Annotated in this window: 35 protein-coding genes (2 of these 35 cut by a window edge); 22 read left to right on the plus strand and 13 right to left on the minus strand. The window is 47.3% G+C overall.

Features of this window, described 5'->3' with window-relative positions; all coding sequences use genetic code 11:
* Positions 1 to 5,762: the 3' portion of a type I polyketide synthase gene (locus tag GWG06_RS00260; protein WP_160710733.1), read on the plus strand. 625 nt of this gene lie to the left of the window's left edge; 5,762 of the gene's 6,387 nt are visible here — the last part of the coding sequence; the start codon falls outside the window, past its left edge; the stop codon is at positions 5,760 to 5,762.
* Positions 5,763 to 5,991: 229 nt separating this feature from the next.
* On the opposite strand, the gene GWG06_RS00265 is transcribed toward GWG06_RS00260, so the two are convergent.
* On the minus strand, positions 5,992 to 6,990 hold the full coding sequence (locus GWG06_RS00265) for a helix-turn-helix transcriptional regulator (protein ID WP_160710734.1): 999 nt from the start codon (positions 6,988 to 6,990) through the stop codon (positions 5,992 to 5,994).
* Between the two features lie 1,289 nt (positions 6,991 to 8,279).
* On the opposite strand from GWG06_RS00265, the gene GWG06_RS00270 reads away from it, so the two are divergent.
* From GWG06_RS00270 to GWG06_RS00285, 4 genes are all read left to right on the plus strand, one after another.
* Positions 8,280 to 8,570 (plus strand): DUF1330 domain-containing protein, encoded by a 291-nt coding sequence (locus GWG06_RS00270; protein WP_160710735.1) that lies wholly within the window; start codon positions 8,280 to 8,282, stop codon positions 8,568 to 8,570.
* A 154-nt stretch (positions 8,571 to 8,724) separates the two neighbouring features.
* Positions 8,725 to 9,699, plus strand: coding sequence for a polyprenyl synthetase family protein (locus tag GWG06_RS00275; protein WP_160710736.1), 975 nt, complete (start codon positions 8,725 to 8,727; stop codon positions 9,697 to 9,699).
* A 35-nt stretch (positions 9,700 to 9,734) separates the two neighbouring features.
* Complete coding sequence (locus GWG06_RS00280) at positions 9,735 to 11,087, plus strand: aminotransferase class III-fold pyridoxal phosphate-dependent enzyme (RefSeq protein WP_160710737.1); 1,353 nt, start codon at positions 9,735 to 9,737, stop codon at positions 11,085 to 11,087.
* A gap of 42 nt (positions 11,088 to 11,129) precedes the next feature.
* Positions 11,130 to 12,347, plus strand: coding sequence for a cytochrome P450 (locus GWG06_RS00285; protein WP_160710738.1), 1,218 nt, complete (start codon positions 11,130 to 11,132; stop codon positions 12,345 to 12,347).
* Positions 12,348 to 12,575: 228 nt separating this feature from the next.
* On the opposite strand, the gene GWG06_RS00290 is transcribed toward GWG06_RS00285, so the two are convergent.
* The 5 genes from GWG06_RS00290 to GWG06_RS00310 form a co-directional block, all read right to left on the minus strand.
* The gene (locus tag GWG06_RS00290; protein ID WP_160710739.1) at positions 12,576 to 13,502 is read right to left on the minus strand and encodes an alpha/beta hydrolase; all 927 of its coding nucleotides are present in this window, start codon (positions 13,500 to 13,502) and stop codon (positions 12,576 to 12,578) included.
* Between the two features lie 85 nt (positions 13,503 to 13,587).
* Positions 13,588 to 14,559 (minus strand): alpha/beta hydrolase, encoded by a 972-nt coding sequence (locus GWG06_RS00295; protein ID WP_202182914.1) that lies wholly within the window; start codon positions 14,557 to 14,559, stop codon positions 13,588 to 13,590.
* Between the two features lie 71 nt (positions 14,560 to 14,630).
* Entirely contained in the window at positions 14,631 to 15,731 is a 1,101-nt protein-coding gene (locus tag GWG06_RS00300; protein ID WP_160710740.1) for an NAD(P)-dependent alcohol dehydrogenase, read from the minus strand.
* Positions 15,732 to 15,766: 35 nt separating this feature from the next.
* Positions 15,767 to 16,507 (minus strand): SDR family NAD(P)-dependent oxidoreductase, encoded by a 741-nt coding sequence (locus GWG06_RS00305; RefSeq protein WP_160710741.1) that lies wholly within the window; start codon positions 16,505 to 16,507, stop codon positions 15,767 to 15,769.
* A gap of 213 nt (positions 16,508 to 16,720) precedes the next feature.
* Entirely contained in the window at positions 16,721 to 17,650 is a 930-nt protein-coding gene (locus tag GWG06_RS00310; RefSeq protein ID WP_160710742.1) for a terpene synthase family protein, read from the minus strand.
* A 732-nt stretch (positions 17,651 to 18,382) separates the two neighbouring features.
* On the opposite strand from GWG06_RS00310, the gene GWG06_RS00315 reads away from it, so the two are divergent.
* The 9 genes from GWG06_RS00315 to GWG06_RS00355 all read left to right on the plus strand — a co-directional run bounded on the left by GWG06_RS00315 (position 18,383) and on the right by GWG06_RS00355 (position 29,807).
* Positions 18,383 to 19,354, plus strand: coding sequence for a polyprenyl synthetase family protein (locus GWG06_RS00315; RefSeq protein WP_160710743.1), 972 nt, complete (start codon positions 18,383 to 18,385; stop codon positions 19,352 to 19,354).
* Positions 19,355 to 19,489: 135 nt separating this feature from the next.
* Positions 19,490 to 21,412, plus strand: coding sequence for a 1-deoxy-D-xylulose-5-phosphate synthase (dxs, locus tag GWG06_RS00320; RefSeq protein WP_160710744.1), 1,923 nt, complete (start codon positions 19,490 to 19,492; stop codon positions 21,410 to 21,412).
* Between the two features lies 1 nt (position 21,413).
* The gene (gene ispH / locus GWG06_RS00325) at positions 21,414 to 22,640 is read left to right on the plus strand and encodes a 4-hydroxy-3-methylbut-2-enyl diphosphate reductase (RefSeq protein WP_160710745.1); all 1,227 of its coding nucleotides are present in this window, start codon (positions 21,414 to 21,416) and stop codon (positions 22,638 to 22,640) included.
* A gap of 77 nt (positions 22,641 to 22,717) precedes the next feature.
* A complete protein-coding gene (gene ispG / locus GWG06_RS00330) occupies positions 22,718 to 24,664 on the plus strand; it encodes a (E)-4-hydroxy-3-methylbut-2-enyl-diphosphate synthase (RefSeq protein WP_160710746.1) in 1,947 nt (648 codons plus the stop codon).
* Between the two features lie 55 nt (positions 24,665 to 24,719).
* A complete protein-coding gene (locus tag GWG06_RS00335; RefSeq protein WP_160710747.1) occupies positions 24,720 to 25,868 on the plus strand; it encodes a 1-deoxy-D-xylulose-5-phosphate reductoisomerase in 1,149 nt (382 codons plus the stop codon).
* 164 nt (positions 25,869 to 26,032) lie between these two features.
* Positions 26,033 to 26,773, plus strand: a complete 741-nt coding sequence (locus GWG06_RS00340) for a hypothetical protein (RefSeq protein WP_160710748.1) — start codon at positions 26,033 to 26,035, stop codon at positions 26,771 to 26,773.
* A gap of 254 nt (positions 26,774 to 27,027) precedes the next feature.
* The gene (locus GWG06_RS00345) at positions 27,028 to 27,828 is read left to right on the plus strand and encodes an alpha/beta hydrolase (protein ID WP_160710749.1); all 801 of its coding nucleotides are present in this window, start codon (positions 27,028 to 27,030) and stop codon (positions 27,826 to 27,828) included.
* Between the two features lie 8 nt (positions 27,829 to 27,836).
* On the plus strand, positions 27,837 to 28,412 hold the full coding sequence (locus GWG06_RS00350; RefSeq protein ID WP_160710750.1) for a hypothetical protein: 576 nt from the start codon (positions 27,837 to 27,839) through the stop codon (positions 28,410 to 28,412).
* Positions 28,413 to 28,625: 213 nt separating this feature from the next.
* Positions 28,626 to 29,807: a helix-turn-helix domain-containing protein gene (locus GWG06_RS00355; RefSeq protein WP_160710751.1), complete on the plus strand. Its 1,182-nt coding sequence runs from the start codon at positions 28,626 to 28,628 to the stop codon at positions 29,805 to 29,807.
* Positions 29,808 to 29,892: 85 nt separating this feature from the next.
* On the opposite strand, the gene GWG06_RS00360 is transcribed toward GWG06_RS00355, so the two are convergent.
* On the minus strand, positions 29,893 to 30,732 hold the full coding sequence (locus GWG06_RS00360) for a hypothetical protein (RefSeq protein ID WP_160710752.1): 840 nt from the start codon (positions 30,730 to 30,732) through the stop codon (positions 29,893 to 29,895).
* Positions 30,733 to 30,918: 186 nt separating this feature from the next.
* Between GWG06_RS00360 and GWG06_RS00365 the strand changes: the two genes are divergently transcribed.
* The 6 genes from GWG06_RS00365 to GWG06_RS00390 all read left to right on the plus strand — a co-directional run bounded on the left by GWG06_RS00365 (position 30,919) and on the right by GWG06_RS00390 (position 39,110).
* The gene (locus tag GWG06_RS00365) at positions 30,919 to 31,383 is read left to right on the plus strand and encodes a DUF4268 domain-containing protein (protein ID WP_160710753.1); all 465 of its coding nucleotides are present in this window, start codon (positions 30,919 to 30,921) and stop codon (positions 31,381 to 31,383) included.
* A gap of 114 nt (positions 31,384 to 31,497) precedes the next feature.
* Entirely contained in the window at positions 31,498 to 32,097 is a 600-nt protein-coding gene (locus GWG06_RS00370) for an RNA polymerase sigma factor (RefSeq protein ID WP_160710754.1), read from the plus strand.
* Between the two features lie 45 nt (positions 32,098 to 32,142).
* Positions 32,143 to 33,078, plus strand: a complete 936-nt coding sequence (locus tag GWG06_RS00375; protein ID WP_160710755.1) for a FecR family protein — start codon at positions 32,143 to 32,145, stop codon at positions 33,076 to 33,078.
* Between the two features lie 125 nt (positions 33,079 to 33,203).
* Positions 33,204 to 36,620: a TonB-dependent receptor gene (locus GWG06_RS00380; protein ID WP_160710756.1), complete on the plus strand. Its 3,417-nt coding sequence runs from the start codon at positions 33,204 to 33,206 to the stop codon at positions 36,618 to 36,620.
* 17 nt (positions 36,621 to 36,637) lie between these two features.
* Positions 36,638 to 37,468 carry a DUF4397 domain-containing protein gene (locus tag GWG06_RS00385; RefSeq protein ID WP_160710757.1) on the plus strand — a complete coding sequence of 277 codons (831 nt, stop codon included), beginning with the start codon at positions 36,638 to 36,640 and terminating at the stop codon, positions 37,466 to 37,468.
* Between the two features lie 4 nt (positions 37,469 to 37,472).
* Positions 37,473 to 39,110 (plus strand): hypothetical protein, encoded by a 1,638-nt coding sequence (locus GWG06_RS00390; RefSeq protein ID WP_160710758.1) that lies wholly within the window; start codon positions 37,473 to 37,475, stop codon positions 39,108 to 39,110.
* Positions 39,111 to 39,197: 87 nt separating this feature from the next.
* On the opposite strand, the gene GWG06_RS00395 is transcribed toward GWG06_RS00390, so the two are convergent.
* Positions 39,198 to 39,833 (minus strand): hypothetical protein, encoded by a 636-nt coding sequence (locus GWG06_RS00395; protein ID WP_160710759.1) that lies wholly within the window; start codon positions 39,831 to 39,833, stop codon positions 39,198 to 39,200.
* 308 nt (positions 39,834 to 40,141) lie between these two features.
* Here GWG06_RS00395 and GWG06_RS00400 point away from each other — a divergent pair, with 308 nt between their 5' ends.
* The gene (locus tag GWG06_RS00400; protein WP_160710760.1) at positions 40,142 to 41,701 is read left to right on the plus strand and encodes a hypothetical protein; all 1,560 of its coding nucleotides are present in this window, start codon (positions 40,142 to 40,144) and stop codon (positions 41,699 to 41,701) included.
* A 145-nt stretch (positions 41,702 to 41,846) separates the two neighbouring features.
* On the opposite strand, the gene GWG06_RS00405 is transcribed toward GWG06_RS00400, so the two are convergent.
* The 5 genes from GWG06_RS00405 to GWG06_RS30495 all read right to left on the minus strand — a co-directional run bounded on the left by GWG06_RS00405 (position 41,847) and on the right by GWG06_RS30495 (position 44,825).
* Complete coding sequence (locus GWG06_RS00405) at positions 41,847 to 42,716, minus strand: PepSY-associated TM helix domain-containing protein (protein WP_160710761.1); 870 nt, start codon at positions 42,714 to 42,716, stop codon at positions 41,847 to 41,849.
* Between the two features lie 126 nt (positions 42,717 to 42,842).
* Positions 42,843 to 42,983, minus strand: coding sequence for a PepSY domain-containing protein (locus GWG06_RS00410; protein ID WP_160710762.1), 141 nt, complete (start codon positions 42,981 to 42,983; stop codon positions 42,843 to 42,845).
* Positions 42,984 to 43,067: 84 nt separating this feature from the next.
* The gene (locus tag GWG06_RS00415; RefSeq protein WP_160710763.1) at positions 43,068 to 43,232 is read right to left on the minus strand and encodes a hypothetical protein; all 165 of its coding nucleotides are present in this window, start codon (positions 43,230 to 43,232) and stop codon (positions 43,068 to 43,070) included.
* Positions 43,233 to 43,536: 304 nt separating this feature from the next.
* Complete coding sequence (locus GWG06_RS00420; protein ID WP_160710764.1) at positions 43,537 to 44,532, minus strand: DUF6528 family protein; 996 nt, start codon at positions 44,530 to 44,532, stop codon at positions 43,537 to 43,539.
* Between the two features lie 62 nt (positions 44,533 to 44,594).
* Positions 44,595 to 44,825: a hypothetical protein gene (locus GWG06_RS30495; RefSeq protein WP_235938062.1), complete on the minus strand. Its 231-nt coding sequence runs from the start codon at positions 44,823 to 44,825 to the stop codon at positions 44,595 to 44,597.
* Between the two features lie 2,053 nt (positions 44,826 to 46,878).
* On the opposite strand from GWG06_RS30495, the gene GWG06_RS00430 reads away from it, so the two are divergent.
* Positions 46,879 to 57,671: the beginning of a non-ribosomal peptide synthase/polyketide synthase gene (locus GWG06_RS00430; RefSeq protein ID WP_160710766.1), read on the plus strand. 22,801 nt of this gene lie beyond the right edge of the window; 10,793 of the gene's 33,594 nt are visible here — the first part of the coding sequence; its start codon is at positions 46,879 to 46,881; its stop codon lies off the right edge, out of view.

A 57,671-nucleotide genomic window follows, 5' to 3' on the forward strand; every position in this document is an offset into this window, starting at 1 on the left:
GCAATATGGCTATAGCAGGAAGTATTAATCTTATCCTTTCTCCTGAAGGTCATTTGGAGTTTTGTGAGATGGGAGCCTTGTCACCTGATTGCAGGTGTAAAGCATTTGATCAGGCAGCTAATGGCTTTGTAAGATCAGAAGGAGCTGGTGTTGTAATCTTGAAACGCTACGAAGACGCTATAATGGATGGCGATAAAATTCAGGCTGTTATCGTCGGTTCCGCAATTACCTGTGATGGTCCCGGGCCTGGATTTACTATTCCCAACGCAGTTGCTCAGGGAAAAGCGATTCTGAAGGCGATGGGCCAGGCCGGAATCTGCGCCGATGATATTGACTATATTGAAGCACATGGCACAGGAACATCAGTAGGAGATCCCCTGGAAATGGAGGGCATAGGACTCGCTTTTCGTGATCGTACAAGACCGGAAAAATTATGGGTGGGATCTGCCAAAACCAATATTGGTCATACAGAAGGCGCATCCGGAATGGCAGGGCTTATTAAGGCGGTGCTGGCGCTGCAGCATAATTGCATTCCTGGAAATCTTCATTTTCATCACCCATCCGGTGCCATTCCATGGCAAAATATTCCTGTAGCCATTCCAACAAATAACATTGACTGGCTGCCAGGTAAAAAGAAGAGATATGCCGGAATTAACTCATTTGGCCTGAATGGAACAAATGCTCACGTAATAGTTATGGAGGCGCCGGTGCTGGAGGAAGAACTACCGGAAACAAAGGAAAAAGAGCATCCCTTTATACTATTGCCTATTTCAGCAAGAGACGGGCAGGCCCTTAAATTACTTGCTGAAGAGTATAGCCAGATGATACGTAATCAGGAGTACGCTGTGCCAAAAATAGCAGCGGCAGCAGCTTTGTGTCGTTCTGATCTTTCACACCGGTTATGTGTATATGGTAAAGATGCGGCATCATTGTATGAATCTTTGCAAGATCATCTGCAAGGGGGGCTGATAAGTAATACTGGCAGTACGGGAAAGAAAGTGGCATTTGTTTTTCCGGGACAGGGAGGACAGTGGATCGGGATGGGACGTGAGCTTATAGGAAAGTCAGCCGTTTTTAAGCAGGCATTGATGGAATGTGATGGCGCTATACTGGAGGAAGGCGGCTGGTCGGTGATGGAGGAAATAAATAAAGATGAAGCAAATAATCGCTTCGGGGAATTAAATATTATCCAGCCGGTTTTGTTTGCAATTGAAGTATCGCTGGCTCGCTTATGGCAATCATGGGGGATTAAGCCGGATGTAGTAATGGGGCATAGCATGGGAGAAGTAGCAGCGGCTTACATCGGAGGGGTATTAACATTAAAAGATGCTGTTGCCATTATCTGCCGGCGTAGTTCATTAGCGCTTAAGTTATGCGGACGAGGTGCAATGGCGCTCATAGAGCTTAGCCGGATGGAGACGGAGAAGATCTTGTCCGGGTATGAAACCAGGGCTTCCATAGCAGCTTCTAACAGCCCTAAGGCTACTATCATATCCGGCGATATTGACGCGGTAGAAGAAATCCTGGCCTCCCTGACTGAACAGGATATTTTCAGCCGGCTTATTAACGTTGATTTTGCTTCACATAGTCCGCAAATGGATGCACTGAAGGAAGATATGTTAACCCAGCTTAATGGAATTAGTCCCTCAAAAGCGTGTATTCCGTTTTATTCCACCGTGGCTGACAAGTTCTTAAACGGACCTGAGTGTAATGCTGATTACTGGAATGATAATATTCGAAATCCGGTTCTGTTCTCCCAGGCAGTGCAGCATCTTCTGGAAGAAGATGACTATTTGTTTATCGAAATAGGTCCTCATCCTGTATTAATACCTTCGATTCAGCAAAATATTGAATATCTGGCTAAGCCGGGTATTGCTGCCATAGTAACTCTGAGACATGACTGTTCTGAGATGACGGAAATGTTGCAGCATTTTTGCCAGGCATATACCAGCGGAGCCACTGTCAGCTGGTCCGGTTTATATCAGCAAAGTAAAAGAGATATAGAAGACGTACGGCTGCCTTCTTATCCCTGGCAACATGAAAGTTTCTGGATGGATGAAAAGAAGGCTAAACGAATAAATTACCGGCAATTGCCGGGTTCTCATTCATTTGGAGGCATTCAGATGAATCTGGTATCTGCAGAAGAGGATAAAGTATTCTGGGAGTCTGAAATTAGCCGGTATTCATACCCGTATTTGTCGGAGCACATTGTTAACAACACTGTAATATTTCCAGGTGCTGCATATATAGAGTATATTATTTGTGCCGCTAAAAATAGTTTCCCTTCGGCTCAGCACTTCCTTGATGAGATTAACTTCATGAAGACATTGGTACTGGAAGACGCCATTATTTCGATACAGCTTGTTTTTACCGTGGTAAACAAGGAAAAGATCAGGTTCGGATTCTATTGCAGAGAGGATGATGCCGTGTCTGCAGACCGAAAGGATTGGGTTTTATGCGCAGAAGGATATATCGGGTTGTTAGCCGGTTCTCCTGGAGTAAGCCTCGCGCGGGATGGGAATATGTTATCGGAGCATGTAAGTTCCGCAAAACATATTTATAAGGAAGAATTCTATGACAGAATAAGAAAATTCGGACTCCAGTATGGTGAAAAGTTCAGACTGATTACGGATATCTTTATTTCGGAAAATGTTATAACAGGCAGGGTGGAAGCAGGGCAGCAATTAATAAGATCAAGCCGGGATTATATTTTCCATCCCGTGTTGCTGGATGCATGCCTTCAGGTGATTTGTGCCACCGCAATGGATGAGTATACAACCGGAGAAGGTCTGGTAGTAACATCGTTAAAGAAATATGTGCATTTTGAGAAAGTTGAAATAACAACCGTGCTTCTCGTCAAGGCGGAAAGAAAAAAGAATCCCGCAGGCGTGGAAGGAGAACATCATGTCAATATTGAAATTTATAATGATAAAGGAGAGCTGCTGTCAGTTATAGAGGATGTAACAGTTAAGAATCTTGATTTAACCCAACAGGATGATCTTTCCCCGCTGCTTTATACGAAAAAATGGGAGAAGCTGGAAATGCTATCTCCTGCGCAAAGACAGAAGCATTCCTGGTTTATATGGGTGAAAGAGGTGAATAAGCCGGTTACAGCAATAATATCTCAACTGACTGCTTTGGGAGATCGTGTTATAATGGTAACCAGCGAAAAGTCTCTTAAAGAGCACCTGGAAATGGACAATGGTATTATCCATAAAGGCGTCATATATCTGGATGCAGCACCGGAAATGGACCATTCGAATCCATCATTGTATGTTGCTGAAAAGTGTCTTGGGCTCCTGAATATAGTACATGTCCTGGGGCAAACTTCTGTTCAGCCCCGATTGGTAGTGATAACGCAGGGCGCACAGTCTGTTCTGCCCGGTGAAAAGGAAATCAATCCGTTTGGTGCGCCCGTTTGGGGACTGTCACATACAATATTTCATGAGTTCCAGGAATATGATTGTACACGATTTGATCTGTCATTATCACCAGATGGAAATGAAACGAAAATGCTCTGCGGCCTCCTGGCTGGCGGAAACGGAGACAAGGCGTTTGCAATCAGAGGTAATGAAGTATATGTTCAAAGATTAACGCCCATATCAGCATCCGACTACAAAAGCAGGGCAATTGACAGGGAATTGATACCTGCCTCTCAGGTTCGTTTTCGGTTTACAACTGACGCTCCCGGATTAATTGATGATATATATGCAAAAGCCTGCGCACGTGTATCTCCCGGAGAAAATGAAATTGAAGTTGAAATAAAATCGAATGGATTGAATTTCATGAATGTATTATCAGCGCTTGGAATATATCCTGGTCAAGATTATGAGAATACTCTTCTTGGGATAGAGTTTGCCGGGCAGGTTACCCAGGTAGGTGCAGGAGTTACTGATCTGGTTCCGGGTGATAAAGTGATGGGGTTCAACTTTAGCAGCAACGCATTGGGTAATTACACCATCACCCAGGCAGCATGGGTGATGAAAATCCCGGATAGCATGGATTATCTGGATGCTGCTACCATTCCTGTAGCCTATACTACTGCCTATGCAGCCCTGGTAATCAACCTCGGATTAAAGAAACGGGAACGTATATTGATACATAACGCTGCAGGAGGAGTAGGGTTGGCAGCTATTCATATCGCCCGGGCGATTGGCGCCGATATATATGCAACAGCTGGAAATGACCTGAAAAGAAAATTTTTGCGGGAAATCGGTATTAAATATGTAATGGATTCCCGGTCACTTGAATTTGTGTGTCAAACCAATGAGTATACAAATAATGAAGGCGTTGATGCAATACTTTCTGCACAGCCGGGAGAAATGCTGGTCAAGAACCTTGAATTGTTGCGAAGTGGCGGACGCTATTGTGATATTGGGAAAATGAGTGTATATAACAGCACAAAATTAGATATGTCAATATTCAGGAAGGGCATAGCTTACAGTTTTCTGGATATGTACACTATGGGTACGTCAGATATGAAGATGATAAAAAGTGTAAATGCTGCAGTAGAAAAAGAAGTAAGGTCAGGAGGATTTCCGGCGTTGCCTAAAAATGTTTTCGGGGCATCTCATGTAAAAGAAGGTTTTACTTTGATGGCTCAGGGAGATCATATAGGTAAAATTGTATTCGATATGACCCAACTTGATTTCTCTGTTTCCCGCCATGACGCTCTGTTTAATGAGAATGAAACCTATATAGTGACTGGCGGAATGGGAGCACTTGGAATAACGATAGCTCAGTGGATGGTATTGAATGGCGCTGTTCATATTGTATTAACAGGACGTAATGAACCATCAGCCGCCGTTGCAGCTCTTGTTGCTTCCATGAATGCGGATGGTGGTAAGATAGTAATGATGAGAGGGGACATCAGCAACTATCAAAGTGTGGAACAGATGCTGAACAAAGTAAGATCAACATTACCCCCGATTAAAGGAATTATTCATGCAGCAGGAGTTGTTGATGACAGCATGCTGACCGAAATGGATGAGTCCAGGCTTATTGCTCCGATGCTCCCCAAGATTAACGGCGCCTGGTTTTTGCATAGACTGACATTACAGGATGATTTGAGGTACTTTGTGCTTTTCTCATCCGCTGCATCAGTATTTGGTGGGGTCGGGCAGGGAAATTATGTGGCAGCTAATATTTTTTTGGATGCACTTTCCAGGATAAGGCAAGCAGAAGGGTTGCCTGTTATTTGCATAAATTGGGGATCTATTTCCGAGATTGGAATGGCAGCCGCAAATGAAGTAAGAGGAAAGCGATTAAATAAGGAAGGATTAGGTGGCGTGTCCCGAAATACCTTTCTTAAGTTATTTGGCCATATTCTGAGGAATAATCTAACAGATGTTATCCCTATGCGTTTTAATCCGGATGAATTTATATTGTTTAATCCTTCCTATCTGAAAGATAATTTATTTGAAGTATTACTTAAGAAGAAGAACAAGGGCAATGGCAACGAAGCGGAATGGATCAACGAACTACGTGCATGCGGAACCGTTGAAGAGGCCCGGTATATTATAGAGGAAAAAATAAAGGAATTGCTGTCCTTTATCATTAAAAAGCCCGCTTCCGCCATAGATAGTAATGTGCTTTTCAGGGATATGGGAATAGATTCTCTGATGTTAACACAGTTGCGGAATAGAATCCAGGATTTTTTAGGGATTACTATTCCTTTGGTTGCATTTAACAAGCATCCAAGAATAAAATCTGTATCGGCCTTTATAATAGGAGAGTATGATATGTTGAAATATAGGGTATAGGTAATCGCTTCAGGTATTGGTTATGTAATCCTTAATAAGTAACCGGTAAGGCTACCGTATTTTTTGAGTGAAATTTTGTATTATACCCCATCAGCTATTCGCTTCCTCTTCCGGCTGATGAGCGACAAATTTTTTGCTGATATTACATGAAATATTACCGCAGTTGTTATCTGTAATTCCCTGAATAGTGTATCACATCAGCTTACCGGTTACTTTCCTGTCAGTTATTTTACATATTCTTTCCGGTAAGGTTACTGCGTACTTCTCTGGGAAATATCCCGTAGTATCTGTGAAAAGCGTGACTGAACTTCGATGCGCTGCTGTATCCGACATCCCTGGAAATAGCGGCTATTTTGTCTGAGGTCTGTATCAGCAGCTTCATAGCTTTCTTCATCCTGGATTCTATCAGATAGTCCGTGAATGTCTTGTTTATTTCCATGAATATTTTTTTAGCCTTATATTCACTGATGTGATACGCTTTCATGATATCGCCCAGCTGAAGCGGTTTTTGGAGATGTATATCAATGAAATGCATTACCTCGTACAGTAGTTGTACATCACTAATGCTATTTGCTGTCTCTGTATGAGCATGGAAATTTGTGAGTTGTTTATTGAAGTCAAAAAGCAACTCGGAGATTCTGATGTCCAGGTATTTGTCTGCTAAATGACCAGTGAACTTACAGGTGATAATGCGCCGTATACATTCCCACAGGTCTGTGTCGATAGGGTAAACACCCATTGCATTGCGGATAACTCCTTCTTTAGATACCTGGCACAGAAAATCCGGTATCCTGGGATAACTGGTCCTCAGCGCTACGAGAGCCTTCATATTAATATAGAGTTGAACCATTATATGGGTCTCCCTGCTGAAATTACCGATGCCACAGCCATCGGCGGAGTATACCACGCTGTATTTCCCTTTCCCCTGCATGGAATACTTATGCTCATTGATCTCCGTGGCGACGGGAATCCGGGGCATGAAACTGAATAGAAATCCTCCGGTTTCAAATGAATACTGAAATACTACGTCTTCATTGGTATTACCGCAGAGTATTACCAGCTGGAAATCTCCGACCGTCTTTTCCTGAATAAGAATGTGGGAGCTTTCTGATGTGATTACCCATTTGTCGGTCTCTGGTATAACAAACCTGTCTGATTTGAATCTTTCTATATCCTCCTGACGATATTTTCTGAGTGTTTTTACACTGTCTGAAATTGAAATAGACATTTAAATAGGTTTGTAGTGTAACAATGGTAGAACAGCATGTCCATACTAAGATGGCATCAGTTAAGCATTGATGTTATACAGTTGCAGGATAAAAGACAGTGGAGACTGATGAGAGGGGTTTTGTATTCCAGTCAGGAAAATATCCTGTGTCCGGAACACCTCATCTCGTTTCTGGTTAAAGCCATTAGGTATTAAGCTGAATATTTTTGCCGTACTGATGTGTTGATTTTGTACTTCCTTTTTTAGACTCCGGGTTATTTTTTTTAATTACGAAATGTTTTTAAAAATCGTTATGAAGAATGCAGGGGTTTTGGGAACGTGTGCCGGCCGGTTATAGCAGATCGCATATGGCAAATATCTGCGAATATTCTGAAATGAGTAAGCAGTAAGAATAAAAGGTCAATAAATTTCCGGATTTCCTGCATTGTGTGGAAGATAATAATAAGGCTTCCTTACAAATTTTTATGAACTGCGGACAGTGTTCTATTGTATTGTTGTTTATTTATGGGAGAGGTGATGTGTGCCTGGAGAGAAGAGCGCGGTGTATTTGTTGTTGAGTTTGGATTGATGCCGGAAGCTAGGTGGAGGAGCTGGTTTTTGTAAGAAAAATGCTGTACGGGATACTAAAGCGCATCAGCGGGATATTAAAAGTATAGTATACTTTAAGCCTCATCTCTTAACTTTGGTCTTGTAAAGAAGAGTCAATAGTAATACACGACATTGCCGGAGGCGATATAATACGGGTGCCCGAAACGTATTCCGGGAAAATCCTGAGAAACTAATACAGTCGCATGTTGATGGAAATATTTTCCCCCGGGAACTGATATGATTTATCAGCGAAGGTTTGATCAGATAAGGAAGATGAATACTTAGTTGAACAGACAGGATATGACAACAATTCTGTGCAGGGACAGTAATGTTGTTAATTTCTGCTGCGTAAAAATGAATGATACCTGGTGTTGGAAGACAGGCGTTCTATTTCCCATGTTACCGATAGATATAATCGTGGTGAAGCATTTTAGCTGCCAGACCTGCTGATAAGATATAGTGATCAGATCGTTGCGCCGGTTATTAAAACAGCACCTGCCAGGAATACTCCGCCTGGCTATGAAATACCGGTGGATATATGTCCTTTAGATAGATTAATCAGGGAGAAATTATAACAGCAGACGGATGGATGATGATGCCCACGTTGGGCGTTTGTCTTATCATATGAGCTGTCAGGCAGATATTTTATGCTTTCGTTGAAGCGAATACATTTTTGGACATTGTTAACTTAAATTTTTTTTATGGCAGCTTATTATACCGCCAGCTATGATATTCTTGATGAGGAAGAATATGCAAAATACGGACCACCAGCCATGGAACTGATGCTTAAGTATGGCGCAGAGGTGCTTTCTATAGATTTTCAGGCAATTACCATTGAAGGTAACGGAAGGCATATGAATGCGATTGTTAGGTTTCCATCGGTAGAACTGGCACTGCAGTGCTATAATGACCCGGCTTATTTGCCGCTGAAGGAGCTCAGGTTGGGATGTACAAAAGGATGTACTATGATGTTGTTGCATGGATTAACGTAGTAAAAATATAATTGATAATAGTAGTTTTTGTATTCATTGCTGCACTGAGAACCCTATTTAAAGCAGAAGTTCTGTGCCACCTTTTGTTGTATCATGAAGTTACGGATGATTTTTGTTGACACCACCCGGATTTAAAAGCTCCAAAATAAAGGTTATGAATTCCCTGAATGATTTAACGGCCAGGTATTTCTCCTGGTGCAACCGTATTGAATATCCTGAAGAGCCACGTAGACTCTATGATGCCAGCCGCTATTTTTTAGAAAGCGGAGGAAAAAAAATAAGACCCGTTTTATGTCTGCTGGGTAATGATCTTTTTGAAGAAGTTACGGAAGATAGTTTCCATGCAGGGTATGCCCTTGATTTATTCCACAATTCTTCGCTGGTACATGATGATATTATAGACCATGCCCCCCTGCGACGTGGAAGACCAACAATACACATCAAATACAGCCTGCCGACAGCGATACTGACCGGAGATGTTTTTATAGCCAGGGCCTTTGCACACATCAATCATATCAGCGGAGAATACAGACATCAGATACATATGCAATTCTCCAAAGTTGTAACTGAGGTGTGTGAAGGCCAGCAGATAGACTTCGACCTGGAAAAAAAAGATCTCGCGCATGTTTCTTATGCGGAGTACCTGAAAATGATCACGCTCAAAACAGCTGCCCTGATGGCGACCAGCGTTAAAATAGGAGCTGCCATTGGCGGGGCGGATCCACAGGAACAGGCTTATTTATACGAGTTTGGAAAAAACCTGGGTATTGCCTTCCAGATATATGATGATTACCTGGATGCATTTGGAGAACCCTCAGAAACCGGTAAGCAGCCAGGTGGCGATATTCTGGAAGACAAAAAAACGGCATTGCTTATTAAAGCCTGGGAGGCTGGCAGTACCGCACAGAAAAATGCATTGAAGAATGCCATGTCAAAAAAAGGGTTCGAAAAAGTATCTGCCGTTTTGGAACTATACAGGAATTGTAAGGTAGATACATGGGCTGCTGATAAAACATCGGAATATACCACCAAGGCTTTTTACTGCCTGGATATGATAACTGGTATTGCGGCTGAGCGGAAGGCTGGCCTTATTGATCTCACCAATCAATTACTGGACCGCCGGTGCTGATTCAAACCGGAAATTTATTTATGAAATGAACTTTTATGGAAGAAAAAGTAATTAAATCAGAAATACAGCAGATTATAGCGGATAACTCCGACTATACATTTTTTCCGTGGAACTTCCAGAAAGGATGGACGCCGGTTACGGTAGCTCATGCATCGGGAGTTTACCTGTATGATTATAACGGGAAACGTTACATAGATTTTTCGTCCGGGTTATTTAACGTGAACATCGGGCATGGGCAGCAGCGGGTGACAGCAGCTGTAGCAAAGCAAATGCAGGAGGTGGCCTATGTGGTGCCGGAACAGGTGACGCGCATCAGAGGGGAGCTGGGAAAGAAACTGGCTGCCATCTCACCGGGAAATCTGAAGAAAACCCTGTTCACCGTATGTGGCGCCAGCGCTATTGAAAATGCTATCAAGCTGGCGCGGATCTATACCGGTAAATATAAAATCATTGGCCGTTACCGTGCCTATCATGGTGCTACCTATGCGACTATGAGTGTAGGCGGAGATTCTTCGAAGCTGGCGCACGACGCACACCAGGCGCCCGGCTTCGTACATGTGGAAGATCCGTATTGTTATCGCTGCCCTTTCGGACAAGAAGCAGGTAGCTGTCAGCAGCAATGCGTAGCGCATGTAGAAAGGATTATTGAATTTGAAGGCCCTCAGAACATCGCTGCTATCATTATGGAGGGAGAAAGCGGTGCTTCCGGCTGTATCAAGTATCCTCCCGGATACCTGCTGAAAATAAGGGAGCTGTGCAATAAAAATAATATCCTGTTAATCGTGGATGAAGTGCTGAGTGGTTTTGGCAGAACCGGCAAATGGTTCGCGGCTGAATTGCATGGCGTTGTTCCCGACATTATGGCTACTTCTAAAGGCATTACCTCCGCCTATCTTCCGCTGGGTGCTATCACTGTCAGCGAACCCATTGCAGCGTTTTTTGATGATAAATTTTTCCCGCTGGGACTTACCAATGTGGCGCACCCGGTAACCTGTGCGGCAGCGCTGGAAGTGTTGAAAATTTATGAAGAGGACCACCTCATTGAGAATGCTGCCGCGATGGGAAATTATATTTTACAACGCGTTAAGGAAATGCAGCAGCATCATCCCTGCATAGGAGATATCAGGTTTACAGGATTATTGGGCTGCCTGGAGCTGGTAAAGAACCGGGAAACGAAAGAACCAATGGCTCCGTACGATGAAAACCCTGAAGGGATGAAAGTGATGATTCAACTGGGCAATAAGCTGAAAGAACTGGGCATGAGTACTTTCCTTCGCTGGAATTTTCTTTTCATTGCCCCGCCGCTATGTATTACAAAAGAGGAAGCAGATGAAGGGCTGGCTATCATTGATGAGGCTTTATTCCTGGCAGATGAATATACGTCATGACTAAATTTTCAAACTTTACTTATAACTTTAAAATCTTCTCCAATGGTTAATCACAATATCAATTTTTTCTCTAAACCTTATCAGGATAATCCGTATCGCTACTATCAGGAGATGCATGAACAATATCCGCTCTTTTTCCACGAACCTACCAACAGTTATGTCATCAGTTCATACGAAGATGTAGAGCGTGCGCTTAAAGATCCGGTGTTTTCTTCACGTAACTATTCCTGGCAGGTGGAGCCCCTGAACGGGGTAACCATTCTGCAGATGGAAGGAAAGGAGCATACCCAGTACCGTAATACAGTTGCTTCCAACTTCCACAGGCAGGATCTGGTGGAACAGACTTTACCGCTGATCCGGAAAAATGTGGCTTCCCTGTTCGATGCCTTTAAAGGCCGGAAGGTAATAGATCTGAGGAAGGAATTTACGGCATTGCTTCCGCTGAGAGTCATCATAGATATGTTGGGATTGCCTGAAAAAGACCTGCCGGTTTTTCAGTTCTGGTATCATGCTTTCGCACGCTTCCTGCAGAATATTAACGGGAGTGAAACTGTTATCCAGGAAGGAAAGGCTGCGATGGATGCTTTCCGGGACTATGTGGACAATATCGTGGATGAACGCACGGAGAATCCGGGCAATGATCTGATATCTGTTTTGTGCAGTGCGCAAATGGAAGGCAAAAGAATGTCCAAGGAACGCATTGTAGGATATTGCGCCCTGCTGTTACACGGAGGTGGGGAAACAACGGATAAGGCTATTGCAAGCCTGTTCCGCAACCTGCTCTTACACCCCGATCAGCTGGCATTGCTGAAGCAGGACAGAAGCCTGCTGGATGCTGCTATAACAGAATCGCTGCGCTACTCGCCGCCGGCGCACATGATACTCAGAACAACGAATGAAAAGGTAAAGGTCAGCGGTGGAGAAATACCGGAGAATGCAACGGTAGTATGTATGCTGGGTGCTGCCAATCGTGATAGGCGCCGGTTTAAGAACCCGGACGAATTTAACATCCTGCGTAAGGAACTTGATACTAAAACGGCCTATACCGGAATTACCAACCTGGCTACTTTCGGAATGGGACCGCATGTATGCCTGGGCGTACAGCTGGCTATCATGGAAATGCAGGTGGCATCCGATTTTGTGCTGGATTATATGGAAGAGTTTCAGTTTGCTGATGGAGGCGATCCGGGAGAGGTGGGTATTTTTACCCGTTATCCGGACAGCCTGCCTATCAGATTTAAGGCCAGAGAGGAAAATTAATTATTTGCAGATCTATAGTCTGCGTATAGGATCCGGGAAAGTAATAATAATCTGCAAAAGCGGTGAAAGAAAACCAGGGTGCATTGATGTCAATGACCAAATGGAATCACTGCTTTTGCAGATTATCGTCTCCGTTAAAGGAGTTGTTGAAATAGGAGCGATGCTGTTTGTCCGGCGATCGTGGGATAATCACCGGATTTTTTGGAACTGCAAAAAAAGAACAGCGGGTTACAAATTTTCTTTAAAGAAAGGAATAGCCCTGTTTAATGCCTGCTTAACCGCTTCGGGGTGGTCATAAAGTTCGTAATGCGAGAATCCTTCTATCACCAGCAGTTCTTTTTTCGTAGCAGCAGCGCGGCGGTATATTTCATACCCGTCTCTGTAGGCGCCGAAGCCTCCGGTCCTGTTACCTATGATTATCAGCAGCGGCTGCGTCAGCAAGGTTTCGCACAGATAGAACGCATCCCATCCTATACTCGCAGACAGATGGGAATACACTGCGCCAACGGCTGCTCCGGGTGCATTTCCCCTGGATGTTTTATAATAATCTGTAGCTCCTAGAACATCTGTGTCCGTGATACCGGCCTTTTTTACTTCTTCTACGGATGCCGGCAGATAATGTAGCATTAACAGCTCTCCTCCTTTCACTTCGTTTGTTCGCTGACCAGCAATATTCTCCAGTGCCGATATCAGATTGTTACCCAGAAACCCATCGCGCATCAGGCGGCCATAGTTAACACCGGTAACTGAAACTACTGCCTTAATACGCCGTTCTGTCATGGCGATGTTCAGGGAATAGCCACCGCCCCCGCATACTCCCAGGATGCCTATCCTGTCTGCATCTGCGTAAGGGAGCGTCAGCAGATAATCGATGGCATACCGGACATCATCCGTACGTTGATGAGGGTTTTCGATATTTCGGGGACTGCCCCCGCTTTCTCCCTGGAAGGATGCGTCAAATGCCAGTACCAAAAATCCGGCTGCGGCCATTGCAGCACCATAAATATTTCCGGCAGTCTGTTCTTTACAACTGCCGATCGGATGCATGGATATGATAACCGGGTATTTTTCACCTTCGCTGAAACCGGGAGGGAAATATAGTACCCCTGCGTTGTCCCAGGCAACGTTCTTAAATTTTATTGCTTGTGTGTTCATCAGGATTACATTTTAATATCATCCGCTTTTCAGGCGGTATCAGTATCAGCTGCAGGGAGTATATTATTTATACGCTTACATCAGTTCATGCTATATGTTTCTGGAAGAAAAGAGTTAATTGATGTACTGCCTCATTTACATGATCTTCGACATCATACAGGGATACGTGGCTCGCACCTTCCACAATGTATTTGTTCTTGTCAGTGGAGGCAGCCTGGTTTAATAATACATCGCTCATCCAGCTGGTGCCCGCTCTGCTGCCTATGACTGACAGTAAAGGCTGCGTCAGGAAAATATCTGCCTTGCTAAAGGCATCATAGGTGGCAATCTGTGTTAAACTTCTGCTGGTAGCATAGCTGGGCGCTGTCGGATACTGACAACGATCAGTACGGTAATATTCCCAGACCTCTTTCCATTCTTCGTTCGGTGCATCTTCTGCTTTCTCCGGGGCTAACGGGAAGGTCTGACTTCCTTCTTTTGCATCTGCGGTTCTGGCTTCCGCTCCGGCCAGCAGCAATGGAAAGGCGTCAGCATCCCTGGTGGTATTCGCCCATCCGTTACGGAAAACAGCGCCAACATTCAGCACACTGACGGTACCTACCGCCTTGATACGATGATCGTTGATGGCGGCATTAATTGTATACCCGCCGCCGCCGCAAATACCTACTGCGCCTATTTTTGCTGTATTGATATAGGGAAGCGTGGTTAGATAATCCAGCACCGCACTCACATCTTCGGTGCGGATATGAGGGTTTTCCAGCAACCTTGGTTCTCCCGTGCTTTCGCCCTGATAGGAAGGATCATAGGCGATGGTAATGAAACCATGCCGGGATAGTTTATAGGCATACAAGCCCGCCGTTTGTTCTTTCACACTTCCGGAAGGTAGCGTCACAATGATGGCCGGGTATTTTTTATCTTCATTAAAATCTTCCGGAAAATTAATAACTGCAGATATAAGAATATTGGCGTTGTTACTGTTTTTAAATGTAATTTTTTTTTGAGACGCAGTAAGTATCCCCAGATGAGTATTCCCGGTTTTTTTGTTTGTTTGTGACATAGGATCACGTTTGTTGTATTGATACAATGTTATGAATGCTGAATTGCCGGTTGGTTGGCACAGATGTAGCTCTACTGCATAAGAAGAACGGCCTTGATGGTTTTGCCGCTGCCGGCATCCTGAATGGCATTGTTAATATCTTCAAAATTGTAAAAGGATATCAGCCTGTCAATCGGAAATAACCCTTGCCTGTAGAAGGATATTAACCGGGGGATGAAAATCTCTGGTATACTGTCTCCTGCAATGACACCTTTCACCGTTCTGCCCAGGGCGAGGTTCAGGTAATCAAATTCCTGCTTTGCGCCAACCGTGCGCACTGCCACCAGGGCACAGGTTCCCAGTATCCTTAAAGCGGTAACGGCATGCTGGATCACGCTACTGTCGCCCGTGGTGTCAATAGAGAAATTTACTCCTCCGGGAATGATGCGTGTCTGGATTTCTTCTGAAGAATTACTGTTGCGGCCGTTGATCGTATGAGTGGCTCCTAATTCCTTCGCGAGTGCCAGGCGCTCGTCATTAATATCAATGGCAACAATGGTGGTACATCCGGCTATTTTGGCGGCCATCACAGCAGCCAGGCCCACCGAGCCTGCACCAAATATGGCAATACTGGTACCTGGTTCTGCTTTTAGTGTGTTCATCACCGTACCGGCTCCTGTAATAAATCCGCATCCCAGCGGCGCCATGACAGGTAAGGGAAGATCATCAGGAATTGCAACCACATTACGTTCGCTGGCAATGGAATAGGTAGCGAAGGAAGATTGATAGAAAAAAAGGCCGTTTAAATCCTCTCCGTGCAAATGATAGGGACAGCTGCCATCTGGTCGCCTTCCGGAAAAATTGAGCGGCAGCATATCCTTGCAGTATGCGGGTGTTCCTGAAATACAATATTCACATTTGCCGCAAGCCGCAATATGGAGTAAAACGTGATTGCCCGCTTTTACCTTTGTTACGCCGGGGCCCACTGCTTCCACAACGCCAGCCCCTTCGTGGCCGAGTATTCCGGGGTAACCAAAAGGAAAATTTGCTTCCCAGACGGAAATATCGGTATGACATACGCCGGTTGCCACCAGCTTTACCAGTACTTCTCCTTCCTTCAGCTCATCCAGCTGAACATGTTCAAATTCAAATGGTTGCTTTGGTTGTTTAAATATAGCTGCTTTGATGTCCATAGTAAATAAGAATTAACAATTGAAGTAAAGGGGTTTTATCGGGCAAGGAATCCACCATCTATCGGATACAGGCTGCCGGTGACGAAAGAAGCTGCAGGAGAGCTTAACCAAAGTACCAGTTCCGCTACATCAGTTGTGGTACCGATCCGCCCCATCGGATTTAAATCTTCCCCCGATCCCAGATCAAGATGGCTGATCATGGAGGTATCGATCAATGCCGGGCCTATTGCATTCACCCTTACGCCGAAACGGCTGTTCTCAATGGCGGCTACCTTGGTAAGTGATAAAACACCTCCTTTGGCCGCAGCAGAGGCGGTGAAACCGGGAAATCCGATCTGAGCCAGAATGGAAGCCATATTAACAATAGCGCCGCCGCCGCTTTTTATCATATAGGGAATCTGTGCCTTCAGGCTGTAGAAAGTGCCGAAAAGATTGGTGAATATCACCCTGTCCCAATCTTCCAGGTTAAAGTCAACCATAGGCACCAGGTTCTCCAGGGAACCCGCATTGTTAAAGGCGATATCCAGTTGGCCGTAATGCTCAAAGGCGCCCCTGGCAAGCTGTTCGCAATCTTCATACCTGCGCACATCTGTTTTGATGAATATCGCTTCTCCACCTTCCGCGCGAATGTCGTCGACAACCTGCTGTCCCGTTTCAGCGGTCCTACCTGCAATGACTACCCTAGCCCCATGCCGGGCGAACAATTGCGCGGTGGTTTTACCAATTCCGGAATTTCCTCCGGTTACGATCGCAACTTTATTCTCTAGTAATTTCATAAAGTGAGTGTTTGAGTAAAGTAATAAAGAGGTGTTTTCATTATTGTAAAAGGGCACCTGCGGCCACAGGAAGCAGCAGATATGCACGATCCGGAAGTCTTATCCGGTGCGGGTTCAACTCCGGTGTATCATTCATAATAAAGTTAATTAACAGCACCGGGAACCTGCTTGTAATACTATAGCCCGGTCAGCTGTTTCTATATCCCGGACCGTCTATTGGTATCGCTTGTTGTTACTGTCTGTGAACCAGTTCAGATGTCCTTCCAATAGGTATTCAATGCCCCTTATGTATTTTTCAACCGTGTTTTTTTGCGCACCAAAATCAGGGAGATTGTTTTTTATTGCAAGAAACTCTTCCAGTAATTCATTGTGCTGATCTATTGCCACCTGAACAGCTTCTGCTGCAGCGTAGCTGTGCTCATGTTCCAGCACTAGTATCACATTCATATTATCTCCCTGGTTTCTTTCTTTCTCCGCAGAAAAAATATCGTTGCACAATCCGATCATCAGGCAGGCCAGTTGCGTGAGCCTGTTAATGGCCGGATGAAAGGGCAGTGCAACGGGCAGCACGGCGTTCGCTGAAATTTCTGCGAACGCGCAGAATACATATCCGGCTGACGTATGTTCCCGCATGGATTTATACACTTTTAGCTGCGGGAATTCGGAAGTCCCTGTATACCAGTGTTCCTTCATAATGCCATCAAACGTATCCTTGTTAATGTATGCGAACCGGTATATCCAGTCTTTACCGGCGACTTTCAAAACATCCTGAGTGAAGTTGTAAGCCTTCTTTGAAAAATCATTATCATCATTCCTCAGATTACCTCCGCCGAGGATTTCAACTGAACGTTGCATCACCTGCAGCACTTCTGCTGCAGGTGAATGCTGATAATGATCGTCAAAAACAAAACCCCACAGAATAAAGGAGGCAATTTGCATCAGCCTCTGCCGGTCAGCATCAGGAAAAGCATAGGACACAAACTTGTCAAAGCTGGCTTTTTTCATGTTTTCCTTCATCTTATCTGATATCATTTCGTAACTGTCTATTGATTGAAGGATAAAGGTTTTGAGTTCGTCAGCATAAATGTTTTTCCTGAAAGGAAACGGATACTTTATTTGGGCCTGTGTTTTTTTCTTCAGCATAATATTAATTTATAATGGATGATATGTCTGTCCGCAGTAGCGCCCGGAATAGAACCGATAAATTTAATAGAGGTGTTATAAGTTTTTGTGTCTGGTTTTACGCAAAGCATCTTCTGTTAGTCATCAAGCTGCCATGTGAATTGCTGCTGTGATTGGAGGAATAGTCCTCCTTTGGTGGAGGCACCGGGTGCGTGTAACGGGGATGCTTTTGTTATTTATATGGTTCTGGAGTTTCATCGCTTCCCCATGGTTCCTCCTGTATCATCTTGCATTTCATTGGTAATAAAGTTACATTTTTAGGTCTTCCTCCTGCATGTAATCTATACTCCGGTCAGATGATTTATACGACCGGTCAGGTGAATATTTTTTGCAGGTGCCAGGACGCCGGATGATAAAGACCGCTGTTAGGAGAAAAAGAAAAGTTTATTTCAGGGGCATCACCTGAAGGGTATATAAAATCGCCTGTTCTGTATAGTGGTTGTACGTTGCCATACCGGTTAAGTTTTTAATTTTGTATCAGGCGTTGGGTGATAGTAAATCTAATATTGCTTAAACACGTGACAGTCGGACTGATGCTATGTTTGCAATGAATATCCGAATTAAAATGTCTGTTATCCCCCTTCCTTTTAGTTGTTGTTGAATTGCATCATGCTTACAAGTAACCCCTGGTTTTATATAGAAAACAACGTACAGATTTTCTGAATTATGTGAACCTTAAAAACTACAGAATATATGCATTCACTGGAAGAACTTTCTGAACTTTTCAGAGCCAGATTTAAACAGGTGGAATATCCTGTGTTTCCTGAAAATTTATATCATAATGTACAGTACATACTGGGAATACAAGGAAAGCAGATACGGCCGGTTTCCTGTCTGATTGCTAACCAGCTGTTCAGCGATATTAAAGAAGATGCTTTCCATGCCGGAATTGCCGTGGAGCTTTTTCACAACTCATCCCTTGTGCACGACGATATTATGGATGGCGCGCTATTGCGCCGGGGTTATGAGGCGCTGCATGTTAAAAATAATATGCCGACAGCAATACTTGTCGGGGATTTGCTGATCATCCACTCCTTCGAATACCTGAACAGGACGAATCCCCTGTACCGGGAACAGCTGATGAATATTTTCCTGCGTATAGCCACCGGCGTATGTGAGGGGCAGCAGCTGGACAATGACTTTGAGAATGCAGGACTGCGGGATGTTTCCTATAACAACTATATTATTATGAGTGAACTGAAGACAGCGGTGTTGCTTGCCGGCAGTCTGTCTATGGGCGCAGTAATCGGAGGGGCCGATGATTATCAGTCCGGCCGCCTGTATGATTTCGGAATTAACCTGGGCATTGCTTTCCAGATTCAGGACGACTACCTGGATGTGTTTGGTGATCCTGCCAAAACAGGAAAACGGCAGGGAGGCGATATCGTTAAGAATAAGAAGACCTCCTTGCTGACGAAGACAATAGGACTATTGCCGGATGAGAAAATGATGAAACTGGAGTCAATCATGCATTTTCATCCAGAGAAGCGTGTGCCTGCTGTAACAGCGCTTTACAGGGATTATGGAATTGAACAATGGGCCGTAGAACAGGTAAAGGAATTTACAGACAGGGCTTTCGCTATTCTGGAAGAAATTGATGTTCCGGAGGAAAGAAAAGCGCCGCTGATCCAGCTGGCCCATGTACTGCTGAAACGCCAGTATTAAACCGGTTATATCAGGGCCGAAGACTGAATGTACCCTGATTGCCGGAGAAATAACCAGGCGTAAAAGTAATGCCCTCCGCAGGAGGCATGCATTAATGTAAATAATATCTGTTCGCCTGCATAAATAATGACTGATATGAGTGACAAGGATTTCAGTATACTGAATACAATTGATTACCCGTCGGATTTGCGCCAGCTTCCGGCTGATCTGCTGCCGGAACTTTGCTTTGAACTGAGGGAATTTATTATCGATACCGTGAGCAGGAATGGCGGGCATTTCGCCGCCAGCCTGGGAGTGGTGGAGCTCACCGTAGCGCTGCATTACGTTTTTAATACGCCTTACGACCAGTTGGTATGGGATGTGGGTCATCAGGCCTACGGCCACAAAATACTTACAGGCAGGAGAGACGTCTTTCATACAAACAGGAAATACAATGGTATCAGTGGTTTTCCCAAACGGGATGAAAGTGAATATGATACCTTTGGAGTCGGACACTCCTCCACTTCAATTTCCGCCGCACTGGGCATGGCCATTGCTTCACGTCTGAAAGGAGAATATGACAGGCATCATGTGGCTATAATCGGTGATGGCTCCATGACTGCCGGTATTGCATTCGAAGCGATGAACCACGCCGGTATCACCGATGCTGAACTGCTCATTGTACTGAATGATAATGGTATTTCCATTGATCCGATTGTTGGTGCATTTAACCACTACCTGACAAGGCTGAGGGCAACGTGGCAATCGAACTATCTGAAAGATAAGATTGAGAAGCTCGCCACCAGTACAGCTCCTTTTAACCTGTTAGGCAGGGCTGCCCAACATCTGAACAAGGGCATAAGGGATCTGTTACCGGGCAAAGGCGATTTATTCGAAGCATTTGGTATCAGGTATTTTGGTCCGGTAGATGGTCATGATATTCGTTTACTCGTACCTCTGCTGGAAGACCTGAAGCAGGTAAAAGGGCCCAAACTGCTGCATGTTATCACCACTAAAGGGAAAGGCTATGCGCTGGCGGAGTCTTCACAAACGGTGTGGCATGCGCCCGGGCTTTTTGATAAGCACACAGGAGAAATTTTTAAGAAGCAGCACGTAACTCCCCAGCCGCCAAAGTACCAGGATGTTTTCGGTGAAACACTGATGGAGCTGGCAGAGAAGAATGATACGATTATGGCCATTACCCCCGCTATGCCCAGTGGATCTTCTCTTAAACACATGATAGAAAAAATGCCGGGCCGCGTATTTGATGTGGATATTTGCGAACAGCATGCAGTAACGCTTTCGGCAGGTCTGGCTACACAGGGGATGCGCGTATTCTGCAATATCTACTCTACGTTTATGCAAAGGGCCTACGACCAGCTGATACATGATGTTGTTATCCAGCATCTGCCTGTGGTGTTTTGTCTCGACAGAGGCGGATTAGTCGGGGAAGACGGCACCTCTCACCATGGCGTGTTTGATCTGGCCTATACCCGCAGCCTTCCCGGTATCATTGTAAGTGCCCCGATGAACGAACAGGATTTACGCAACCTTATGTTTACCGCGCAGCTGCCTTCTCAGCATCAGCCATTCGTTATCAGATATCCCAGAGGACAGGGAGTGATGCCGTACTGGCGCACGCCTTTCGAAGAAGTGCCCGTCGGCGTTGGCCGTTGTATCCGGAAGGGAACCGATGTGGCTATTCTTTCATTAGGGCACCCCGGAAACTTTGTGCTGGCTGCATGTACACTCCTGGATAAAGAAGGCATAAACGCTGCTCACTATGATATGCGGTTTTTAAAGCCATTGGATGAATCATTGCTGCACGAAGTGTTTCAGCATTTTCATCAGATTGTTACCATCGAAGATGGTTCGGTTTCCGGAGGATTTGGAAGCGCTGTACTCGAGTTTATGGCTGATAACCATTATCAGGCGGATGTACATCGGCTGGGCGTTCCCGACAGGCTGATCTCCCACGGAAAAGTTGAGGAGCTGTATGCCGAATGCGGATACGACACCATGGGGATTGTACGGGAAGTGAAAGCCTGGCTTGTTAAAAAACATAAACTCCGTTCCTGACATGAAACGCTTTAAAATACCTGCCTTTTACCAGGGCAAATTTATTTCTCCGATAAAAAGAAAACGTTCAGAAAGTGACCGGATGAAGAAAGATCTTTCACCCACCCAGTTCGATCTTGGTAAAGTAAAGATTAACCTGGCCCGGCACTTCGGATTTTGCTATGGCGTTGAAAATGCTATCGAAAGGGCGTATCGCGCTGTGGAAGAGAACCCCGGGAAGAATATCTATCTGCTGAGTGAGATCGTTCACAATTCATTAATTAATACCGGACTATTCAATTTAGGCATCAGGTACATCATGAATACCTCCGGTAAACAGCTTATTCCGTGGGAGAAAATAACCAGCGATGATATTGTCATTATCCCGGCATTCGGTACAACGGTAGAAATGATTCAGCTGATGGAAGCAAAAGGCATCGACTTTGTTACATACGACAGCACCTGCCCCTTTGTAGAACGGGTATGGAATAAGGCAGCCCAGATCGGACAGGATAACTATACCATCATTATCCATGGTAACCCCCGGCATGAAGAAACCCTGGCAACATTCTCCCATAGCCTGCAGACTGCTCCGGCGGTTATTGTAAGGGATATGAATGATGCGCTGCTGCTGGCTGGTATTATCAAGGGCGACTTGCCACCGCAGAAGTTCTATGAACTTTTTGCCGGCAGATACTCACCCGGATTCAATGTTAAAACAGACCTGGTTAAAATAGGAGTTGTTAATCAGACAACACTGATTGCATCAGAGACAAACGAAATAATTGCCTTTCTCAGGCAGATAATGATGGACAGATACGATCTGGCAGAAGATCAGGCTTATCAGCATTTTGCAGATACACGCGATACCATCTGTTATGCAACATACGATAACCAGTCTGCCGCCCTGTATCTGGCAAATGAAGCTGCCGACCTGGCCATTGTGATAGGTGGCTACAACAGTGTCAACACGGCGCATCTGGTGGAGTTAATGGAAAATTATCTGCCCACCTACTTTATCTTTTCTGACGAAAACCTTATTTCCGCCAATGAGATAAGGAGCTGGGATATTCACGACCGGAAAATGAAAACAATCAGTAATTATCTGCCGGAAAAGGAATCTGTTACAATACATATTACAGGCGGGGCTTCTACTCCGGATGTAATGATTGAGCGTGTTATCAACAGGTTGTTATTGTTTTACCATCCGGATGACATAGATAGTCATTTCAATGACGGATTGATGTGAAGCCCCGTTTGAGGGTAATGTCTTCCCGGCAGCCGGAAGCATGATATTATCCGGCAATCATCATAAACTGCAGTATTATGGAAAATTTCACTTCATATAATCCCCGGTTTATTAACAGGCTGAAAACAATGGAAGTCAGTGCTGGCAGCCTGAAGATTGGAAACTTTTATCCGGTGAGAATACAGACGATGACTACCACCGATACCATGGATACAATAGCTACAGTAAATCAGGTAATAAAATGTGTTGAATACGGAGCAGAACTGGTGCGGATCACAACGCCAAGCCTTAATGAAGCCAATAACCTGGTGGAAATAAAAAAAAGATTGCAGCGGCTGTCGTGTCATGTGCCGATAGTGGCAGATGTACACTTTACGCCCGGAGTAGCAGAAGTAGCAGCCCGTATCATTGAGAAGGTCCGTATTAATCCCGGAAATTATGCGGATAAGAAAAAATTTGAGCTGACCGAATATTCTGATTCAGATTATGAAAGAGAGCTGGAACGTGTTTGTAAAAAAGCTACGCCCTTGCTCAAAATATGTAAAGAGTATGGTACCGCACTGCGTATTGGTGTGAATCATGGCTCCCTGAGCGACCGGATTATGAACAGGTTCGGAGATACTCCCATGGGGATGGTGGAAAGTGCCATGGAATTTTTGCGGTTCGCTGAAGCAGTCGGATATCAGAATATTGTTGTCAGTATGAAATCAAGCCGCCCGAAAGTAATGGTGGAAGCATACCGGTTATTAGTCAGCGTGATGATAGCTGAATTAGGCCATTGTTACCCGATTCATCTGGGAGTTACCGAATCAGGCAGTGGGGTTCCGGGACGAATAAAATCGGCCCTGGGCATAGGTTCCCTGCTGGAAGAGGGGATTGGTGATACCATCAGGGTTTCTCTGACAGAAGCCCCTGAGTTTGAATTGCCCGTTTGCAGGGAGCTGGTGAGCAAGTATGCTGCAGTCAGCCATTCAGCCGATACGCTTCAGGTGCCCGATTCAGTCAGACAACCATATATTGTAACAGCTCCGGGAAAGCTAAGGAGTATAAATGGAAGAAAGGAGCCATTGGTAATTGCGGATCTTTCAGGAATAGACAGTTTCGGACCTGAGCATCTGGCCATGATTGGTTTTAGTCATATTGCTGACAGCAATACCTGGGAAAGTGCCAACACCGCTCCGGATATGATTTACTTACGTGACGTTCCCATTATACCGATTCCCCCGGATTTAAAAGTGATAGTGCCAGGTGAAATATGGTCCGGGTATCTGGCGGTAAATAATATATACCCTTTATGGAGCTATGAACAGTTTAGTAAAGGATTATGCAGGAATTTCCAGACAGCATTCATAGAAATGGATGTGGAAGAACTACCGGGTTTTGCCACCCGCCGCATTGCGGCAGATGAAGCGCGCCCTGATGTAGTACTGAAGATAGATGATCTGCAGGCGGTAGTTAAGTTAAAGGAGCTGTTGCGCCACACGCCGGGCCTGTTAGATAACATACCTGTTATCCTGAAATGTTCCGCCTCCTTGCCTGAAGGAGATCCCCTGATTATACACTATGTGGCCTGCCTGGGATCTGTTTTGCTGGAGGGATGCGGGGACGGTATCTGGCTCCGGTACGCCGGCGGCGCTGGCGAGGTGAAGAGAATCAAAGAGCTGGACCTTGCTGCATTTGGGATCCTGCAGGCGACGCATCTGCGGATTTTTGAGACAGAATACATCTCGTGTCCGTCCTGCGGCCGGACTTTATTTGATCTGGAGCAGACAACCGAAAGGATCCAGCAGGCCACCGGGCACCTGAAAGGGGTAAAGGTTGCCGTTATGGGATGTATTGTAAATGGTCCCGGAGAAATGGCGGATGCTGATTTCGGTTATGTTGGCAGCGGCCCCGGAAGAATAAATCTCTATAAAGGTAAAGATGTTGTACTGAGGAATGTTGATAGTGACAGTGCTGTCAGTTCCCTGATTGAATTAATCAAAGCGTCCGGCATGTGGGAAGAACCGTTTAAAAAACCGTAGATACAGACGTATATCCGGATGCGCAGGTATCACTTTAACATTTAACAACTTGATTATGCCAACACGTGTCGCAATTTTTGGTTCTACCGGCTCAATCGGAACGCAGACGCTGGAAGTAATCAGATGGCATCCCGGAAAATTTCAGGTAGCAATACTTACCGCGCAGCAGAATGCTGATCTGCTGATTGAGCAGGCATTAGCATTCAGGCCCGGAATTGTTGTCATCGGCGCTGAAGCATGCTATGCCTATGTCAGGGATGCCTTACAACCCTGGAATATACGGGTGCTTGCAGGTAAAACCGGTCTGGAAGAGGCTGCAGCAACAGATTGTTACGATATTATCCTGACGGCAATTGTAGGATTTGCGGGCCTTACCTCTACGTTAATAGCGGCCGGACTGAAGAAAAACATTGCCCTTGCCAACAAGGAGTCATTGGTTGTTGCAGGAGATTTGCTGACAAAAACCGCCTCGGAGAATAAGGTGAACATACTTCCGGTGGACTCTGAACATTCTGCGATTTATCAGTGTCTGCAAGGGGAAAACTGGAAAGATATCAGCAGGGTGATTGTTACCGCCTCTGGAGGTCCGTTCCGGGGTAAGAAGGTGCCGGAACTGATAGGTGTCACTTCCAGGGATGCGCTCCGGCATCCCAACTGGAGAATGGGCGCCAAAATATCGATTGACTCAGCCTCTCTGATGAATAAGGGTTTAGAACTGATTGAGGCCAGATGGCTGTTTGATTTGAGCCCGTCTCAACTGGAAGTGGTGGTTCACCACCAGAGTATTGTTCACAGTATGGTAGAATTTGTGGATGGCAGTATAAAAGCCCAGTTAGGCATACCGGATATGAAACTGCCGATTCAGTATGCCCTGGCTTATCCGCAGAGAACGGCCGGTAAGATCGCAAAGCTGGATATTATGCAGTCCTTCCGGTGGGATTTCTCCCCGCCTGATCTGGATACATTCAGAAACCTGGCCCTGGCGAAACAGGCACTGCATACCGGAGGAAACGTTCCTTGTGTCCTGAATGCCGCTAACGAAGTGGCCGTAGAGAACTTCCTGCAAGGCAGGATTGGCTTTCTTGAAATGAGTGATATTGTGGAGAAAACCATGATTAAAATTCCGTTTAAGGATTCGCTGAGCCTGGAGGAATATATTGCGTGCGACGAAGAGGCGAGGAGGGTGGCCGGTTCGCTGATATAAGCAGTAGTAGTTGCAAGGGGCAGGTATCGGTTTGGTTCCTGTTTGCGAATCATCAGGAAAGGCCGGCAATGTCCGGCCTTTCCTGTTTTATATCATTTTTGCCGGTACTTCCCTGTTGTTATCGACAGTTTTTCCGACATTTATAAACATAAATTCAATAAGCTATGATAACAGGAAAGCCCAGGGACCCGGAGGAAGAAGAGGAGGTAAACGCTGAGGAGGACTATAGATTTGAGCTGGCATTTTTTTTTGGTGAAGAAGGCCGGTTCTATGGTATTGAAGATGAATTACATGATTTAGGTGAGCTGATAAAGGTGGTTGGTAAGACCGTGATAAGTGAGGAGGCGGAGTTTCATGCAGTGCAAAGACGCGAACAGGAAAATGCCGGCGAGGATTATCAATCACCGACGGAAGGAGAGCTGGCAGTGTGGCACAAGCTAAAGTACCGTCAGTTTACCTACAAAGCCATGATTTCCCTTATCCAGAGTACGTTTGAAGACGGTGCACAGCGTTTACATGCGCTTCTGACCGCTGAAGGCCAGATGGAAGATCTGCGGAAGGACAGGGGAAAGCTGGGAGACCCCTTAAAAGACTTTGCCCAGCTTGATCCGTCACTTGCTGCCTATTGGGATCAGGTCCGCCCTTTTATGTTTATCCGGAATAAAGTCGGGCACCAGGATGGTGTATATTATAAAGGAGACAGCAATGCTGATGCATTTGAGTCATTTGTAAAACACCGCACTGATATCAAGGTGACAGATGAGGGGATCCTAAATGGCAAACATAGCTTCCGGATGAAGATTACGAAATCAACGGTATTGACCGATTATCTGAATTTAGTAAAAGAGATTTTTTCAGAACTGTATAAAACGGCAATTAACAGACCGGTCGTTTCTAAAAAATAATTTGATCCGGGGCAGATAATATTATATCTGCTCCGGGATGTTTTTCCAGTCGCAGGTCCCTGCATCCGCATAACAACGCCGTCCGGTTTATCCGGCAGCCTCAGACCCCGTAATATCAGGGTGCATCCCCTGGAATTCTTTGCCAGCGCAGGTGCCACCTTATCTGGTGAACCGTTTGAACCAGCTCTCTTCCCTAGTTTTGCCGCATGAACGGCCGTGCTTCCGGCCACATCTATTATCTTAAACCACAACAGATGAAACTATGCAGCACGTGGCGCCTGCTCGGATGCCTGGGCCTGACCCTGATTTTTTCGGCCTGTAAAAAGGAAACCATTGAAAAAGGCCGGATAAAGGAATTTAACCTCACCTCCGCCGTTAATGGCGGAAGCTATGACATCAGAGTGGCGTTGCCGGAAAATTATACTCCTTCCGGGCAATACCCTGCACTCTATGTGCTGGATGCAAAACCGGACTTCGACTTTACGGCGCTGGAATGCGAAAAGCAGGCCCGCGAGCATCACCGGGAAGGAGTGCTCGTAATAGGCATCGGCTATGGCCATAACCGGATGGACGACTATACGCCGACCCCCACCAATATCGGCGGTGGTGGCGCCGATCAGTTCATCCGGTTTATAGAAACGGAGCTGATACCCCGTATAGAAACCGAGTTTCATGCGGCTGCTTCCCGCTCCGCAAGGGCAATACTGGGGCACTCTGCCGGTGGCCTGCTGGTAGGGCACAGCTTCACCAATCACAACCGGCTGTTTGGCAGCTACCTGTGCCTGAGCCCTTCCTTTTGGTATGACGATGCCATAGTACTCCGGAATGAACAGGTGTACCGGGAACAGAACCGGAATGGAAAAGGAAATTTCTTCCTGGCACTCGGTGAGCTGGAAGAAAAGATGCGCCCGCCTTTCATCGGCTTTCGCAATACCCTCCAGGCTCATTATCCAAACTATGCACTCCAGGATTATATAACACCCGGTAAAGGACACCTGGATTCTAAAAAAACGAATATCAAAAGAGCGCTCACCTTTTTCTTTGAAAACATGTAAACCAGCTTATGCGAAACAGATTTACCATTTGCCTGATGTTACTGGCTGCCAGTGTATACGGACAGGATCACCGGGCCTCATCGCCATGGTCCCGCCTCACTATTAAACCTGCCGTCGGCGTATTGCCATGGAGCCTGCCGGTTAAAGCGCTTACGTCCCTCTCTGTGGAGTATCCGTTAAAAGGGAACTGGGTCATAGGCTCCCACACGATGCTGGCCAGTGCAGTAACCAGAAATACCTACAACGTTGAAACGAATTACAGCCTTCAATTCTCCCAGAAATTCGGCATCGGCTATTCCATGACCGGCCCCCGGAAGTTTGTACGGCTTACCTTGCTGGCAATGGGCGGCTTACGGCGCATTGCATTCAAAGAAACATTGGACTACCCCGGACTTGAAAAGATTACCACCAGCAGCAGAACAACCATGCCGGACGTGGGATTGCTGGCAGACTGGTCGCTCGGAAGAAAACGATACACCTTTAACGCAAGGGTATATCTTCCGTTTTATCCTTTTGAAGGCTATCCGTTAAGTACTTTCCAGCAGATTAGTATTGAAAGCGGGGTAGGCATAAGGTTGAGGTAAATTACGAATTACGAATTACGAATTACGAATGTAGTAGCGAAGAACGAATCGAAGATAAAAGAGGACATTGAATAGTTATCCTCTTTCATCTTCGATTCGTTCTTCGCTGCTACATTCGTAATTCGCAATTCGTAATTCGTAATTCACAATTCACAATTCCCTCCGCCAAACAGAAACGCTTATATTTGGCCTTTTACGTAGACTAACAATAATATGTTATCGGACTGGCGTGTTATCTATATTGGAGGCGTTTTTATCCCGCTTTTTCTGTTCATCATCCTGATCGGCAAGCCGCAAAAGAGTACTGCAGATAAAATACTGAGTGCCTGGCTTTTCTTTGCAGCCATTCATCAGGTGCTGATGGGCGGGTATGCCTATAATAATATGAGTGATTTGCCGGCGTTGATTGGATGGGAAGTGCCCTTCCCGTTCCTGCATGGTCCTTTTTTGTATCTGTACATTCTGTTTCTTACGGGGCAGCAACGCCGGGGATGGAAGCATATACTGCACTTTGTTCCGGCGCTGGTGGTGGCGTTGATACTGGCGCCTGTGCTGACCTCCATGCCGGCACAGGAAAAGCTGGGTATGACGGGGCCTTCGCGGTTTGAGCCGCTATTCCGGTGGATAGTCAGGGGTATTGTTATTTCAGGAGTGGTATATGTGATACTGTCTCTGAACCTTTTGTACCGGCACCGGCGGAATGTGGCGGTCCAGTTTTCCAATACGGATAAGATTACGCTTAACTGGCTGCGTTACCTTATCGGGGGAATGGGTGTTATCTGGGTGGTCGTTATATTTTTCCAGTCGGCGTCATCGCTGTATCTGGTGGTAGCATTGTTTATTTTCTTTATTGGTTACTTTGGTATCCGGCAGGTGGGTATCTTCTCCAATCCGCCGCCGGCGCATGAAGTATATCTTCCGGCTGTGGTCCAGCTGCCGGAGATGCCGCCGGCTGTCATGGCCGTGGAAGATGTTGCAGATAAAAAAGTGAAGTACGAAAAAAGCGGGCTTACAGAGGCTGCGGCTTCCGGTATTTATGCGGCACTTAACACGCTGATGCAGGAACAGCATTGCTATAAAGATGCGGGGTTAACCCTGGGGGATCTGGCAAAAACGCTGGAAGTGCATCCTGCAGTGCTTTCCCAGGTAATCAATTCAAAAGAAGGCAAGAGTTTTTACGACTACATCAATGCCTTGCGGGTAGCGGCGTTTATACAGCTGTTGCAGCAACCGGAGCAGCAGCGGTATACTTTGCTGGCGCTTGCATTTGAGTGTGGATTTAATTCCAAAACAAGTTTCAACCGGAACTTTAAAAAAATCACGCAGCTTTCTCCCAGCAGTTACGTGAAAGAGATGCATATTCATATACAGGAAGATGATGAAAGCGAAGGATGACGGAGGCTGCCTGAATATTACGGCTAAACGAATAAATATATCCTGGCAGCATCAGCTGCCAGGATATGATGATAAATTCCATTTCTTACAGCCACTGTGGCCGTACTACAAAGAACGGCATCCGGCAGTTTACCGATGCGAGGGATACGGCCGTGCCGCCAAAATGGTTTTCTGCCCAGCACCAGGCCCATATCAGGTATAATCCGTTTTTCTTCATCAGGAAGTAGGTTTCTGCCGCGGCAGTATTACCCAGATAAGTATAATGTTCCTGCCGGTCTACTCCTCCGTGGAGTGTCTGATTCCACAGCAGGGCGCGGTTGTCCGTCGGATTAAAATGGCCACTGCTGTCGTAAATCAGGATGCCCACACCTCCTGAAGAGCCGGCAAAGCCGGGGCCTGCCACCCAATGTGTCCATTTGAAGGCGATGGGCATGTAAGCGGTAAATTTCGCGATCATGTCTTCCGAAGGGGAAAGATACATCCCTACAGCAGCGGAGGCACTGGTTTGCATCGGATTCACACTGAATTCACCGGTAGCCTTGCTGGCGCTGGCGATAACGCCGCTTGTCCAGTCCACATCATACGGAGGGCCGCCGATCTTCAGCTGATTGTCCATTTTCAGCATGAACTGCTGCTGCGCTTCCAGCCCCGCATCAAAGCTGCGTAACTGATGTAGCTGCTGCGCAGCTGTCTGTTCTTCCAGTTCCTTCAATGCATGGAAGGTGTTCTTCATGTCTTTGGTGCCGTTCTCCTGAGGGGAAGACGGATGGATGATACGGCTCATCTGTTCAGCCCGTTGTTGCTGCGCGGTACTGTTCCTGGCGATGTCTGCGGCAATGGTACTTTCAAAAACAGCGCGGGCTTCATCGATCTGCTGTGCGGTAGGTTTAACCTCCCGGAACACAGGACTAACAATGGTTGTCATGAGGGTACTTTTTAGGGTTAAAAATCGGGGTCAATCTATTGATGCAAAGTTACTGCATCTATATTACAGCAAATGTTAACAAGGTTACAACACGTATCTGGCGTGGGGTTTATAAGGTGTTAATAATCAATATCTGCAGAAATTCAGGGCAGTGTTGTATTTTTGCAGGAAGCATTTCAGGGAAACATGTATTCCAAAGAGGAAGTATCGAAACAAAAGCAGGCGTTCTGGACCGCATTCGGCCGTTATATGAAACCGGTATTATCTGCCGATGGCGAAATCATCAGCTGGTCTAATTACAAAACCGGTATTCCCGGCATATTCTTTAAGCTGGATGCCGACAACCGGCAGGCAGCTGTTACAATTTTAATTACACAATCTAACCCGCAACTGCACACCACTTTCTATGAACTTTTCCGGACGCAGCAAAAAATGCTGGAGGCAGCATTGGGAGAACATGACTGGGAATGGGAGCAGGATATTACCGCCGATAATGGCAGTACTGTCAGCAGAATCAGCAGGCAGATAGACGGTGTTTCTGTACTCCGTACGGAAGACTGGCCGGTGCTGATATCTTTCTTTAAAGAAAGGATGATAGCGCTGGACGAATACTGGAGTACCGCAAAGTATGCCTTTGAAGCGCTGCTGTAACATGCTGCCGGTGATAATTCGTATATGCGTCAGCGTGATACGGCGAAACCCATCCGGAAATACTTGCTTCACAGAATTAATATAACGGTAACGTTGGAGAATTATCTTTGACATGTGAATACATTAACCGATGAATGGCTGTTCCGGCAGGTACAGCAGGGTAAAGAGGACGCTTTCAGAGAATTGATGCAACGTTACAGCGGCCGCCTGTACCGCCTTGTGTATAAGCATGTAGGCACATCTGCCATCACCAAAGATATTCTCCAGGAAATATTTATCGCTGTCTGGAAAAACCGGCACCGTATCATTGTAGGTACTTCTTTATATCCCTATTTATACCGGGCGGCAAAAAATGCCGTAATAGACCATGTGTTGCAGGAGCAGCGAAATATGCCGATGGAGGAGGCGCTCACTGAAACGATGGCTACCACCCATCCTGGTGCGGAAGAACAGCTGTACCTGCAGGAACTGGAAGCCTCCCTGCAGCAATCCGTTAATATGATGCCTGCTACCATGAAGGCAGTATTTGTACTGAGCCGGGAAGAACAGCTGTCATCCCGCGAAATTGCCGCCCGGCTTAACCTTTCTGAGCAAACCGTCCGCAACAATATTTCCCTCGCACTGCAACGGATACGGCATCACCTGGGTATGCCCGGCCTGCTGCTGTTATTACCCTCCGCCCTGATCTTCGATTTTTTGGTAACATTAAGTTAACATCCGCCGTCGGTACATACTGCCCTTTCTCAGGTTAATAGTGGTATGGGACAACGATTACCGGAGCGTCCGCCGCAATGGCTGCTGCTGAAATATAAAAACGGGAACTGCACGCCGGCAGAAACCCGGCGCATTGATACGTGGTTTGAGAATACAGATGGCGCAGCCAGCCCGGAAGAAGACGCAGACCTGCAGGCTATCCATCACCAGGTGATGGAACATATCGGTACCGCCGCCAGTCGCAGGCTCAAACGTTTACGGATATACGCAGCGGCAGCTGCCGGTCTGCTACTGGTGTTCACCACTTTCCTGATGAGAATGAAACCCGGCCGCCCGGCTTTATCCGCCGGCTGGACTGTCATACAAACATCTCCCGGAGAACTGAAAAAAATTACTTTACCTGACAACTCTTCCGTAGTGCTGAACAGTTGCTCCCGCCTTCGCTACAGGAACGGGTTTGCCAGGCAACGGGAAGTACAGCTGCAGGGCGAAGCGTTCTTCGATATTACTGCTGATGCTGCGCATCCCTTCAGCGTACAGTCAGACAGTCTGCGGATACTGGTGCTGGGCACGCGTTTTAATATCGCGGCATATCCGGACGACAGCACCGCTACCGTGGTACTGGAAAGCGGCAGCGTAAAAGTAAACAGTATCAGGCTGCAGCCCGGTGAGGTACTGCATCGTACAGCAGCAGGTATTACTGTACAGCAGGCTGACCTGGAAAGTGCTTTCGCCTGGCAGCAGGGAATGCTGTTATATAAGGATGTTCCGCTGGCAGCGATCTGTAAAGACCTGGAGCGCCGCTATGGTGTATCCATCCGCATCACAGGCAAGCCACTGCAGGCGGCTACCTATTACTATTCCTCCCGCCGTATCCCGCTGCCGCAGGTACTTAAAGTACTCAGTGAATCGGGCAGCGGATTCTATTATCAGATAAACAGCAAAGAGATTGTTATCAGCGCACAGAAGATAGTTAAATAGAAAAGCGAAGGTGTTTGCACCACCTTCGCCGGATAAGTTTAACACATCAGGATTTTCACCACCATAATGTTTATTAAACTATGCACAATTTTACAAAAAGTAGTGTAATTAAATCGCTATTGTTTATGGGGAAGCTAGCTTTTTTTTCCCTGGTTGTCATGTTTTGTTCCGTGAGCCTGCTGATAGCAGCTCCAGGCAGCTCGCAGGATCTGCGGAAAGTGCCGCTCAGTGTGCATTTCAGCCATGCCAGGCTGGGACAGATGCTGGATACCCTAGAAGCGCGGTCTGCCTTCCGTTTTTCGTATCCCTCACATCTGAGAAATCGTGGGCCGGTTAGTCTGTACCTGCCACAAAGCAACCTGCAGGAAGTATTGCAGCAGCTGGCGGCTACGCTTGACCTGCGTTTTTTCCGCACCAACGGACAGATAGCGGTGAGCGAAGCAATACATGACGTAACGCCTCAACAGGCCACCGGCGCGATTCGTGGCAGGGTAGTGGACTTTGAAACTTCCATGCCGCTGCCGGGAGCTACCGTAGTACTCACACCGCTCAACCGCGGACAGGCAACAGATGAGAAAGGATATTATCAGCTTACCGGCATTGCTGCCGGAAATTATTTGTTAAAGGTCACCTTCATCGGCTACCAGGAATATCAGGCGCCGGTAACCATTACAGAAAAAAGCCTGGTACTGGACATCAAGCTGCAACCTGCTGCCAGCCTGAATATGGTGGAAATAAAAACCAGGAAGGGATTTTCGCAATCACCAGTTTCCTATTCCAGCGAAAAGGAACTGCTGACAGAAATACGGAGCGCCAGAGGTATTGTGTCCGGCATCTCCAGCGAGCAGATTGTAAAATCCGCCGACCGCAATGCTGCCGAAGTAGTACGGCGCGTGTCAGGCGTTACCATTATGGATGATAAATTTATTGTTGTACGCGGAATGAATCCACGGTATAACCTTACGTATCTGAATGATAACCTGGCGCCATCCACAGAAGTATACAACCGCTCTTTTGCGTATGATATGATTCCTGCTCCGGTGATCGATAAAATACTGGTGTTTAAATCTCCCGCAGCCGATCTGATGGGCGATTTCGCCGGAGGAGCCGTCAAGGTTTTTACCAAAAGCACCAAACCGGTGCGTCACTTTGATATCGGCATACAGGGTGGTGTACGGGAAGGAAATACCTTCAGTGATTTTCATGTAGCGCCTAAAAGCAGTACCGACTGGCTGGGCTTTGATAATGGTTTGCGTAAGCTACCCGGCAACCTGCCTACCTACCGCGAATCCGGCGGAAGATATACCATGAGCCAGCAGGAAATGATAAGCGGATTTTCAGACAAATGGACATATACCCGCAGGAAGGCCATACCGGATATGCAGCTGTTCCTGAACTACTTCGATAACTTCCGGCTGGGAAACTGGCGTTTGTATAACCTTACCTCACTGACCTATACCAATGAAAACCGCCACTATGAACAACAACGGCAAACCGGGAACACACATGCCTACCGCCTTGACAAATTCGGTTTCCAGGTAGGCAGCTCCAACAGCATCGGTACAAATGACCTGAGTACACAGGTTGCGAAGATGAACCTGATGCAGAACTTCACCCTGCGGATGAATGAACATAACAGGATTGAATGGAAGAATTTTTTCCTCAATGAAGGAAAGAATACCGTGGGTGTGCAGCGCAGCAGGCAGAACAGCCATCCGGCTTTTGCAGCACAGGACAATTACCGGGAAACAAAGCAGAACCTGATACAGTTTCAGCAACGCCTGCTGTACAATGGTAACCTGGATGGTTATCATACCCTGCAGGGAAGGAAGAAGCAGGAACTGCACTGGAACATGGGGTATGCCTATAGCATGCAGGATATTCCCGACCAGCGTGTTTCCCGGTTCTACAACATGTATACGCCTTCCGGTATTGTTGCTGCAGAAGATCCTGCATTGCACTGGATCGTAGATTATGGCATAACGGAGCAGCAGCTGTTCTACGGCATGGCTAACCGCTTCTTTGTGAAAAACAGGGAGAATACCTACAGCGCTGCCCTGGATTATTCATTGCAGCTTTCACCGTCGTTGCTGCTGAAAGCCGGTACCTACCAGCTTTTCCGCAACCGCGTGGTAGAACGCCGCTTCTTTAAGGTAACAAGAGGAGGGCTGACGGGCAATGAAACCACGCTGGTATTTACGCCCGGCGGATGGGATAATGGCGGCCGCATTAATCCCGGCCTGCTTACATTCCGGGAACAGGACCTTGCCGGCATCTGGCATCCGGAAAATTTCCGGAATGATGGCAGCGGATTACAATTGTATGATATGAGTAGTCCGGTTGACCGCTACGTTGCCAGCGAGCAGCAAAACAGCGGATATGTACAGGGAGAGTGGACAGGGCTGGACAGCACGCTCACCGTGCATGCAGGCGTACGCTTTGAACATCATCAGCAACAGGTTTCCGGTGCTGCCGCCTATGGCACCATATTTTTACCGGTGCAGGTAAAGCTGCCGCAGGATCAGCTGCTGCCCAGCGTACAGGTGAATTACCGCCCCGGCACCAACTGGGTATTCCGCGCCAGCTACGGCCGTACGGTGAACAGGCCGGAACTGAGGGAGATAGCGCCTTTCAGCGATTTTGATTTTGTGAACCAGGAAAGAATATCCGGCAATACCCTATTGACCGGTACTGTTATCGATAACTACGATTTCCGTATAGAACTATATCCGCGTGGCGCAGGCAATGAAACCATGAGCGCCGGCTTCTTCTATAAAAACCTGGATAAGCCCATCGAAAAATTAAGATTTGCCAACGGCAGTGAAATGCATGCAGGACAAACCGGCATCACTTTCTTTAACAGCGATAAAGCTACCGTATATGGCCTGGAAGTGGAGTTGCGCAAACAACTGCATTTTATCCCCGGTGCATTGTTCCGCAATTTAGCAGTAGTATTCAACGGCGCGTTGATGGAAAGCAAAACTTCCCGGAATGTATTGCCCGCCCGCCCAACGGGTGTGGTCAGCGCACCGGGAGATAAGACCGGCCTGTTCAGGGGCCGTCCCCTGCAGGGGCAGGCGCCTTATGTCATCAACTCCGGATTGTATTACGAAAACCCGGGATGGGGTACCAAACTCGGTGTATTGTTCAACGTCAGCGGCCCCAGTATCTATGCACTGGCAGATGTTGATCCGGCAGCGCAGCTGGAGCTGAGAAATAAAAAAGAAGGCTATACACTGGAAGATTATGTCATGCTGGAAACAAGGCCTGATCTGCTGGAACTGCCACGCCGGCTGCTCGATTTTTCCTTTACGCAGCGGTTGTATAAATCTCTTCAGCTGAAGGTGAACATACAGAACCTGCTGGATGAACCGGTACATATTGTGGAGGATCAGAACTTCAATCACCGGTATGACCGGGAACGGGCTATACCATCGGCTGCGGAACAGTTTAAGGGCCTGCTGTATTTTGAAGGCGACAACACCTATCTGAAATACCGTACCGGAAGATATTACACAGTTACATTCACTTATTCCTTCTGATCTTATTGTTTTTTTATATGAAATACTTTATACAGTTACTGACAGCTATGATGTGCCTGGCCGTAACCTTTACCGCATGTACAGACCGGGAAGAAGCCGTGTTGCCGGCCAGCAGCCCGGTTGCCTTCTATAACGCCTCTCAGCTGCTCAGACAGGAGCTGGAAAGAAAAAATCCGGGCATCGCTGTAAAGCCTGCATTTATCCTGGTGAATACGCCCGTGCCGGTAAAGCCGGATACACTGCGGACTGCCGAACGGCAGTATATGCCGTATTTTGCCGTGAGCATATCCGGACAACAGTTTTATCCTATGCTGAACGTAGCGCCCAGGCCTGTTCCATGGATTTCGTATATGCGTGTAACTCCCGGTATGCAGGAACTTATTTTCCTGAAACCCGATACTACCCCGGCGGTAAAAACAGTGATCGACGCCGGCCGGGATGTAGCGCAGACAGTATTCCTCACCGATAGTCTGGGTATATACCGCACTATTGTTACCCATGATTCCCATCCTGACTTTGATAAAGGCGTAAGCCTCCGCATTGTGCAGGCAGCACCGGATACAGGCCTGTTACGCGTGAGAGTGAACAGGGTATGGCTGGGCGATAGCTGGGCCTATGGCACGGCCTCCGGGTATTATCACCTGCCCCTGGCCGACAGTTTATCATCCACCCTGTATACCATTCAGGTGACACCCGCCGGAGATACCAGCAACGTGTTAAAGCAATACCTGCTGAAAGCCGGCCGGTCACAGTCCTATACGCTTATCATCAATGGTTACCTGAACTATCATGAAGAAACAAATTACGCATCACCGGATTTCAGGCTTTCCTTCATCAGAAATAAATAATACCATGAAAAAGATAACTGTTGTAATATATACGCTGCTATTGGCCTGCTGCATACAGGTATCCTGCCGGAAAGTAGAACAGGATATCGACGATCAGTTTGAGCAGCCCAGTGTAAGTACCACTACCTTTACGATGGCCAATGGCCGGAGTTTTGAATATCCGAGAGCAGCAAAACCGGGAGATACGATTACCATCGGCGGAAGGCTGAACCTGGGCAGAGGCGCGGTTATCCGCCTGGGAAAGGAGAATGCTGCCATTATCAGTATAGACTCGCTCGATTATAAATATTTTTTCACCGGCCAGCTATATACTTTTGAAGTAGCGAAATTTATTGTGACGCCGGGGATGGGATCAGGTCCGCAGCCGCTGGTAGTTACCTGCGGCCGCTTCAGTAACAGGGCGCCGGATATAGTGCTGACGGCTCCCGGAGAAGGCGGAGGGCAGCCGGATACAACGATGACCGTTACAGCTGTTTTTAACAGCGGTATACCAGGTTTTGAAGCCAGGTACAAGCCATACCGGAACGGTAATGATTATTTCAACCGCGGCCGCCAGGTAACCAGCAACGGAACTGTTTATATCAGCAGTGCATGGGATATTTACCGGTTTACCAACGGACAGGCAGAAAGGGTATTGCAGAAAGAAGATGGTATCCTTATCGACGGGCAGCAACTGAAAATACTTGAGATCATGGGCATGGCGCCGGATCCCGCCAATACACAACTGTACCTGTCGCTCCGGGTGGCGGTAACGGCAACAGATGATTACCGCCAGGCCAATTACCTGTTGCGTAAAGACCTGGCCAGCGGAAAGATCACCGTACTGAATAAAACATTGCTGGAATTATATCCTGACTTCGACGAGCTGACGGGCAATACCATACCGGCAGTACCGGGCTGGCGCGGCCAGGCAGGCCAGCTACCACTGTTTGCATCGAACCTGAAAGTAGATGCCAAAGGAAGATTGCTGTTCTCTGAAGAAAGACTGAAATTCTACGGCAGGATAGATGCTGGCGGACAGGTAACGCCGCTGATAGAAAGTTACTACGGACAAGGTGGTCTGTTTAAATACCTGATGCTGTTCGGATTCACCCAGGACGGTCTGGCTGCTTTTGTAGCCCATGAAAATAAACCGGACTATCCCTGGTCTTCCGGCGTGATGGTGTATGATCTGGATCGCGAAGAACCGGATACCTACATAGATGCAGGCGTTAACTATACCTATGCCTCCTTTGATCCTGATCCGGCCAGGCGGATGAAAGTACAGAACGGTTTCTTTGGTATCCCGGAAACAGAAATTCCTGCTGGTATCTATCAACCGCTTTCGCGGAAAGAAATGTTGTTTGTTAACTCATTCAGCATCGCTTCTGTAAATCATATGCTGGCCTACCTGTACGTTTATGCAGGGATCGAACTAGGCTGCACCAATACACAGAACCCTGATTATCTGCTGCCTGTACAACGGAAGCTCACAGGCCCTGCCCTGTATGTGAACTACGGCTATGATGAAGAACAGGGTGGCATTAGTTTTATAGGCACCGATGCCAGCGGTAAAATTTATTTTATGCGTGGCGGTATGAAACTGACGTTCCCCAACCGGAGATATGTGCCGCCGTATATTTATACTTTAGGGAAAGAGTGAATATAGAGGTGACGTGGTGAATAAAGCCCTGCAACGTGCTGAAAGCGAAGTTGCAGGGCTTTATTATTATAAGTGTATGATGAGGAACTATTTGTCCTGTTCCAATACTGATTTGAATTTTTTAGCAAAGTACATAGGAGCCGTTAGGAAATTACCAATAAAGAATAAGCAAATTGAACAAAGAAAACCAACAACCCCTATTCCAATACCATCAGGCGTATGTAATCTGGAAAAGCAAAGTAATAGGAAAAGGGGTAGCATTCCAGTCACAAGAAATATCCGGGAAAGAATTTCTATGAAGTAATAATTGATGAGAGAGGCTAAATTGTATCGGATGTAGATTTTATCTTTATCATACCAAAAAAATGGTTCCATCAATTTGATTGTTTTGGGAGTTAGCTGAAAGCTATACAGCTCATACAAAGCTAGTATTTTCTCTCTTTTCATTTTTCCGGGATCAAATTTGAATGTAAGCTTAAATACCAGTCCATCTAAGTTATCCTGCGCTACTTTGACGATACTTTTATTTATGCTGACAGGACCGGTAATGAAAGACAGATCATTTATTTTGCCTTTTAATCCTAAACCTTTATAACCTTTGAAAATATCCGGAAGTACCTTTGCAATAAATAAAGTAACTGTAATTAATGTTGCGGTTATCATCCACACCGGTGCACCTGGTTTGGTAAGCTGATTGAGAAAGAAGGTTAAAGTTTTTTCCATAAAAGTAATTTTACGCCAAGCTCCCGATCTTGTTTAGCATTATTGTAAACCGGAATTGCATTTTTGGTATATTAACAGTTTCAGTGATTCATCGTACTGATTGCTCTAACCACAAATAGGCCGTTAATAGACCATCGATAGATATTTGTAATATTCTCGCTGCTACCATGTCGCATTATCCGGTTATAAATTTATTGTTGCAGGTATGCTCATCCCACATTCTTTTGACCCTGCCGGGAAGCGCGCTCCAGGTCTGATAAGATTTGGAATAATCTGCTTTAACCTCTCTCCATTCTAAAAACTGATTTATGAAAAAGCTATTTTCTCTTTTCAAAGTGGCAGTATTATTAGTATTCCTGATACTGCTATGGACCAGCTGTAAAAAAGAGCTGCAGCCCATGGATACGGCCGGAATGAATAATGATCTGAAGCGTTCGGTTGTCTTATCGGGCGTACCTATACCACCGCTCGACTGGGAGCATATCGACTATATGCCTACTCCGCCCGGGACACCGCAGGTTTTTGTGCCGTGGGCATCAGGTGCGTCGCGGCAATTTGCGCCGGAGCTGGCAGATGATTACAAGACAGCAGACGGATGGGTACTGGTGTACAATACATTCAATACTACGTATACCCCTGACCGTTGGTACTTCATGTTATATAATAAATTCCGGGGCCTGTTGCGTATGTATTATTACATCCCTGCAACCGCCGGTTTTATACCATCCCGCAATATCATTCATGCGCTGGCGATAGAGAAGGGATATGCCGCATCGTCTCCCATGATGAATTTCGCTGACCAGGAAGTGATAGATATGACCTACAATTCCCGCTCCGCATCCACCGTGGAACAGTGGCAGGTAGCACCCGGAACCTGGTATGCCCTGCAGTTTGAGCTGGCCTATGATCCGCAGATGTCTGCCCAGAACTTTACAAACTTCTCCTTTAACTGGACGATGAGATCCGCTAATGTAACAGATATAGTACTGGAAGGTACTTCTTCCGGAACGCTGACAGGCTCTATCTCTATTCCGGGTACCAACTTTACCGTATCGCCTTCTTTTAATATCACCGGTGGCAGCAGCACTTCGGTAAAGAACGGCTTCATCGTCATGAATGGTTCCAGCGATACCGAGAAGGCCAAGCCCACCCTCGGCACACAGATTATCAATAATATAAAAACTGCGCTTACCAGCGGCCTGCAGGGAATAGCAAAGAACATACTCAGCGGCCTTTTTAAGAAGAAAACCAGCACTGCGCCGGAAGAAAACGTAAGCCTGAAAATCAACACCAACATCTCCCTGAAAGGTACGCTGACAGATAATTTCCTGATTACCTCGCCGGTATTCGCCATACCGGGATATGACCAGACTGCCACCACCGGCGTAGTACCGGCATATAATCAGCCCCTGGGCGTATTTTATCTCTCTGCCAAGCCAATTACCTATTACAGGTATTCCTCCATTGCTGATAATCCCGGAATAGGAAGCACCTATTTCAATACACAAGGCTACGGCGTGGATACGAATTCCTACAGAATCATCTTCAACCCTGCAGTTACCAGCATCGCAGACATCAGAAACATCAGAACAGAAGCGGTGGCCCTGGATCCGCTGGCCCAGTATTTAAGAGATCCTAATTTTTCCATCTCCGGCGCCAATGAAACTATCGGAGACAGGGTAGTACGCGTAAATGGAAATGGTATCGGCTTCGTTATCATCTACAAAAAGCAATATTCTCCCATAGACTATCCACTGCTATACGATATAGGCGTAAGAATCACCTTCGACGTAGTCCCGAAAAATGGCGCCGCACCCGTTACCGTTAGTAAAACGTTCAGGACGTTTATGATCCCATATGAGGAATAATTACGAATTGCAAATTACGAATTACGAATGATGAATGGCGAGTGAAGAGCGAAGATGTAAGCGGATAAAGAATTTACTTCTTTGCTTATGTCTTTGCTCTTCACTCGCCATTCATCATTCGTAATTTGTCATTCACAATTCGCAGTTACTTCTTCCTTTTCCTTCCCCACCAGATGATAAATCCAGTGACCGGTAAGGTAGTGCAAATGAGTCCGGCGAGGAACGTTATGAATTTGCCCAGCTGGCCTTTCCATACGCCCATATGCAGGGTCCAGTTGATGTTTTCTATTGTTTCTGCGCGTTCATGTGGGCGTGGGATAGGCAGTGGCTGGCCGCTGTAGCGGTCTATTACTTTAAAGTGACCGCCTTCCACGCTTTTCAGGCCCATCCTGCGGGCTATCCACATCATATAGTGACCGGAGGAGTCGATGTCATACAGGTAAACCTGTGCGGCGCCTGCCTCCGGATACTGTCTGAACAGGGTGGCAATAGTCTGATTCATATCGGCTGCGGTACGTCCGGGCTGATAACCGGGAAGAGATGCCTCCCATTCATGCGATTCTTTGCCGCCAAGGGTTTTGAGGGTGAAGTCCATCAACGGTTCAAAGGCGATCAGTAATCCGGTAATAGTCAGGATCAGCGCGGGCAGCAGGGAATAGAATCCCGGTACATTATGCAGGTCGTAGTTCAGCCGTTTGAAGCGGGCTTTCCATTTAATGGTGAAGCTGGCTTCCCGTGTGCTGCGGGTCCACTTTGCCGGCCACCATAGTACCAGCCCGGTGATCAGTTCTATCAGAAAAATGACGGTGGCAATATCTACTATCCAGATGCCGGGATCATGCAGCAGCAGGGACGAATGCAGGTGAGCCGTTATATAGAAGAAGTTGGCAAAGCCATCATCTTTTAAAATCTCACCGGTATAAGGATCTGCATATACCATACTCAATCCCTTCTCATCGCTGAACATACGGAACTTCACGGACCGCTGCGGATCTTTGAAGGAGGTCAGGATCATAGGCGCTTCTCTTTCAGGAAAGGCCAGGTGTATATTTTTCAGCAGGCTGTCTACAGGAAGGCGTTGCGCCTTTACTTCCTTTACGTATAACGCTTTGCCGGCAGAGAAGTCCAGCAGTTCGTCGCATTAAACGATGAGCGTACCGGTAAGGGCTACGAATACCAGGATGATACCGGAAGAGATGCCCAGCCAGAGATGCAGCCAGGCATTGATTCTGCTGAGCAGGGGCTTTTGCTTTTTAGGTGTGGTCTTCTTTTTATTTTCCATATTGTTTTCCCTGGGGATGCATCAGAACTTGTAAGAAACGCTGGCCAGCAGCTCGCGTGGTTTTTGCGGTTGTCCGTAAAAGTTTCAGTATTCCAGGTTGGTCAGGTTGTTCACCTTTACGCCTATACGATATTTGGGCTGGTCATAGAACAGGGTGCCATTCATGGTGGTAAATGCGGGTACGCCAAAGTGCTCATCGGAATCATCCGCTACCGGAATACCTCCTGCCAGTGAGAGAAAATATGCCATCCGGTATACTGATAAGTTGCAGGTGCTTCCATAGCATTGTGATGTTTTAGTGCGGCTGCAAAGCTACTGGCGGGTTGCGTCATGCTTCACTCGAAAAGGGAAATTTTATTACGCAAAACGTAATTTTTATTTTTCTGTCAGATGTTTTCCTCCCCTGAAAAAGAACAGAGATGATAGTTCAGCACCATCATCTCTGCTAAAATATTTCCAATCACCTCCTCCATCTGTCTCCTCCATCGATCTCCTTCACCCACTCCGCTGCATTCCAAATCTCAAATAACCAAATAAAAAAATAACAAAATACCTAGTGTGTGCATTCGTGGAAACTATCGCCTGCAGGGTAGCTGAAGGTATTCACGGTTTTCCAGCGGGCTTTGTACAGGCCGAGGGCGGTATTTTTATATACAATGCCACCATTGATGTCGGAGAGCTGGTCTGTTCTCCAGGATTCTCCGCCTGCGCCGGTGGCTACGGCAATGATGGCAGGGTAGCCGGAGGGGCCGGAGGAAACGGATTTTACAGCGCTGAGGGTTTTAACGAGCGTGAAAGCGCCGGTGGTGACATTGAAACGGTAGATATGCCCGGAGTTGGTCAGCCACAGGTCGGTGGTGCTGCCATAAACAGGGAAGAGGTCATGCGCATTTCCCTGGGGCATGGTATACGTTGCCTTGAGGGTGAGTGCGGGCGATTTACAGCTGCCGTTGTAGGAGAATACTTTCAGTTTGTCTTTTCCGGCGGCGTATAGCTGTTGCCGTGAATGATCCCAGACAACGTTATGTACATCTTCAAAGGTGATGGGGGCTGTCTGTGCGGAGTTGTCGTTAATGTAGGAGTCTACGGTGAATATCATCAGATAGCCTCCGGTAGTGGATGCGGTGACGATGTTCCCGTTAGGCAGCAGTTCGGCGGAGTGGGTATTACCGCCGGCGTAATCGTACCAGATAGCTTTTTTGGAAGCTACGCTGATGAGCGCCACACCTCCGCCGGAGGCGGTAGCAAGGATGTAGCTGCCGTTGTATACCAGCTTGGCTTCGCTGAGATTGGAGAACCAACCCTGTGCACCGGTGCGTATCATTGCATAGGCAGCGGTAGCTTTCCATTCCCAGGTGATGGTGTTGCCGTTGGCTACATCTACCATGATGATACGGGCATTTTTCTGATCACAGATAATGATTTCCCTGGAGGCGGCTGCGGTGTTTTCAGTCGCCGGCGTGTTGGGATGATGTTGGAGAACTGGGTGGCTGTCACGTTTGCAGGACAGGAGGAAAAGCAGTGATACTGCCAGCAGAAAAGGTTTCATGTGTGGAATTTTTGTTCGTGATAAAATGAGTGGAAAATAATTGTTCGCTGTTAAAGGGTCTGTTATGGCAGACAGTTATCGTGGTTGTTAACGGTAGTATAATATATGAAATCTGAAGCAATCCGGCAACTGCGGCATTTTTGCAGGGTATTGGCGGCGTTGTACGGGCTGCCGGCATTTTTGCGGGCAGCAACTGTAAGAGAGGTATGGGCACTACCTGGCGCAGGACTCATGATGCAGACAATATGAGCCTGTATACGGCGTGGCCGCCGTGTAAATACCCGGTTTGCCATGTAGCACCCGGTATCTGCCGCCGGCCGTGAAGCCAGCAGAGCAACATATCACCCATGTACGGTTATGACATAGTAATACCTTGCCCCAACCAGTGGCGCTAATAGCTTTCTGAAACAAAATTTTACTGTTTCCGTATCCATTAACATAACGGCACGCCATCTGTTAATTCCCGGAACCAGGCACTGAATGGCCATTACCGCCTGTTGCCGGTAACGGGTCTTCAGTGCAATATTATTCCTGAAGTGTGCAGTATTCCAAATGCGTTAAACAGCTCTGACAAAAACATTTGCTGCTGTGACGTCAGCTTTGTTTGCAGTATTTTTTTGATAGTAACGATGGTTAAAATCCTGCAATATCGTTTTTTTAGTAGACGCGCGTGAAATGATAATACCCCCAGTCCGTCGACTGTTTTTTTACAGAAGCGGTAATTTTTCCAGTAATCATTGCTGCAACGTCACTGTGTGAAAGCTGGCGGAGATGGCAAGGCCTTGTGTTATGGCTTTCATGGCCTGCTGTAACCTCCTGATAGTAACAGTATTAAAAGTCCTGCTGTGTCTTTTGTTTATAATAGACGCATGTGCAATAGCGATACCCCTAGCATGCTTAGTTATTTTTTATGCAGGGTATTCGTTGCGGGGTCTGTGTGCAGCTATATGACAGTATGTTTACAGCGATGATGTGCTGAAAGCGTTGCTGATACAGTGTCTTGTGGTTTGTTGTATAATGTATGTGGTAACAATTAAATGGAGCAGGTCATCCCGGATGAAGAAGGTTTAGTACATACTTATAAAGTACACGGTCCGGATTTTTCTTTTCCGGCATGTGCTGTATGTGAGGTGGACTGAGCCATGGATTTGATTTAGCAGCAGCAGGTGCCTGATACATTTTTTTGTAATAATGTAATCGGTACACTTAAGGGAACAAGGATTAAAATCTGCTTAAAATTTCTAAACCGGTTAGCCGGCAGTTATTTTGATGTGCCAATAGCGGTAACAATATCAGGGTTGTGTGCTGTTATGTAGTACCGGATTGTTTTAGCAGGTATTGTGTGGTGCTGTATTGTTGCTGTATTTTATGTTATCGGGAGCGAGTGATGATATTAACTAATTGTTAGAAAGCCTTATCAGATGGTGTTTGTGTTTTGTTTTCCGGTATTCATTGTGCCCTTCGAAATCCTTTTCTGTATTGGGTTGTGTCGTTTCGCTGCATTGTGAGGTGTGTTGTGTTAATTAATTTTTAATGCAGTATTTGTCAAAAATATATTTTTCATGTTTTAATTTTTTCTATCTTCGTATAGATAGTAACCCATTCTGCAGATCCGTTTGATCCACCAAATTGAGGTCTGCATATTATAAAGATCCTTGCAAACCGCCAGAGCGCAAAGTTTGATTTTTAGTTGAAGAAAAAGTCCTTTGTAAAACTGCTCGTAAAGAAATTCGATTTTTATGTTTTAAAAACCCTTTCAAATTCATGCAAACCACTAAAAGTAAAGTTTAATGTTTAAAGAGAACCTTTGTGCATTCACTTGTCGCAGGGCGTTTTTGAAATCCTCAATGAACCTATTTTTATGATTAAGCATTTAGATTTTAAATTACTGAGATGTTGTTGTGCTTCACTTTGATCCTTTAAACTCAGAATGTTCCAGGTAATTTGTTGTTTGTAAATAACTCCGCAGTATGTCTTGCTGTAAGGTACAGCGTTGCATAGTGAGGAGCCTTATTTATAAACTGGTTGTTGCTATTAACCCGTGTGGTGCAGTTTCTTCACCATATGCCCTTTTTATTTAAGGGTATATAGAATGTTTGATCCGGTTAAAGTGTGCTTTTCAGATAGTAAGCATTCCTGACTTTCAGGATAGTGCCGTTTATACTGTAAAGGCAGGTGTGTTGTACGCCAGGTGTCGCCTGGGAAGGTTTATTATTACCTGATTTTTAAAATTACTGAAACCTTAGTACCTGACCGGGAGCCCGCTGCTGCCGGAACAGAATAACTATACCATTTATGATCGCTGCCGGAGAGCGTCCGGCAACAGGATTCTAAAATTCTTATATCATGTCAACTAACAGATCCCCGCTTCACCCCGCTCAGAAGGACATATACCTTGACCAGCTGATAAACGTTGGAAACCCGTATTATAATATCGGGGGATATACCAGGATTATTGGCCCGCTGGTAAAGGATAAATTCATCGCGGCTGTTAACACCGTTCCGGAAGTGTTTGACGCTTACCGTATGAGATTCGATATTGATGATCATACTCCGCAGATCTATTTTGATGATGATTACAGAAAGTTGGATATAAAAGAACTCGATTACAGCAAGGGAGAAGGCGAAGATGCTATATTCTCCTGGATGAGAGAACAGTTCAGTAAACCATTTGACCTCAGAAAAGGAAATATTCTTTTTGAACACTATCTGATAAAGCTGAAGGAAGATGAACATTTTTACTTCTTCAAATATCATCACCTGATCAGCGATGGCGTGGGCCTGGCTTCACAGAACCGTTATGTCGCCAGGAAATATAATACACTGCTCAATAATGAAGAGGATGCTGAATTTATGTTTTCTTCTTACCGTGAAGAAATAATAAAAGCAGCGGAATACTACCAGTCGGAAGATTATATTAAGGAAGGTCGTTACTGGAAAGAGAAGCTGGAAAAAAAGCCGCAGCAGCTGCTCCAACGCCGCTTCCATGATAACAGCCAGGATCAGAAACGTTGTGGTACTGTAGCGGTGGACTTAACACCGGAAGATATGGCGGTGCTGGAAGAACTGCAACAGCTTACAAAATCAAGCCTGCAGCAGCTGACCATCGCTGCGCTGATGATCTATTTCGGACAGACTACCGACCGTACTGATTTTATTTTCGGTATGCCGCTGCATAAAAGAAAGAATAAAAAACTACGTGATATTGTCGGCATGTTCACCGGTATCCTGCCTTTCAAGGGAGAATACCGCCCGGACATCACCGTGGAGGAACTGATAAAACAGATTGCCGCCTCACAGCGCGAAGATTACCGCTATAATAACTACCAGATAGGAGACCTGAGCCGCTATTTTAAAATCAACGCCACAGAAGAGTACCTGCTGGAAATCGTTATCAATTATGCGTACATCGATTTTCACATGGACTTCGGTGATAAACTGAAAGCCAGCTTTTACGAGCTGCCGAGTGGTTATGGCAGATACCCTATTGAAATATGGTGGAAGGACTTTGGAAAGCACCAGCCCTTGCAGCTTTCGGTGGACTACCAGTTGCAGTATTTTTCTGAAGAAGAAATGCAGCTGGTCGTACAAAGACTGCTCTTTATCATGTACCAGTTAAAGGATCAGATGAGCAGCCGTTTGCGGCAAGTAGATATTATTCCTGCTGCAGAACGTAGTCTGCTAGAGCGTTTCAACAGCCTGGAGGTAGCCTATCCGCATACCGGCACACTGATGGAAATCTTTGACGGGCAGGTGGCAACGAACCCTGATGCAGTAGCCCTCGTTTTTGAAGATGAGAAATATACCTACCGCGAATTGCAGCTTCGCGCCAATCGTCTGGCTCACTACCTCCGGGAAAGAGGCGTTACCGCAGATACCCTGGTGCCTGTTTGTTTTGACCGCTCTCCGGACATGGTCACCGCTATACTGGGTATTATGAAAGCAGGAGGAGCCTATGTGCCCATTGATCCGCAGTACCCGGAAAGCCGCATCAGCTACATGCTGGAAGACACCGGCGCTGCTATGGTGATAACAACTGCTGATCTTGCCGGCCGCTTCGGCTTTGCGCCGCTGCTGGAAATTATTCAGCTGGATGCGGACAAGGCAGCCATTGCCCTGCAACCGGATGCTACGCCTGTCAATATTGTACGTCCCGGCGATCTTTCCTACGTGATCTATACTTCCGGTTCTACCGGCAAGCCTAAAGGCGTAATGGTGGAACATGCGGGAATGCTGAATCACCTGTATGCCAAAATAAATGACCTGCAGATCACCCGTGATTCAGTTGTTGCCTTTACAGCTTCCTATACTTTTGATATTTCTGTCTGGCAGATCTTCTCTGCCTTATTATGCGGTGGTACTACCGTAATATACACTTCGCAGCTTATTCTGCAGCCGGCCACCCTGCTGAAAGCCATCGATGATGATAAGGTCACCATCTGGGAAATGGTGCCTTCCTACCTCGCTGCTGTATTGCAGGAACAGGTAGTGGCGCCGCTGGCAAGCCTGCAATACCTGATGGTTACCGGTGAAGCGGTGAGCCAGCCGCTGCTGGCGCAGTGGTTCAGACATGAAGTGTATGGCCGCATTCCGGTGGTTAACGCCTACGGACCTACGGAGGCGTCGGACGACATCTGCCACTATGTGATGCATGATACCCCGGAAAGCACCAATGTGCCGCTGGGCTATCCTGTTCAGAACACACGGCTGTATGTAACCGGCGATCAGCAGCTGTATCCGGTGGGTGTGGCCGGGGAAATATGTGTATCGGGCATCTGTGTGTCCAGGGGATACCTCAACCGCCCGGAACTGACGGCAGAGAAATTTACCGAAAATCCTTTTGACCCGGACTACGGATACCGTATGTATCGTACCGGTGATCTGGGCCGCTGGCTGCCCGACGGAACCATCGAATACCTGGGCCGCATCGATGACCAGGTGAAGATACGCGGCTTCCGGATCGAGCTGGGTGAAATAGAAACAGCGCTGCAGCTATGCGGTAATATCAGCCAGGCTGTAGTACTGGTGAAAACAGATGAAAGCGGCAACAAGCGGTTGGTAGGCTATGTGGTGGTATCCGGCACTTTCGATAAGGAGCGTGTAGTAGCGCAGCTGAAAAGCAAACTGCCGGAATATATGGTGCCTACTTTCTTCATTGAAATGGAAAGCCTGCCGTTAACGGCAAACGGGAAAATAGACAAGAAGTCATTACCTGATCCGGATACGGCGGCGTTGCTGACTACTACCTACCAGGCGCCCCGTAACAGAGCGGAAGAGGTACTGGCAGGCATCTGGCAGGAATTGCTGGGTGTACTACGGGTAGGGATAAACGACAATTTCTTTGAACTGGGTGGTGACTCCATCACCACTATCCAGGTGACCGGCCGCGCCAGGAGAGAAGGGGTCAGCCTGCAACCCAGAGATCTCTTCGCAAACCCGACTATTGCGGCATTGTCTGTGTTGCTGGAAACACGCAACGAGATACCCGCATTGGCCACGCAGGGTATAGTCGCCGGAAACAGTGGACTGCTGCCTGTTCAGCAACATTTCTTTGAAGCCGGATATACAGGTGCTTCCCATTATAATCAGCATCTCTTACTGAAAGTCAGTAAACATATTGAGGCAGATAAGCTCTCACAGGCTGTCAGAGCCCTTATACGGCACCATGATGCACTGCGCTTTGTTTATCATCCGGGAGAATCCTTGCCGGAACAGGTTTACGGCGATTATACCGGCGAACTAAGCGTTGAAGATCTGACAGCCGTTGAGGCAGCAGCATTGCCTGCAGCGCTCTCCGCACATACGGCACATTACCAGAATAGCCTGGATATAACAGCCGGCATCCTGGTGAAAGATGTATTATTCCTGCTGCCGGCATCAGAACAGGAGAACCGCCTGTTACTGATTATACATCACCTGGCCGTGGATGGCGTTTCCTGGCGGATATTGCTGGATGACCTGCAACTCCTCCTGGAACAGGAGAACGGATCCCTGGGCGGTAGTAAAACGGCTTCCTATGCGCAATGGTATCAGACATTATCTGATTACAGCCGGGAAACACGTTTGCTGCAACAGCTGCCTTACTGGGAAAATACCGTGCAGCACTATACGCCAATGCGTACGGATAACATACCTGCTGTCAGCGCCCGTACTGCGGACACAGGAAAGGTAACGGTAAGGCTGGATCAGCCCCGTACACGGCAACTGCTGCAGGATGCCCTGCAGGCATACCGTACAGATGTAAACGATCTGCTGCTGACAGCACTTGCAGTTTCACTGGCAGACTATAACCACCACCCGCTGGTTTCCGTTGGGCTGGAAGGCCATGGCCGCGAAGACATGGCGGCAGGTACGGATACTTCCCATACTGCCGGCTGGTTTACCACTATGTACCCCGTGTTGCTGCAGGTAGATGAAAAGGCTGCTGTATCCACCATCATCAAACAGGTGAAGGAACAGCTGAGGCAGGTACCGGCGAAAGGGTTGGGATTCGGTGTGCTGAAATACCTGAACAAGGCCGCCACCTTACAAACAAAAGATCCGTGGGATGTGGTGTTCAATTACCTGGGGCGACTGGAAACACCTGCCGGCGATACTGCAACGATATCCCCGCTGTGGGACACTTTTGGCTTGTCCGTATCCGAAGAAAGACCACTGCAGACCCCTGTAGAAATCAACGCTGTTGTCCGCGAAGGCATGCTGGAAGTACAATGGGATTACAGCAGCCTGCATTTCAATGCCAGTAGTATAGAACGGCTGGCAGCCTCGTTCCTCAGCAGACTGGAAGATATCATTGCGCATTGCGTTGCGCAGCAATCGGTGTCCTATACGCCATCAGACTTTGAACTGGCAGATGTAATAGGTGCGGAAGAACTGGATGCATTTCTTGATACCAACCGGAACGGCATTACCCGCAGAGATCAGCTGGAAAGTATAGCCAGACTGAGCGGATTGCAGACAGGGATGCTCTTCCATGGGCTGTACGACGGACAGGCAGGCACCTACGTACAGCAATTTTACTGCCGCCTGGAAAACCTGGATAAAGACCTGTTTATCCGGAGCTGGCAGCAGCTCATCAGCCACCACAGTATCCTGCGCAGCGGATTTTATCATAATGCTTTCGCAATACCGGTACAGTGCGCCTGGAAAGAAGCGGTATTACCGGTTACTATACTGGACTACCGCCATATGAACAGCGCTGCACAGGAAGATGCCATTAGGGTATATGAAGCGCAGGACAGACAGCAGGGTTTTGATTTTACCACAGTGCCTTTAATGCGTATCTGCCTGATACAACTACGCGACGACTATTATCATCTTATCTGGAGCTATCATCATATCCTGCTGGACGGATGGTCACTCCCCATTATACTCGAAGAACTGCTGCGTGCCTATGAATCACAGGCTACGGCAGCATCATTCCCGGTATTGCCAGGCTCCCGCTACGATGATTACCTGCGCTACATCTACAGAAGAGATCAGCAGGCGGATATTACCTACTGGAGCCAATACCTGGAAAATGCCGGCGACGGCTCCCTGCTGAGCTTTATCAGCACTACGGCCGACAGAAACAAGGGGGACGGGATATATGAAAAAGTAAAACTGCGCCTCAATGCAGCTACCTCCACATCGCTGGCGCAATTCGCCAACCGGCATCATATCACCCTGAATACCCTGATGCAGGGCGTGTGGGCGTACCTGTTATACCGGTACACCGGGAAAACCGATATTACCTACGGCGTAATTGTGTCCGGCAGACCGGAAGATTTACCAGGTGTGGAAAAGGGAGTGGGCATGTACATCAACACGCTGCCCCTGCATACTACCATCGATGAGTCTCAGTCCCTTGTAAGCTGGCTGCAGGCCCTGCAGCTGAACCAGATCGAAAGCAGGGAACACCAGTATACTACCCTCAATGAAATACAAAGACTGAATGGCATCACAGGAGATTTGTTCGACAGCCTTTTTGTTTTCGAAAATTATCCGGTCAGCAAAGTGCTGAATGAATATCCATGGAAGTTACGGCTGGACAATATCGGATTACATGAGCATACCAACTATCCGTTCAACATCATCATACAGGCAGCCGAAACTATTCAGATAGATTTCAGCTACAATGCCAGCATCTTACTGCCGGTGTATGCGGAAGCTATTGCTGCGCATTTCGAACAGGTACTGCACCAGTTTGCGAAGTCCGGCGATACCCGGTTGTCAGCCATTGAACTGCTGACCGGCAACGAACGTACACTGTTACTGGAAACATTCAGCAATGCCGGCAAAACAGCTCCGGCCGTGCATACGATACCTGCGGCATTCAGGGAACAGGTAGCCCTTTCTCCCGATGCTGCCGCCATTATTTTTGAGGAAGAAAGCATTACCTATCAGGAACTGAACCGCAGATCAGAAAACCTTGCGCACTTCCTGGTGCAGGAAGGGGTGCTGCCCGGCGACCTGGTGCCCGTATGCATGAAACGAAGCATAGACATGATGGTGGGTATACTGGGTATTTTAAAGGCAGGCGCGGCATATGTTCCCATCGATCCGGAATATCCGGAAGACCGCATTGCTTTCATGCTGGAAGATACTGCCGGAAATATCGCCCTGACGGATAACGAATGGCAGCCGGTATTTGCAGCCGCTGCCCCCCGTCTCAGGCTGATATGCACTGACAATATACCTGCAGCAGCTTCAGACAAACCTATTCATATTGAATCGCTGTCGGCCAATAGTCCGGCATACGTTATGTATACCTCCGGCTCTACCGGAAGACCCAAAGGCGTACTGGTCAACCACCGCAATGTGGTAAGCCTGGTAAAACAGGTAACCTACGTAACGCTGACCAGCAGGGATGTGATACTCTCCAACGGTTCCCCGTCATTTGATGCCTCTACTTTTGAATACTGGGGCGCCCTGCTGAACGGCGGGCAACTGATTCTCTGCTCTGATAAAAAATTGCTGGACAGCAGCCTGCTTAAAGCAGAAATACGCCGCCACGGGGTTACCAAAATGTGGTTTACCGCCAGCTGGTTCAATCAGCTGATAGACACTGATATCAGCCTGTTTGAAGGGCTTACTACTGTGCTGGCCGGCGGGGAGAAGTTATCCGAAGCGCATGTAAACAGACTCCGAAAAGCATTCCCGCATATTGATCTTATTAACGGTTACGGCCCTACGGAGAATACTACTTTCTCGCTTACCTTCCTGATAGATGGCCGGGAAAATATTCCTATCGGCCGCCCGCTGGATAACCGTACCGCCTATATCCTGGATGGTAGCCTGCGGCCCGTGCCTGCCGGCATTGCAGGAGAAATATACCTCGGTGGTGCAGGATTGTCGCTCGGTTACCTGAACCGCCCTGACCTCACGGCGGAGAAATTTATTCCGCATCCGTTTGCTGCAGGAGAGAGGTTGTATAAATCCGGCGACCTGGGTCGCTGGCTGCCCGACGGCAACATTGAATACCTGGGCCGTATAGACGATCAGGTAAAGATCCGTGGTTTCCGTATAGAACTGGGTGAAATAGAAAGTGTGCTGCAACAGAGTGAATATGTGAACCGCGCAGTAGTGCTGGCAGTCACTGATCCGCAAGGAACTAAAAGACTGGCAGGCTATATCGTGCCGGAAGGAGAATTTAACCGCGAAGGAATACTGACCTTCCTGAAAAGCCGGCTGCCGGATTATATGATTCCACTGATCTGGATACCGATGGAGCAGTTCCCGCTGAATAAAAACGGTAAGGTAGATAAGCGGGCATTGCCGGAAGCCACCACCGGTGTTACGGGATCAGATAATTATGTGGCGCCCCGGAATGCGATGGAAAAAGACCTGGCAGAAATCTGGCAGGATCTCCTGCGTGTACAACGGGTAGGTATATACGATAATTTCTTTGAGCTGGGCGGCGACTCGATCATTACCATCCAGGTAGCCAGCAGGGCCAAACGCCAAGGGTACGACTTACATCCGCGGGATCTGTTTACCTGTCAGCATATAGCGGCGCTGGCAGCTGTCCTGCTGAAGAAAAGCAGCGTGGCCGTGGCAGCCGAGCAGGGAACCTTATCCGGTTACAGTGGCCTGCTGCCCATCCAGCAATGGTTCTTCAGCATTGCTGACGCCTCGCTGTCACATTTCAACCAGCATCTCTTATTAAAGATTGATAGGCAGATCACCCCGGATAATTTATCTGCCGCCATAAAGAAACTGGTCGGCTATCACGATGCGCTGCGGTTTACCTATCAGCCGGCAGATAAAATACAGGAGTATGGCGCCTATGAAGGCAAGCTGGAAACTGTTGATCTGCGCAATGTTTCGCCGGACCAACTGCAGGAAGCAATAACTTCGGCAGCAGAAAAATACCAGCGCAGCCTTGATATTGAAACGGGAATACTCTTACGCACGGTGTTGTTGCTCACACCTGATAGTGAAGCACAGCACCGCTTACTGGTAATTGTGCACCATCTGGCTGTAGACGGTGTGTCATGGCGTATCCTGGTGGAAGATCTGCAGACGCTGCTGACCACCGGTATACCTGCTGCCGCCACGGAAGTACTGGGTGCAAAAAGCAGTTCCGTGCGTCAATGGCATGATGCACTCACCGCCTATGCAACGGATCAGCGGCTGACAGATCAGCTCCCGTACTGGGAGCAGGCAGGCAGTCAGGCTGCTCCGTTGAAAACGGATTATTCCTATACCGGCAACCTGACCTATGCAGATACCGGCAACTGCCTGGTTAAACTGGATAGCGTACAGACACGGAGGCTGCTGCAGGAGGTACCGAAAGCCTATCATACAGAAATCAACGATATATTACTGGCAGCACTGGCGCGTACCCTGGCTGCGTGGAACGGTCACAGTACAGTGACTATCGGCCTGGAAGGCCATGGGCGTGAAGATATTGCACCCGGCATTGATACCAGCCGCACCATAGGATGGTTCACCAGCCTGTATCCTGTTTCCCTGGATACATCGGCTGCCGGCCATACTGCCGGTATTATCAAAAGCGTGAAGGAACAGCTGCGGCTTATTCCGCAGAAAGGGATCGGCTACGGTATCCTGCGGTACATCAGCAAAGCAGCTTCGCTGCAGCAGCAATCGTGGGAGGTTGTATTCAATTACCTGGGGCAGATGAACAATGTGCTGGCCGGCAATGACATCCTGCAGGGAAGCGGAGAGAACGGAGGCGCGCCGGTAGGAGATCATTTTGCAGTACCCAACAAACTATATGTCAACAGCATCATCAACGATGGTGAGCTGGAAATTGACTGGCGCTACAGCCGCCGGCACCTGTCTGCAGAGAGCATGGCATGGTTGTCTGCCGAATACCTGGTGCAGCTGCAGCTGATGATCGATCATTGCGCGGCACAGGAAGAAAGCGCCTGGACGCCAGCTGACTTTGGCCTGGGAGGCATTGCAGACTACCGTGAGCTGGATGCTTTCCTGGATGGCATGGATGGCCCTGTATCCCGCAGGGCTGCTATAGAACGTATTTATCCGCTCAGCGGCCTGCAGGCGGGCATGCTTTTCCACGGATTGTATGATGCCGCAGCAGGCGCTTATGTAGAGCAGTTATCTGCCCGCATCGGTGCGCTGGATGAAAAGCTGTTTGCTCAAAGCTGGAATGTCCTGCTCCGGCAACATACTATTCTGCGCAGCGCTTTCTACTACGATGTATTTAATCTGCCTGTGCAGTGCGTACGTAAAGAAGTAACCTTACCGGTAACAGTACTGGATTACCGCACACTGGATACCACCGCGCAGCAGCAGGCAATGGAAGATTATACGGCAGCAGACCGGCTCCGGGGCTTCGATTTTGCCGCTGCACCACTCATGCGTATCACCCTTTTCCGTCTGGCGGATGAGCAATACCGGTTACTGTGGAGCTTCCATCATATTCTGCTGGATGGCTGGTCTTTACCTGTTCTGCTGGAAGAACTGCTGCAGACCTATGAGCTGCTGGCCACCGGCCAGCCGGCGCCGGTGATGGCAGAAGACCGCTACGAAAATTATATCCGGTATATCAGCCGGCGCAACAAGGTACAGGAGGCCGCCTACTGGCAGCAATACCTGTCCCCGCTGGAAGAAGCCAGCCTGTTACCTTTCATCCATACAGGAGAAGGGCATGGCAAAGGACTGGGTAGCTACAAGGCATTGTCCATACAGCTGGATACCAACGTTACTGCTATGCTGACCACTTACGCGCAACAGCAGCGCATCACCCTCAATACCCTTGTGCAGGGCGTGTGGGCGTACCTGTTATACCGGTATACCGGCCGCCGCGACGTCGTATTCGGCGTTACTGTTTCCGGCCGGCCGGAAGACCTGCCGGGCGTAGAACGTGGAGTAGGGATGTATATCAATACGATTCCGCTGTATACGAAAATAGAGAAGGGACAGGGTGTGGCGGCATGGCTGCAGCAATTGCAGGCCGGCCAGCTCCGGAGCCGCGAGTATCAGTATTCTGCCCTGAATAACGTACAGCGCTGGAGCCCTGTGTCCGGTGAGTTGTTCGACAGCATCCTCGTATTTGAAAACTATCCGGTAGATGAAGTGCTGTTGTCTCAGCCCTGGAAGTTACAGCTCAGCGGCGCCGATGTGAAGGAACAGACCAACTATCCGCTCAGCATCACCGCAGTAGCAGGAGCGGATATCAATATCCGTTTTGAATATAACACCGCTGTATTGCCGGAAGAAGCTATCAGCCGCATGGCTGCTCATTTTCAGCATACCCTCCTGCAAATCGGCGGGCAGCAGGCCGTGATGACGGATGATATAGACATTTTCCCTGCTGCAGAGAAACAATGGCTGCTGTCAGGTATGCAGGAAAATGCTTTCCCTTATCCGGCAGATAAAACCCTGACGGATCTGTTTGAAGCACAGGCGCAGCAGTCGGCCTCATCTGCCGCCGTCATTCACAACAACCGCCGGATGACCTATGCGGAGCTGGATGCCCGATCCAACCGGCTGGCGCATTACCTGTGCAGCAAAGGCGCAGGTGCGGACACACTGGTGCCGCTGTTCATAGAACGCTCTCCGGAAATGATTGTGAGCATGCTGGCAGTGCTGAAGGCTGGCGCAGCCTATGTGCCGGTGCATCCGGATTATCCGGCAGAACGTATTGCTTACCTGCTGTCTGATACTTCAGC

This window comes from Chitinophaga solisilvae (genome assembly GCF_009928525.1).
GTDB lineage: Bacteria > Bacteroidota > Bacteroidia > Chitinophagales > Chitinophagaceae > Chitinophaga > Chitinophaga solisilvae.

Coding starts and splice junctions, on each gene's coding strand:
- GWG06_RS00285 (WP_160710738.1), top strand. CDS start 11,130: ATGGTTAATCACAATATCAATTTTTTCTCTAAACCTTATCAGGATAAT.
- GWG06_RS00340 (WP_160710748.1), top strand. CDS start 26,033: ATGATAACAGGAAAGCCCAGGGACCCGGAGGAAGAAGAGGAGGTAAAC.
- GWG06_RS00375 (WP_160710755.1), top strand. CDS start 32,143: ATGGGACAACGATTACCGGAGCGTCCGCCGCAATGGCTGCTGCTGAAA.
- GWG06_RS00315 (WP_160710743.1), top strand. CDS start 18,383: ATGCATTCACTGGAAGAACTTTCTGAACTTTTCAGAGCCAGATTTAAA.
- GWG06_RS00350 (WP_160710750.1), top strand. CDS start 27,837: ATGCGAAACAGATTTACCATTTGCCTGATGTTACTGGCTGCCAGTGTA.
- GWG06_RS00365 (WP_160710753.1), top strand. CDS start 30,919: ATGTATTCCAAAGAGGAAGTATCGAAACAAAAGCAGGCGTTCTGGACC.
- ispG (WP_160710746.1), top strand. CDS start 22,718: ATGGAAAATTTCACTTCATATAATCCCCGGTTTATTAACAGGCTGAAA.
- GWG06_RS00335 (WP_160710747.1), top strand. CDS start 24,720: ATGCCAACACGTGTCGCAATTTTTGGTTCTACCGGCTCAATCGGAACG.
- GWG06_RS00305 (WP_160710741.1), bottom strand. CDS start 16,507: ATGAAATTACTAGAGAATAAAGTTGCGATCGTAACCGGAGGAAATTCC.
- GWG06_RS00415 (WP_160710763.1), bottom strand. CDS start 43,232: ATGGCATATTTTCTCTCACTGGCAGGAGGTATTCCGGTAGCGGATGAT.
- GWG06_RS00390 (WP_160710758.1), top strand. CDS start 37,473: ATGAAAAAGATAACTGTTGTAATATATACGCTGCTATTGGCCTGCTGC.
- GWG06_RS00310 (WP_160710742.1), bottom strand. CDS start 17,650: ATGCTGAAGAAAAAAACACAGGCCCAAATAAAGTATCCGTTTCCTTTC.
- GWG06_RS00290 (WP_160710739.1), bottom strand. CDS start 13,502: ATGAACACACAAGCAATAAAATTTAAGAACGTTGCCTGGGACAACGCA.
- GWG06_RS00300 (WP_160710740.1), bottom strand. CDS start 15,731: ATGGACATCAAAGCAGCTATATTTAAACAACCAAAGCAACCATTTGAA.
- GWG06_RS00355 (WP_160710751.1), top strand. CDS start 28,626: ATGTTATCGGACTGGCGTGTTATCTATATTGGAGGCGTTTTTATCCCG.
- GWG06_RS00400 (WP_160710760.1), top strand. CDS start 40,142: ATGAAAAAGCTATTTTCTCTTTTCAAAGTGGCAGTATTATTAGTATTC.
- GWG06_RS00265 (WP_160710734.1), bottom strand. CDS start 6,990: ATGTCTATTTCAATTTCAGACAGTGTAAAAACACTCAGAAAATATCGT.
- ispH (WP_160710745.1), top strand. CDS start 21,414: ATGAAACGCTTTAAAATACCTGCCTTTTACCAGGGCAAATTTATTTCT.
- dxs (WP_160710744.1), top strand. CDS start 19,490: ATGAGTGACAAGGATTTCAGTATACTGAATACAATTGATTACCCGTCG.
- GWG06_RS00295 (WP_202182914.1), bottom strand. CDS start 14,559: ATGTCACAAACAAACAAAAAAACCGGGAATACTCATCTGGGGATACTT.
- GWG06_RS30495 (WP_235938062.1), bottom strand. CDS start 44,825: ATGGCAAACCGGGTATTTACACGGCGGCCACGCCGTATACAGGCTCAT.
- GWG06_RS00410 (WP_160710762.1), bottom strand. CDS start 42,983: ATGGAAAATAAAAAGAAGACCACACCTAAAAAGCAAAAGCCCCTGCTC.
- GWG06_RS00420 (WP_160710764.1), bottom strand. CDS start 44,532: ATGAAACCTTTTCTGCTGGCAGTATCACTGCTTTTCCTCCTGTCCTGC.
- GWG06_RS00280 (WP_160710737.1), top strand. CDS start 9,735: ATGGAAGAAAAAGTAATTAAATCAGAAATACAGCAGATTATAGCGGAT.
- GWG06_RS00395 (WP_160710759.1), bottom strand. CDS start 39,833: ATGGAAAAAACTTTAACCTTCTTTCTCAATCAGCTTACCAAACCAGGT.
- GWG06_RS00345 (WP_160710749.1), top strand. CDS start 27,028: ATGAAACTATGCAGCACGTGGCGCCTGCTCGGATGCCTGGGCCTGACC.
- GWG06_RS00360 (WP_160710752.1), bottom strand. CDS start 30,732: ATGACAACCATTGTTAGTCCTGTGTTCCGGGAGGTTAAACCTACCGCA.
- GWG06_RS00405 (WP_160710761.1), bottom strand. CDS start 42,716: ATGATCCTGACCTCCTTCAAAGATCCGCAGCGGTCCGTGAAGTTCCGT.
- GWG06_RS00380 (WP_160710756.1), top strand. CDS start 33,204: ATGGGGAAGCTAGCTTTTTTTTCCCTGGTTGTCATGTTTTGTTCCGTG.
- GWG06_RS00270 (WP_160710735.1), top strand. CDS start 8,280: ATGGCAGCTTATTATACCGCCAGCTATGATATTCTTGATGAGGAAGAA.
- GWG06_RS00275 (WP_160710736.1), top strand. CDS start 8,725: ATGAATTCCCTGAATGATTTAACGGCCAGGTATTTCTCCTGGTGCAAC.
- GWG06_RS00385 (WP_160710757.1), top strand. CDS start 36,638: ATGAAATACTTTATACAGTTACTGACAGCTATGATGTGCCTGGCCGTA.